The sequence below is a fragment of the Streptomyces sp. NPDC041191 genome (assembly GCF_055591945.1).
This window is the reverse complement of the sequence record NZ_JBVIZC010000011.1, coordinates 115344-173014: the sequence shown is the minus strand read 5'-3', so window position 1 is coordinate 173014 and position 57671 is coordinate 115344. Positions and strand designations below refer to the sequence as shown.

Genomic DNA, 57671 nt, shown 5'->3' with positions numbered 1-57671 from the left:
GGGGACGGCACCGAACCACGGCCCGTCCCGGAAGGTCCGCCAGGAGAGGTGATCGTAGGCGTACGCGGCATGGAACCCGAGGCCCTCGGCCCGCTGCCAGACCTTCCGTCCTTCGTCCCATCGGTGGATGGGGAGGATCACGGCGCTCAGACACGTGATCCGACGATCCGCGGGCTCCCCGTCGCCACGGACGTGCCGTCGGAGCGGTTCCGGACCTCCGCAGCGATGAGGACGGTTGTCGCGGTCGCCCGAACGCCCCTCTCCACGGGCCGCCTTACCGATCCGGCACGTCGGGATCAGTCTCGCCGGGACCCGGCACGGTATGCGACCCGGCGGGTTCCGGGAGGCCGAGCAGACCTCGCATCGACTCCGCGGCGCGGACGGCGGCATCACCGCAGCAGTTGTTGAAGAGGACGTGGACCTCTCGCGCCCGCTCGGCCATGTCATGGATCCGGGGCACCCACTCGGAGAGCTCCTCGGACGTGTAGGAGTGACGGAACCTCTCCTCCTTGGTACCGGTGCCCCAGGCGTCGTTCCGGCCGTGAAAGCGCACCAGGGCGAGTTCCGGAGAGGTGACCCGTACGACCGGTGGAACGGACAGGGGGAGCGTCTGCACCATGTCCACGGCCACGGCGGCCGTCTCCAGCTCCGTCAGCAGGCCGGCCGTCGCGTCGGCGTTCCGCCCGCGCCACCAGTCGGGGTGCCGGAACTCCACGGCCATCGGCCACCCCGCGGCGCGCTCACGACAGCGGCGCAGGAACTCCACCGCCGGCCTCTCCGGCACGAACCGGGCGGGGAACTGGAACACCAGCGTTCCCAGCCGACCGGTGTCGCGCAGGGGTTCGAGAGCCGCGCTGTACCGGTTCCACACCTCGTCGAGCAGCTCCGGGTCGATGCCCGCACCCCGCCGTCGCTGCTGCGCGAGAACCGGGCGAAGATCGGCCGGGAGCGCCTCGGACCGGGTCGGGTGTCCGGTGAGCAGGGAGAACGCCTTCACGTCGAACCGGAAGCCCTCAGGGGTGCGTTCGGCCCACAGAAGGCTGTTGCGGGTGCTGGGCAACCCGTAGTAGGTGGAATCCACCTCCGCCACCGGAAAGCGCGTGGCGTAGTGCCGCAGCCTGCCCTCCGCGTCGCGGTGCCCTGCCGGATACCAGCCGCTGGACACCAGCGCCTTGTCCGTCCACGAGCAGGTTCCGACCCTGATCTCTCCCATGCGGCCAGTCTTCCCCGGAAGCGATGGGGGATTCGTCCGGCACGCGGGGGCGACCGGTCCGCGGGGCTACCGGCCCACGGGGGCGTCCGGTCCGTACCGAAGGCTTCGGTGGAGGTCAGGTCGGGAAGCGAAGAAACTCCGGCGGTACGGCGTCGGCCAGCCAGACCCCGTTGGCACTGACGTGGAAGACGTACCCGGCCCGGTGCATGGCGCCGGCGTCGACGCTCAGCACGACCGGCCGTCCCCGGCGCGCACCGACCCGGGTCGCGGTCTCCCGGTCGGGGGAGAGGTGCACGTGATGGCGCGCCATGGGGCGCAGTCCCTCCTCCCGGATCGAGGGCAGCCGGCCCGCGACCGTACCGTGGTAGAGCCACGCGGGCGGCTCGGCCGCCGGAAGTCCCAGCTCCACCGGGACGGTGTGGCCCTGACTGGCACGGATGCGGGTGCCCTCGATCGCGAAGCGCTTCTTGTCGTTGGTGGCGACGACGTGCTCGAGTTCCTCGCGGGTGATCGGGAAGCCGTGTTCGGCCGTGGCCCGCAACAGTGCGCCGATCTCGGTCCAGCCCTGTGCGTCGAGCACCAGCCCGATGCGTTCGGGTTGGTGCCGCAGGTGTCTGGAGAGGTACTTCGAGACCTTCACCGTGCGCTGTTCGTCCAGGGGATGTCGTCCCCCGGGACGGCCTTTCCCGGGCTGTCGTGAGGTCATGCCCGTCAGGATGCCGAGGTCCCGCTCCTCCTGGCCAATGATTTCCGGTGGACAGGTTTGATCCACAGCAAAAGCAAGTTATCCACAGGATGCCCGGCCTTTCTGTGGACAACAGCGCTCCCCTTTCCTCCCCGTGGAGCGATTTATGCCCCTGTGGATTGATTCGAGGCAAGTGTGTCCAATGCCCTCTTATGTACTTCTCGTTCCGTGGCGGCCGTGACGAAGGCCGCGACCCCCTCCGCCCCGACCAGGCTCTGCACGGCCCGGATCGTCCCGGCGGGCAGAGCCACCGGACGCGGCTCGTCGTCCTTCGGGGGAGACGCGTCCTGCGACAGGTGGATCTGGAGGTGCCGGGTGGCGAACAGGCGCATGGCCCGTGCCAGCTCGGCGTCGACCGTCTGCTGGGCGAGCGGCCTCAGCCGCCGCACCATCGTCGCGGCCTCGTCCGCGTCCGCGTCCGACGGCGGCCGGTGCTCCAGGTAGCGGGCGAAGACGTACTCGGTCGTGAACTCCAGGAAGCGCGCGGCGATGTGCTCCACCTGGCCCCGGAGCTCCTTCAGATGGCCGGTGATCGCCGGCAGCGGGACACCGGCCGCGTGCAGCTCGGCCGCCACCGCCAGCTCCTGCGGGCTCGGTACGAGGTACTCCTCCGTCTCCCGTCCCGGGATCCGCTCCAGCACGCCCAGCTCCACGGCCTCCCGGATGGCCTCCTCGTCCGGTGTGCCGCCGAAGCGGGCGTCCAGCTCCGCGCGCGATATCCGGGTGGCCTCCTCGTCCGTCCACGGCCCGTGGACCTCGGCCACCAGACCGAGCACCCCGCCGAGTCCCCGGCCGGTGTCCCACGCCTCCAGGAGCTCCTTGATCGAGGCCAGGGTGTACCCCCGGTCCAGGAGGTCGGCGATCTGCCGGAGCCGTGCGAGGTGGGCGTCCCCGTAGACGTTCGACCTGCCCCGCCGTTCGGGCCGGGGCAGCAGGCCGCGGTCCTGGTAGGCGCGGATCGTCCGTACCGTGGCCCCGCTGAGGTGGGCGAGGTCCTCGATCCGGTACTCCGGCTGTGCTGACTGCTCGGACAAACCCGCTCCCACCGGCCGCGTCCTCCACCCCGCCAGCGCGGGGTCCTTCCTGCGACGGATCGTACGACCGCCGCCCCGCCTCCCGTCCGTTCCGTCTCCCGTCCGTCCCGCCTCCCGTCCGCCCCGCCCCCCGTCCGTTCCGTCGCCTACGCGGGCGGCTGCCACCGGGCGAGGGCCCGCAGGGTGCCCGGACTCAGGCGGGACAGGAAGCGGACGCCCCGGGCCTCGGGTGTCACCGGGACCACGGCCCGGTCGTTCAGGACGGCTTCCAGGATCGCGTCCGCGACCTTCTCCGGCGGGTAGTTCCGCAGGCCGTACAGCCGGGCCGCCTTCTTCTGCCGCCGCTTCTCCTCCGCCCGGTCCGTGACCCCGGCGAACCGCGCGGTCGCCGTGATGTTGGTGTTGACGATGCCGGGGCATATCGCGGTGACCCCGATGCCCCGGCCGGCCAGCTCGGCGCGCAGGCACTCGCTGAGCATCAGCACGGCCGCCTTCGACGTGCTGTAGGCGGGCAGCGCCCGGGAGGGCTGGAAGGCTGCGGCGGACGCGGTGTTCACGATGTGTCCGCCCTGGCCCCGCGCGGTCATCCGCGCGCCGAAGAACCGGCACCCGTGGATCACACCCCACAGGTTGACGTTCAGAACCCGCTCCCACTCCTCGCTCGTCGTCTCGAAGAAGGAGCCGGTGAGCCCGATGCCCGCGTTGTTGACCAGGACGTCGACGACCCCGTACTCGTCCGTCACCCTGGCGGCCAGCTTCTCCATCGCCTGCTCGTCGGCGACGTCGACGGTCTCGCCCCAGGCGTCCGGGGCCCCGATCAGGCGTGCCATCTCCGCCGTGCGGGCCGCCCCCTCGGCGTCCCGGTCCACGGCCACGACCCGGGCGCCGGCCTCCGCGAAGGCGAAGGCGGTGGCCCGCCCGATACCGCTGGCAGCCCCGGTGACCAGGACGAGTTGGCCGCCGAACCGCTCCGCGTACGCCGGCTTCACCCCGGCCTTCGCCCCCGTCGCCGGAACCGGCTTCGGAGCCCCGGCGGCCGGTCCCTCGTGGGCCCGGACGAACTCGGCGATCCAGGAGGACAGCTGGTCCGGCCGGGTGCGCGGAACCCAGTGCTTGGCGGGCAGGGTGCGCCGGGTCAGCTCCGGGACCCAGGTGCCGAGGTCGTCGTGGAGCCGTTCGGAGAGGAAGGCGTCACCGGTCGGCACGATCAGCTGCACGGGCGTGTGCGCGTACGCGTCGGGGCGCGGCCTGCGCAACCGGGCGCGGACGTTGTCCCGGTAGAGCCAGGCGCCGTGCGCGGCGTCGTCCGGCAGCGAGGACGTCGGGTAGTCGCCGGCCGGGACCTTCTCGATCCGCTCCAGGATCTTCGGCCAGCGCTTGCCGAGCGGCCCGCGCCAGGCCAGCTCCGGCAGCACGGGTGTGTGCAGCGTGTAGACGTACCAGGATTTGGCGCCCTGGCCGAGGAGCTGGCCGATCCGGCGCGGGGTGGGCCGTGTCAGCCGCTTGTTGATCCAGTGCCCGAAGTGGTCGAGGGAGGGCCCCGACATCGAGGTGAAGGAGGCGATCCGGCCCTCGGTACGGGCGACGGTGACGAACTCCCAGGACTGCACCGAACCCCAGTCGTGGCCGACGAGGTGGACCGGCCGGTCCGGGCTGACGGCGTCGGCGACCGCGAGGAAGTCGTCCGTCAGTTTCTCCAGGGTGAAACCGCCGCGCAGCGGAACCGGAGCCGACGACCGGCCGTGTCCCCGGACGTCGTACAGCACCACGTGGAATTCCCCGGCCAGCCGCTCCGCGACCTCCGACCACACCTCCTTGGAGTCCGGGTAACCGTGCACGAGCAGGACGGTCGGCCGACCGGCCTCTCCGAGCTCGGCGACGCACAACTCGACCCCACCCGTACGGACCCGGCGCTCCCGCGCCCCGTTGAGCCCCGCCATCAGACCGCTCCCTTGTTCCAGCGCCGCACGTGCGGCAGATCGTCGTCCAGCCAGAACGCGCTCTGTTCCGGGTCCCGGGAGTCGGTGACGATCAGGATCTCCTCGAACTTCGCGCCCGTACCCCGGAACCCGAGGTGCGGCTCGACCGCCCACAACCCCCGCGCGGGCGGGTGGTCGGAGAACTTGTACGGGGACCAGAGCGGCGACCAGCCGTCCCGGTGCCCGCGCACGGCGTCGCTCGCCAGGCCCTTGAGCGCCTGGGTGCCGAAGCCGAAGAGCGTCGGCGCCCACCGGCGCTCCCGCACCCGGTCGATCTTGTGGGCGATGACGCCGAAGGGGTAGGCGCGGTGCCGGTTCGCGTACCCCTGGCGGACCATGAGCCGGTCCACGTCCTCGTATATCTCGCGCAGCGTGCGGCGCTCGCGCACCTCTCTCAGGAGCAGCTCGCGATGGGCCGCCAGGTCGGCGAGCAGCTTGTCGTGCAGGGGGTTGAGTCCCAGGCAGCCGCTGTAGCCGATGTCGGCCGTGTAGCCCCGGTGGACCGGCGCCATGTCGAGGATGAACGGCATCCCGGCCTCCAGCCGCCGGTTCGTCGGGAAGAACTGGAGGGGGACCTTGAAGTCCACGAAGGCCGTGCGGTCGCCGAACCAGGCGAACGGCCGGTGGAACCAGTCCCTGACCCCCCGCTCGTACAGCCACTCCCGTTGCATCCGCGCGGCCTCGCGTTCGGTCACACCCGGCCGCAGCCGGGCCGCGACGGCTTCCGCGCATGCGTAGGAGAGCCGTTGGACTTCCCTGAATCCCCGCAGGTCGGCGGAGAGTTCACGTGTCGCTGCCGATGCCATGCCGACCGCCGTCCCGTGTGAGCGCCCGATCGCGCTACGCGTTCGTAACTTGACACCGATGAATGTGACAATGCTCGGCGGCTGCGTCAAGGGGGTGGGCGACGGCCTGTGGAAAAGTCTGCCGGGAGTTCGGCGGAGAACGACTTTCGTCGCTCCGCCCCTACGGGTTTGTACTCCTCTGGTCGGAGAGAGGTCGAGCCGTTGGGCTGACGACCGGTGTGGCCCACGCCACTACCTTCTGAGTGTGACTGTGATCGCGACCGAAAGCCTCAGCAAGCGGTTCCCCCGGGTGACCGCTCTCGACCGGCTCTCCCTGGACATCGGGCCCGGTGTGACCGGACTTGTGGGTGCCAACGGAGCCGGCAAGTCCACGATGATCAAGATCCTGCTCGGGCTCTCCCCCGCCACGGAGGGGCGCGCGGAGGTGCTGGGCCTCGACGTCCGGACCTCCGGCGCCCAGATCCGTGAGCGCGTGGGGTACATGCCCGAGCACGACTGCCTTCCCCCGGACGTCTCGGCCACCGAGTTCGTCGTCCACATGGCGCGCATGTCCGGGCTGCCGGCGACCGCCGCCCGCGAAAGGACGGCCGACACCCTGCGCCACGTCGGGTTGTACGAGGAGCGCTACCGCCCCATCGGCGGGTACTCGACCGGCATGAAGCAGCGGGTGAAGCTCGCCCAGGCGCTGGTCCACGACCCGAAGCTGGTCCTTCTCGACGAGCCGACCAACGGCCTCGACCCGGTCGGCCGGGACGAGATGCTCGGACTGATCCGCCGGATCTGGACCGACTTCGGCATCTCCGTCCTCGTCACCTCCCACCTCCTCGGCGAGCTGGAGCGCACCTGCGACCACGTCGTCGTCATCGACGGTGGCCGGCTCCTCCGCTCCAGCTCCACCAGCGACTTCACCCGGATCACCACGACCCTCGCGGTCGAGGTGACCGACTCCGACACGCACCCGGACGGCACGGCCGCGCTCCGCACGGCCCTCACCGCGGCGGGCGTCACCCTCCACCCGGGAACGGAGGACGGACTGCCCGGCGCCGGCCACGTCCTGCTCCTGGAGGCGTCGGGCGAGGAGACGTACGACCTCGTGCGCGACACCGTCGCCGACCTCGGCCTCGGCCTCGTCCGCATGGAGCAGCGCCGCCACCACATCGCCGAGGTCTTCCGTCCGGAAGCAGCCGAGCCGCCCACACCGCACGAGGAGGTGCCGGTCCGATGAGCACCCAGAGCCCCCCGCCCTCCCAGGCCGCTCCCGACACGACCCGCATCCACAACATCGGCTACCGGTCCTACGACGGCCCGCGCCTGGGACGGGCGTACGCGCGCCGCTCGCTCTTCTCGCAGTCGCTGCGCGGCGCGTACGGGCTGGGCCGCAGCGCCAAGTCCAAGGTGCTGCCGATGCTGCTCGCCGGCGTGATGTGCGCGCCGGCGCTGATCATCGTCGCGGTCGCGGTCGTCACCAAACAGAGCAGGCTCTCGATCGAGTACACGCAGTACGCGATCTACCTCCAGGTCGTCATCGGCATCTACCTGGCCTCCCAGGCCCCCCAGTCCGTCTCCCGCGACCTGCGGTTCAGGACCGTGCCGTTGTACTTCTCCCGCCCGATCGAGCGCGCGGACTACGTCCTCGCCAAGTACGGCGCGATGGCGTCGGCCCTCTTCATCCTCACGGCCGTCCCGCTCCTGATCATGTGGATCGGCTCGATGCTCGCCAAGATGGACTTCGCCGAGCAGAGCAAGATGTTCGGCCAGGGGCTCGTCTCCGTGGCCCTGCTTTCGCTGCTCTTCGGCGGGATCGGCCTCGTCATGGCGGCCCTCACCCCGCGCCGCGGCTTCGGCGTCGCCGCCGTCATCGCCGTCCTGACCCTCTCGTACGGCGCGGTCTCGACGCTCATGGGCATCGCCTACACGACGGAGAACCAGGGCGCCATCGAGTGGCTCGGCCTGTTCTCGCCCATCACCCTCGTCGACGGCGTGCAGACCGCCTTCCTGGGCGCACCGCCCATGTTCCCCGAGCTCGGAGGCCCGGGCGCCGGGGTCGGCGTGGTCTACCTCCTGGTCGTCCTCGCGCTGATCGCCGGCTCGTACGGCATCCTGATGCGCCGCTACCGAAAGGTCGGGCTGTGACCGCCCTTCCGTCGCCCGCCACCACCCCTCAAAGGAATGGGCCGCGCCCATGAGCACCCTTCACATCGACCACGTCTCGCGCTGGTTCGGAAACGTCGTGGCCGTGAACGACGTCACGATGGCGGTGGGTCCCGGCGTCACCGGCCTCCTCGGACCCAACGGCGCCGGGAAGTCCACCCTGATCAACATGATGGGCGGCTTCCTCGACCCCTCCACCGGCACCGTCACCCTCGACGGGCGGACGATCTGGGGGAACGAGTCGGTCTACCGCGACATCGGCGTCGTGCCCGAACGGGAGGCTATGTACGACTTCCTCACCGGCCGCGAGTTCGTCCTGGCCAACGCCGAACTCCAGGGCCTCGGCGCCGAGGAGGCCCGGCGGGCCCTGGCGACGGTCGAGATGGAGTACGCGCAGGACCGCAAGATCTCCACGTACAGCAAGGGCATGCGGCAGCGCGTGAAGATGGCCTCGGCCCTTGTCCACGACCCGTCCGTGCTCCTGCTCGACGAGCCGTTCAACGGCATGGACCCGCGCCAGCGCATGCAGTTGATGGACCTGCTGCGGCGGATGGGCGCGGACGGCCGCACGGTCCTGTTCTCCTCGCACATCCTGGAGGAGGTGGAGCAGCTCGCCTCCCACATCGAGGTGATCGTGGCCGGACGGCACGCGGCCTCCGGCGACTTCCGCAAGATCCGCCGCCTGATGACGGACCGGCCGCACCGCTACCTCGTCCGTTCCAGCGACGACCGGGCCCTGGCCGCGGCGCTGATCGCCGACCCGTCCACGGCCGGCATCGAGATCGACCACGTGGACGGCGGACTGCGCGTGCAGGCGGTCGACTTCGGGCGGTTCACGGAACTGCTCCCGAAGGTCGCGCGCGAGCGGGGGGTCCGTCTCCTGACGGTCTCCCCCTCGGACGAGTCCCTCGAATCGGTCTTCTCTTACCTCGTCGCGGCCTGAAAGGAGCCTGACCGATGTACAACCCCACAGTCGCCCGGCTCACCTACCGGGCCCTCCTCGGCCGCCGCAGGGCCCTGATCCTCTTCCTGCTGCCCGCCCTGCTGCTGGTCATCTCGGCGGCGGTCCGCGCGTTCAACGGCGCGGACGACCAAGCGGCGTCCGACGTCCTCGGCGGCTTCGCGCTCGCCACGATGGTCCCGCTGATCGGCGTGATCGCCGGCACGGGCGCCATCGGCCCCGAGATCGACGACGGCTCCATCGTCTACCTGCTTTCCAAGCCGGTGAAGCGGCCCACGATCATCTTCACGAAGCTGATCGTGGCGATCGCGGTGACGATGGTCTTCTCGGCGGTGCCGACGCTGATCGCCGGATTCATCCTCAACGGCAACGGTCAGCAGGTGGCCGTGGCGTACACGGTGGCGGCGCTCGTGGCCTCCATCGCGTACAGCGCGCTGTTCCTGCTCCTCGGCACGGTCAGCCGGCACGCCGTGGTGATCGGCCTGGTCTACGCCCTGGTCTGGGAGACCCTGTTCGGTTCCCTGATCGCGGGCGCCCGCACCCTGAGCGTCCAGCAGTGGGCCCTCGCCCTCGCGGAGAAGGTCACCGGCGAGGGCCTGGTCACCTCCGAGGTCGGGCTTCCCACGGCGGTGGTCCTCCTCGCGGTGGTCACGGTCGCGGCGACCTGGTTCGCCGGCCGGAAGCTCCGCAGACTGACCCTGGCGGGCGAGGAGTAGGCCCTCCCGGACACGGGCGGGATACGGCTCCGAGGGAGCGCGCCCCCGGAACCGGGAGGCCCGCCCCGGTGCCGCCCCGCCCCGCCGGCCCGGGGCTCCGGGCCGTACGGTCCGGAACCTCAGACCGTGCGGTCCCGGGCCGCGAGGAGGCCCACGACGAGGGCCGCGGCGCAGACGCCGAGGACTCCGCAGATCGGCGGGGTCCAGGAGCCGGTGGCCTGGTGGAGGGCGCCGGCCGCCAGCGGGCCCGCGGCGGCGAGCAGGTAGCCGACCGTCTGGGCCATCCCGGAGAGCCCGGCGGCGGTCGCCGCGTCCCCGGAGCGCAGCACGATCAGGGTCAGGGCCAGGCCGACCGCACCGCCCTGGCCCACCCCGAGGGCCGCGGACCAGAACCAGGCCCCCTCCACCGGCGCCGTCATCAGACCGGTGTAGCCGAGTGCGACCAGCGCGGTGACGAACACGACCAGCGGGCGCTGGCTCCGCATCCGGCCCGCGAGCAGCGGCACCAGGAAGGCGCCCGCCACCTGGACCAGGTTGTTGAAGGCGAAGACCACGCCGGCCGTGGAGCGGTCCATCCCGTGGTCGGTGAAGATCGTCGGCATCCAGGCGATCAGCACGTACGTCCAGAGCGACTGCAGGCCCATGAAGAGCGTGACCTGCCAGGCGAGGGCCGAGCGCCAGACGCCCACCGGGCGGGGGACGCCGGCCGGGACGGCCCGTATGCCGTGACCGGTGTGGCCCCGGGCGATCAGCACCTGCGGCAGCCAGGCGACCGCCGCCACCGCGGCGAGCAGCGACCAGAAGCCGAGGGACGCCTCCCAGCCGCCGCCCAGGGCCTTCTCCAGGGGGACGGCCGCCGCCGCGGCCACCGTGGCGCCCGCGATCATCGAGCCCGTGTACACCGAGGTCATGGTCGCGGCCCGGTCCGGGAAGTCGCGCTTGATCAGGCCCGGCATGAGCACGTTGAGGAGGGCGATCGCCGTTCCGACGAGCACCCCGCCGCCGTACAGCGCGTACACGGACGGCAGAACGCGCACGAGGATGCCGGCGCCGAGCAGGAGGAGCGCCGCGAACAGCATGCGCTCGGCACCGAACCGGCGCCCCAGCCACGGCGCCACCACCGCGCCCGCGCCCAGGAAGAGCACCGGCACCGAGGTCACGAGCGAACTCGCCGTGGCGGAGAGCCCGAAGCCGGCGGATATCTCCCCGGCCAGGGGAGCCACGCTCGCCAGGGCGGCCCGCATGTTGAGCGAGGCCAGCACGATTCCGGTGAGGAGTAGGACCGGATGCGCGAGCAGGGCGCGCAGTGCCGCCGTTCCCGCCGCCGGGGCCCGGACACCGGCCTCGGCGTCGACGAGCACGGACGGCGGCGCTTCCCCGGCGGACACGGGCGCCGGGGAGGCGTCCGCGCCCGCGCGCGCCGAGGAGTCGCCCGTGCGTGCCGCGGTGCTCATCGGGTCCCTTCCGTCAGCTCCGCCACGGCCTCCAGCGGTGCCCGCAGCAGTTCACGGGCCCGGCGTTCCGCCGTGTCCGGGTCGCCCGCCTCGACCGCCGCCACGAGGGCCTCGTGCGCGTCGATGTCGACCGGCGGCATCTCCCGGTCGCCCAGGGCCGCCACCAGGACCTCGTGCACCTGGGCGGAGAAGAAGCGGTAGACCTCCACGAAGGCCGCGTTGTGGGTGGCGCCGACGACCGCCAGGTGGAAGGCGAGGTCCGCGTCCGCGTCCCGGTCGCCCTCCTCCCGCAGGGAGGTCAGGGCCGCCCGCAGCCGCAGCAGGTCGTGGGTGTCGCGCCGCGCGGCCGCGAGCCGGGCCGCTTCGGCCTCCAGGGCGACCCGCAGTTCGAGCACGTCGGCCGCGCCCGCGTGCCGGACCCCGCGCAGGACGGCCGCCGGATCGGCGGTGGACCTGACGAAAGTGCCGTTGCCCTGACGGGACTCCAGGAGCCCGGCGTGGACGAGGACCCGGACGGCCTCGCGGACGGTGTTGCGGCCCACTCCGAGCTGCTGCGCGAGTGCGTGCTCGGTGGGAAGGCGATCGCCGACCGCCCACTCCCCGTCCGCGAGCTGGTCGCGCAGTTGTTCCACCACGGAGTCCACCAGCGAGGTCCGTCCCGCCGCCCTGAGTGCCATGCCGCTCCGACCTCTCCATTCGCCCGGTTGCCCAGTCATCCTACAACTGACCCGGCCGGGAACACCGGACTACTGTGGGCCCGTACGCGGACGGAACACCCTCACCACCCTCGGGAGTCAGTCATGTCAGACCGCTTCGACGTCGTCGTACTCGGAGCTGGCCCCGGCGGCTACGTCGCCGCCATCCGCGCGGCCCAGCTGGGCAAGCGGGTCGCGGTCGTCGAGGAGAAGTACTGGGGCGGTGTCTGCCTGAACGTCGGCTGCATCCCCACCAAGGCGCTGCTGCGCAACGCCGAACTCGCCCACATCTTCCAGCACGAGGCCAAGACCTTCGGCATCAAGGTGGACGGCACCGTCTCCTTCGACTACACGGAGGCGTTCCGCCGCAGCCGCACGGTCGCGGACGGCCGCGTCAAGGGCGTCCACTACCTGATGAAGAAGAACGGCATCACCGAGTTCGACGGCCGGGGCACCTTCCTCGACGCGCACACCCTCCAGGTGGCCAAGGCCGACGGCACCTCGGAGACGATCGCCTTCGACCACTGCATCATCGCCACCGGCGCCACCCCGCGCCTGCTGCCGGGCACGTCCCGCACCGACCGCGTGGTGACGTACGAGGAGCAGATCCTCGCCGAGGACGCCCCGAAGTCGATCGTCATCGCCGGCGCCGGCGCGATCGGCATCGAGTTCGCGTACGTCCTCAACAACTACGGCACCAAGGTCACGATCGTCGAGTTCCTCGACCGCATCGCCCCGCTGGAGGACGAGGACGTCTCCAAGGAGCTGGCGAAGCAGTACCGCAAGCTCGGCATCGACGTCCTGACCTCGACCCGCGTCGAGACCATCGACGAGTCCGGCCCGCAGGTCCGCGTCACCGTCACCGGCAAGGACGGCGCCCAGAAGGTCCTGGAGGCCGACAAGGTCCTCCAGGCGATCGGCTTCGCGCCCAACGTCACCGGCTACGGCCTGGAGAACACCGGGGTCGCCCTGACCGAGCGCGGCGCGATCGACGTCGACGGCCGCTGCCGCACCTCCGTGCCGCACATCTACGCCATCGGCGACGTCACCGCGAAGCTGATGCTCGCGCACACAGCCGAGGCCATGGGCGTCATCGCCTCCGAAACCATCGCGGACGCCGAGACGATGGAGCTCGACTACCCGATGATCCCGCGCGCCACCTACTGCCAGCCGCAGATCGCCAGCTTCGGCTGGACCGAGGCGCAGGCCCGGGAGAAGGGTTTCGACGTCAAGGTCTCGAAGTTCCCCTTCACCGCGAACGGCAAGGCGCACGGCCTCGGCGACGCCACCGGCTTCGTCAAGATCGTCGCGGACGGCACGTACGGCGAGATCATCGGCGCCCACCTGATCGGTCCCGACGTCACCGAGCTGCTGCCCGAGCTGACCCTGGCCCAGCAGTGGGACCTCACCGTCCACGAGGTCGCCCGGAACGTCCACGCCCACCCCACCCTGGGCGAGGCCGTGAAGGAGGCGATCCACGGCATCGCCGGGCACATGATCAACTTCTGAGTCCGTCCCGGCCCGGGGAACTCCTCCGCGGGGCCCGAAGGTTTCTTCCGGGTTCCGCAGGTTTCTCCCCGGCACCGGCGGGTCCGGGTGATAGGCACTGAGAGGTGCCGACCGAAACCCCTCCGGGTGGCGAACCGTCCCGGCCGATCAGGTCCTGGGTCCGTTCGTCACCCGGTACGCACGCGTGGCTGGTGGTCATCGCGCTTACCAGCCTCGTCATCGCGCTCTCCCCGGCCGCCGTGGACACCTACCTCCTCCACCGCAACAGCAGCAACCTCCACCAGCTCGCGCACCATCCGGTACGGGCCCTGCTCGCCAGCGCGTTCTGGATCGAGAACCCGGCCGACGTCCTGCTGTACGCGGTGCTCTTCGAGGTCCTGCACGCGCCCGTGGAGCGGTGGCTCGGCACCCTGAAGTGGTTCGTCGTCGTCGCCGTCGGGCACGTCGCGGCGACGCTCGTCAGCCAGCAGGTGGTCCTGGCGGCCATCCGCCTCCACGACGTGCCGCGCAGCATGGCACACGTCGTGGACATCGGGGTGAGCTACGGCCTCGCCGCCTCGGCCGGCGTCCTCACCTACCGGCTCGCCCGCCCCTGGCGCTCGTTCTCCCTCGTGGCGGCGGTCGTGTTCTTCGCCGTCCCGCTCGTCACCGACCGCACGTACACCGATCTGGGGCACGCGGTCTCGCTGGCCGTCGGCCTCGCCTGCCGCCCGCTGACGCGCGGAAAACCGGTCGCTCCCCACCGTCCGCCCGGCGCACACTAGTCGCACGGGGGGCACGGGGGACCTCCCGAAGGAGAGGGACGGCCGCTTCGAGCGCGTGGACTCCGGTCCGCGCGGGCCGCCCTCTCCTCCCTCCGCTCCGGACCGTCCGTCCGGAACCGCCCGGTCCGGGCCGCGTTCCGTTCCGAACCGTCCCTTCAGGCGTTCAGCAGTCGCTCCAGAACGACCGCGATGCCGTCCTCCTCGTTCGACGCGGTCACCTCGTCGGCCACCGCGATCAGCTCCGCGTGCGCGTTGCCCATGGCCACACCGCGGGCCGCCCAGCCGAACATGGGGATGTCGTTGGGCATGTCGCCGAAGGCGATCGTCTCCGCCGCCTTCACGCCCAGCCGCCGCGCGGCGAGCGAGAGGCCCGTGGCCTTGCTGAGGCCGAGCGGAAGGATCTCCACGATGCCGGCGCCCGCCATGACGACGTCCACGAGCCCGCCGACCGTCGCCCGGGCGGCCCGGGTCAGCTCGTCGTCCGTCAGCGTCGGGTGCTGGATGTACAGCTTGGTCAGCGGCGCCGACCACAGCTCCGCCGGGTCCTCGTACGGCACGTACGGCAGCGGACCCTCGTGGGCCCGGTAGCCGGGCCCCATCAGGACCTCGCCCTCCAGTCCGTCGCGGCTCGCGGCGAGCGCCAGCGAGCCCACTTCGGCCTCGATCTTGGACAGGGCGAGCCCCGCGAGCTGCCGGTCCAGGGTGAGCGAGGTCAGCAGCCGGTGCTCACCGGCGTGGTAGACCTGCGCGCCCTGCCCGCACACCGCGATCCCGTCGTACCCGAGGTCGTCGAGGATGTGCCGGGTCCAGGGCACCGCCCGGCCGGTGACCACGATGTGGGCGGCGCCCGCCGCCGTCGCGGCGGCGAGCGCGTCCCGCGTACGGTCCGAGACGGACTCGTCGGAACGCAGCAGCGTGCCGTCGAGGTCCGTCGCGACCAGGCGGTAGGGGAAAGGGCTCACTTGGCGATCGGCTCCAGGACCTCACGACCGCCGAGGTACGGCCGGAGCACCTCGGGCACCCGTACCGAGCCGTCCGCCAGCTGGTGGTTCTCCAGGATCGCCACGATCGTGCGCGGTACGGCGCACAGCGTGCCGTTCAGGGTGGCCAGCGGCTGCACCGTCTTCTTGCCGCCCTGTTCGTCGCGCATGCGGACGGAGAGGCGGCGGGCCTGGAAGCTGTCGCAGTTCGACGCCGAGGTCAGCTCGCGGTACTTGCCCTGCGTCGGGATCCACGCCTCGCAGTCGAACTTGCGGGAGGCGGAGGCGCCGAGGTCACCGGTGGCGACGTCGATGACCTGGAACGGCAGCTCCAGGCCGGTCAGCCACTGCTTCTCCCAGTCCAGGAGCCGCTTGTGCTCGTTCTCCGCGTCCTCGGGCGCGACGTACGAGAACATCTCGACCTTGTCGAACTGGTGGACGCGGAAGATCCCCCGGGTGTCCTTGCCGTAGGTGCCGGCCTCGCGGCGGAAGCAGGGCGAGAAGCCCGCGTACCGCAGCGGCAGCTTGTCGGCGTCGATGATCTCGTCCATGTGGTACGCGGCGAGGGGGACCTCGGAGGTGCCGACGAGGTAGTAGTCGTCCTTCTCCAGGTGGTACACGTTCTCCGCGGCCTGGCCGAGGAACCCGGTGCCCTCCATGGCGCGCGGGCGGACGAGCGCCGGGGTCAGCATGGGGATGAAGCCGGCCTCGGTCGCCTGGGCGATTGCCGCGTTGACGAGGGCCAGCTCCAGGAGGGCGCCGACGCCGGTCAGGTAGTAGAAGCGCGAGCCGGACACCTTGGCGCCGCGCTCGACGTCGATGGCGCCGAGCGCCTCACCCAGCTCCAGGTGGTCCCTGGGCTCGAAGCCCTCGGCCGCGAAGTCGCGGATGGTGCCGTGCGTCTCCAGGACGACGAAGTCCTCTTCTCCGCCGACCGGGACGTCCGTGTGGACGATGTTCCCGAGCTGGAGCAGAAGCCGCTTGGCCGTCTCGTCGGCCTCGTTCTGTTCGGCCTCGGCCGCCTTGACATCGGCCTTGAGCTGTTCGGCCTTCTGCAGGAGCTCGGCGCGCTCCTCCGGCGTGGCCCTGGGGATCAGCTTGCCGAGCGACTTCTGCTCGGAGCGGAGTTCGTCGAAGCGGACGCCGGACGACCTGCGCCGCTCATCGGCGGAGAGCAGGGCGTCGACGAGGGAGACGTCCTCTCCACGGGCGCGCTGGGAGGCGCGAACACGGTCGGGGTCCTCACGGAGCAGGCGAAGGTCAATCACCCCACCAGGCTACCGGTGCGGGTTCGCGCGGCCCCACCGGATGAGGGAGTGCGTGTCCGGCGCACGAGGAATGCGGATACGTCGCCCGACGAGGCGCGACACGACTGCGACATGGCAAGAGATGGATTTCAGTGGAATTGCCCCTTTCTTCCTGACCTCGGAAACCCCGGAATCGACCCCGTGGCATTTAGTTATCCACAGGCTGTGCGGAGAATCTGTGGACCGGGAGAAAGGGGGACTTGATTCCCGCCCGGACGCCGGGGCATTGCGCGGCCAAACCTCATCGATCCACTCATTCAGGGGGAATTTCCCCCTCTGGAGAGTGGGTGTTGTGAAAAGCGCTGACGGAGAGGCTGGTGAGGTGCTGTGCGGAGCGACCCGGGAGAGGTGGCCGATCGGGGGGATTTGTCGACCTTGTCGGAGGGCGGTGTCGACTTGTCCCCAGGGTGCGGAGGGTGCCTGTGGATAACCTCTGTGGGTAACTGAAAAGTATGCAGATAGGGCTAGTGGCCCGCACCTGTGGACGACCGCGCACACGCGGAACGACGGTCCGCCACCATCGGGTCAGGCCCGACCGTCCTGGGCCCTCGCCAACCAGTCGGAGGCCGCCATGAATTCCACGTCCGAGGTGCCGCGCCGCAGCGTCGGCACGTCCTCCGCCGTGACGCCCGCCCGCGGGTACGAGCCGAGGAAGCGCACCTTGGGGCAGATCCGCTTGAGCCCCATCAGAGCCTCGCCCACCCGCCTCTCCGAGACATGGCCCTCGGCGTCCACGGCGAAGCAGTAGTTCCCGATCCCCGCTCCCGTGGGACGGGACTGGATCAGCATCAGGTTCACCCCGCGCACCGCGAACTCCTGGAGCAGTTCGAGAAGGGCACCCGGATGATCGTCACCCAGCCACAGCACCACCGAGGTCTTGTCCGCCCCCGTCGGAGCCGCCGGACGGGCCGGCCTGCCCACCAGCACGAACCGGGTCTCGGCGTTCTCCGCGTCGTGGATCTCGGTGACCAGCGCTTCGAGCCCGTACGTCACCGCCGCGAACTCCCCCGCGAAGGCGGCGTCGAAGCGGCCCTCCTGCACCAGCCTGGCCCCGTCCGCGTTGGAGGCGGCAGACTCCCACACCGCTTCGGACAGGTGCTTCCGCAGCCAGTTCCGGACCTGCGGCTGCGCCACCGGGTGGCCCGTGACCGTCTTGATGTCCGAGAGCTTGGTGCCGGGCCGGACGAGGAGCGCGAAGGTGATCGGGAGGAGCACCTCGCGGTAGATCATCAACGGCTCGCCGGAGGCCAGCTCGTCCAGGGTCGCGGTCACCCCGCCCTCGACCGAGTTCTCGATCGGAACGAGCGCGGCGGCGGCTTCCCCGTTCCGTACGGCGTCGAGCGCGGCGGGGACCGAGACCATGGGGACGAGTTCCCGGGTCGCGGCCTCGGGCAGCGTGCGCAGCGCCGCCTCCGTGAAGGTGCCTTCGGGGCCGAGATAGGTGTACCGAGTGGCGGACATGTCGTCACCTTAATGGTCGTCGGGCACCCGGGTCCGCCGGTCCCCGGCCGCCGACGGTCCGTCTCCGCCCAGCCGGACTCATGCCTCCAGGAGCCGCTGCCCCACGTATTCGCCCTCGGCGGGACCGCCCGGGACCGCGAAGAGGCCGCTCGCCTCGTGGCGGATGAACGGGGACAGCGCGTCGCCCCGGTCGAGCTTGCGCTGCACCGGAACGAACCCGCGCAGCGGGTCCGCCTGCCAGCAGACGAAGAGGAGCCCGGCGTCCGGCGTTCCGTCCGGAGCGATGCCGTCGTGGAAGGAGAACGGCCTGCGCAGCATCGCCGCTCCGCCGTTCTGTTCGGGGGCGGAGATCCGGGAGTGGGCGTTGTCGGGAATCACCGTCTCCCCGTCCGGGCCGCGCTTGTCCAGGTCGGGCTCGGTGGTCTCGGTACCGCCGGTGAGCGGCGCCCCGTCGGACTTCCGCCGTCCGATCACCTTCTCCTGCCGGTCGAGCGGCAGCTTCTCCCAGTCGTCCAGGAGCATCCGGATGCGACGCACCACGGCGTACGAACCACCGGCCATCCACTCCTCGGCTCCGGTGGCCCCGGCCGGGACGAAGATCCGACGCTCGAAGTCCGCGTCGGTGGGCTTCGGGTTGCCCGTGCCGTCGACCTGTCCCATGAGGTTGCGGGCGGTCATCGGTTTCGCGGTGGCACCGGCCGAGCGGTTGAAACCGTTCATCTGCCAGCGCACCCGGGCCGAGCCACCGGCCTCCTTCTGCACGGCACGCAGCGCGTGGAAGGCGACGAGGGCGTCGTCGGCACCGATCTGCACCCACAGGTCACCCTCCGAGCGCCGGGGGTCCAGGGCGTCCGAGGAGAACGCCGGCAAGGGATCGAGCGCGGCGGGACGGCGGGCGGCGAGCCCGGTGCGGTCGAAGAAGGTGCGGCCGAAGCCGAAGGTGACCGTGAGGGAGGAGGGACCCGCGTCGAGGGCCACTCCGGTGTCCTGGGCCGTCGGCCTGCCCGACATCAGGGCCTTTGCCGTGGCCGACCAACGACGCATCAGGGCGGCGGCCTCCTTGCGACCCGCCCCGGGGGCGAGGTCGAAGGCGACCAGGTGGCCCCGGGACTGGAGAGGGGTGGTGATGCCCGCCTGATGTTTCCCGTGAAACATCACCTCGGTGGAGCCGACCGTGGTCAGGGCCGCCGGACCGCCGGTGCCTGCCGCAGTGCCGTCGCCCGACACGGCCGCGGAGATTCCGGCGCCGCCGGCCGTGCCGACGACCAGACCGGCCGCTCCCGCCGCGCCGACGGTGCCGAGCAGGCGCCGCCGGGAAATCTCAAGGTTCTCGCTCTCGCTCACGCGGGTCAGCCGATCTTCACGTTCTTGTCGATGGTGGTCTGGTCGATGTCGGACGTACGCACGGTCACCTGGATCTTCCATTCACCGGGCATGGGGATCTGGACGCCGCTCGCGCTCCAGTGTCCGGCCTGGATGCGGTCGGGGGCGACGGGCAGCGGGCCCACGTCCTTCGCTTCCAGGGTGAGGGCGACCTTGATCTCGGGAACGTCCAGCGGCTTGCCGTCGGGACGCTCGACGAAGAGGTGGAGGGCGTTGGCGCCGGTGCGCCCGGGGTCGAGACTGAGACGGACGACGCCCTTGCCGTCGATGCCTCCGGCGTCGAAGGGAAGCCGGATGTCGACGGGCCGGTCGGGCACCGCGGCCGGGCCGGAGGCGGCGGTGGACCGGCCGGCCTCCTCCTCGGTGCGACCGGGTTCGGTCGAGGTGAGAACGGTGGTCACGGCGAGGAGGACGACGGCGACGGCGGCCTCGGTCAGCACCGAGCGGCGCAGCCCGGACCGTTCGGGGTCGGCGTTCCGTTCCCGCTTGCGCCGGGCGGTCGCCACGGCGGCCCGCTGCCGGGCGAGCTGGGCGGCCCGCGCGGGATCGATGACGGAGGGACCGGCGGTCCGGTCGGATCCATCGGCCTCATCGGCCTCATCGGCCTCATCGGACCCACCGGTCTCAACGGGCCTGCTGACCTCGCTGATCTCGCCGACTTCACCGGATTCGTCAGGGGTACTCTCGGGGTTTGCGAGGTTCTCGGAGTTCTCAGGTTCCCCGAGATCCCTTCCCTCGCCGGTCCCGTCCGCCACGGGCTCCGACAGCCGTCGGGTCCAGCGGCGGGAGAGCCAGGCGATGCCGATGAGGACGCCCATCAAGCCGATCTTGACGAGGAGGAGTTGCCCGTAGCGGGTCCCGGTGAGCGCGGACCAGGAACCGACTTGGCGCCAGGACTGGTAGAGGCCGGTGGCCGCCAGGACGGCCACGGAACCGAAGGCGAACCCGGAGAAGCGTTCGACCGCCACGCGCTCGACGGACGGCGTGCGGTGGAGGGCGACGAGCAGCACCGTCAGGCCGCCGAGCCAGGCGGCGACGGCGAGGAGGTGCAGGATGTCCACGGGCATGGCGACGCCCGGCTGGAGGCCGGTCGAGGCGTGTTCGGCCAGGGCCCAGGTGCCGGCGATCCCGGCGGCCACCACGGTGCCGCCTATACCGAGGCCGAAGGAGAGGTCCTTCCTCTCCTTCGGGTCGGAGCGCCGGGCGTAGGCGCCGAAGAGGACGGCCACGAAGAGCGCGGCCGCGCCGAGCAGCAGCAGTCTGGAGGTGAGCGCGGCACCGGTCTTGGTCTCCAGGACACCCTTCAGACCGGCCAGGTCGAAGGCGTCGGAGAGCTCTCCGGAGCCGGTGTACGGGCTGCGCAGGAGCAACATCACCAGGGTGGCGCCGGTGAGGATCAGCCAGGCCCGCACCACTGTCCGCTGCACGGGGCGGACGCTCGCACCGCGCGGCCAGCAGACCAGGACGAAGGCGCAGCCGCCGACGAGAACGGCGAAGGCGGCGTACGAGAGATAGCGCGCGATGCCGTAGAGGACGCCGACGAGTCCACCGCCGGGAGCCCGGTCGGGCAGCGCGACGGACGTCGAGGAGGGGGCGCCGATGGAGAAGGTGAAGGCACCGGCGACGGGGTGGCTGTCGGCCGAGACGGTCTGCCAGGCCACGGTGTACGTGCCGTCGGGCAGACCGGCGCGGAGCCCCACCCCGTACCGGATGACGGAGCCGCTGCACAGGTCGCGTATCTCGCCGGTGTCGGCCCGTCTCCCTGATGGGTCGAGGACCCGGATGGAGTCGGTGCTCATGGCGACCTGCTCGGAGAAGGTGAGGTTGACCTCTTCCGGAGCGGTGGCGACCACCGCCCCGTCCTTCGGGTCGCTGCCGGTGAGCGCCGCGTGCGCGGAGGCGGGCGCGGCGCCGGCGAGCAGCGTGCCGAGCAGCGCGGCCGCCAGGATCAGCAGCCGTGCCAGGGCGGCACCGAGGCGCGGGGCAGTGGTTGTCATCTCTGGGTCACTCCGTCGGCTCTGGTCGGCCGTGCCGACACGGATTGGCCGTGCCGACACGGCCGGGCGCGTCGGCACGGACCGGGCGCGTCGACCGGCTTCGGCCGCCGCGTCGATTCTGTCCGGATACCGTCGGCACGGTCAGTCCTGCTGCGGGTTGTGGTGGGCGGCCTCGACGGGAAGGTCGACCTTGATGGGGTCGGACTTCTCGAAGTGGAGCTCGACGCTGACCTTCTCGCCCTGCTTGGGCTTCTTCTTCAACTCCATGAACATGATGTGGTTGCCGCCGCGCGCCAGGGAGAGCTTTCCGTTGGCGGGGATGTCGAAGAACTTCACCTCCCGCATCTTCTGGTCCTTCGTCTCGTGGATCGTGACGTCGTCCGAGATCGGGCTGGTGACGGAGGTGAGCCGGTCCGCCGCGCCCCCGTCGTTGGTGATGGTGAGGAAGCCGCCGGCCATGTCCATCACCGGCTGGGGCATGAACGCGCCGCTGACCTTCAGCGCGGGCTTCGCGTCCGCGGAACCGTCCCCGGACGAGCATCCGGCCAGGGCGAGCGCGGCGGCGAGGGCCACGGCGGACAGGGAGGTGGTGCGGCGGATCACGGGTTCTCTCCCCTGATGAGCTTCGGCAGGTCCTTGGCGTAGTCCTCGACGCTCGTGTCCTCGCCGTACAGGACGTAGCCCTGGTCGGTGGTGGGCGAGAACGCGACCACCTGGGCCCCGTGCATGGAGACGACCTTGCCGTCCTTCTCCTTCTTCGGCGGGTCGATGCCGATGCCGATCTGCCGGGCCCCCGCCTGGATGGCGGAGAACTCGCCGGTGAGTCCGGTGAAGGAGGTGTCGCCGGCGGCGGGCAGCCACTTGGCGAGTTCGGCGGAGGTGTCCCGCTCGGGGTCGGTGGTGACGAAGACGACCTGGAGCTTGTCCTGGTCGGCCCGGGGGAGCCGCTTCTTGGCGATGGCGATGTTGCTCATCGTCAGGGGGCAGACGTCGGGGCAGTGCGTGTAGCCGAAGTAGATGAGGGTCGGCTTGCCCTTGGTGCGTTCGCGCAGGTCGTACTTCTCGCCCTTGGTGTCGGTGAGGACGAGCGCGGGCTTGGTGAACGGGCGGTCGAGGAGGGTGGCGGCCTTGGCGGGGTCGGTGCCGCCGGAGACCACGGCGACGGGCCCGGCGCCCGCGGCGGGGGCCTTGTCACCGTCGTCGCCGACCCCGACGGCCACGGTGATGCCGATCGCGGCGACGATTGCGACCGTGGCGATGACCAGCGGGGCGCGCCGGCCCGGCCGGGCCGGGCCGCCCGCGCCCGTGGACGCGGGCGCGGGGGTCTTCTCGACGGACTTCTCTGTGAACTTCTCTGCGGACATGCCGTTTCTTTCCGTGTCCTTCGGGAGGGTGGTGCCGTCAGGCCGAGCGGCGGCGGCCGGCGAGGACGCCGAAGGCCACGCCGGCCACGCCGACGAGGATGCCGACGACGCCGAGGACCCGGGCGGTGGTGTCGGAGGAGGAGGACGCGGCGGCCGTCTCCTGGCGGTCGCCCGCCTTGGCGTCGTGGCCGTCCTTCCCGTCCGCGGAGGCGGAGGCGGACGGCGCCGCACCGCCGTGGTGGTCCTCGGAGGCGGCGGAGAGCTTCAGGACGGGGGCCGGGTTCTGCGGCTCCTCCGCGCCCTCCTTCTGCTCCTCGATCCAGCGCACGACCTCCTTGTTGTCGTACGTCTGCACCGCCTTCAGGACGATCTGGTCGACGTCCTTCGGGAGCTGCCCGAGGGAGAGCGGGAACTGCTGGAACTGTCCGGGGCCGATCTTCGAGCCGTCGGCGGTCCAGGTGACCTTGGAGACGGCCTCGTTGATTTTCTTGCCGTGGAGCTCCAGCGGCTTGTCGAGCCTGCTCTTCGTCACCTCGGTCTTCCAGCCGGGAACGGGCTGCGGCATGACGGAGGCGAGAGGGTGGTCGAGCGGGAAGCTGACCTCCAGCTTGACGGTGGAGGCGTTGTCGCGCTCGTTCGGCACCTTGACGTTGACGGTGGCGTAGCCGCCCTTGGCGGCCTCGCCCTGCGGCTGCACGCCGACGTGCGCGAACGCGGTGCCGGACAGCAGCGCGACGGAGGAGAGGGCGATGCCTCCGGCGAGGGCGGCACGGGCGGCGGAGACGCGGAGAACGTTCATGACGGAAGACACTCCAGCTCGGAGAGGGGTCGGAGAGGACCCGTGGAAGGACGGGAGGGTCCGGCGGCCGCCGGGAGGTGACCCGCGCGGGCGTACGGACGGGCACGGCCTTCCCCGGCGGACGGATGGACCGTCGGACGGGCGGACAGGCCGCGTCAGGCTGCGAGAGCGCAGTCGGCGGCCGGGGGACCGCGCCTGATCACCGTGTGCTGGAGTGCCTCGGCCACCGGCGGCGGCGAGGAGTCGAAGGCCGTACGGGGGACGCGCCGCAAGCCCGGTCCCGGTGCTGCGGACAGTCCGGCGAGCAGGACCCGTACGAGCCGGAGCGCGGCCCGCAGCACGCGGACCGGAGCGTACGCGGCAAGCTCCGCCGCGCTCTGTCCGGAGAGCTCGACGAGCCGGCCGAGGGCGTGGTCGCCGCGCCGCAGCAGCCAGCCCGTGGCCAGGGCGGCGAGCAGGTGCCCGAGGAGCATGGGCAGACCGGGCAGCAGCCCGTCGGCGGGAGCGGACGGCGCCGTGGCGACCGCGTGTTCCAGGTGGACGTGGACGCCGGCCGGATCGATCCCGGCGTCCCTGAGGATCCTGGTGGCGTCGGCGGGACCGAGCGACGCGGCCCCCGCCCAGCAGACCAGCTTCGCCGCCGTCCGGACGAGGGCGTCGTCGGCCTGGCCGCCCGGGGCGAGCCGGTGCTGCCCGAGGCCGAAGAGGACGTGCAGGCCGAGTTGCCCGGCCGTGAGGGCGGCGACGACGGAACCGAGGGAGCGCGCGCGTCCGCAGAGGAGGACGGACACCCCGAAGACGCCGAGGAAACCGGCGACGAGGGACCACGCCGCGACGTTCGCGCACGCCGCGAGGGCGTGGCCCAGCGCGGACAGCACGACGCAGACCGCGGTGAAGACCGCGGCCCTCAGCAGCCGTGGAGCGAGCGCGGGGGCAGTCATGGCGGCCCCATCATCGCACCACGCCCCTCACCGGGACACGGCAGGTCCGGAAGGTCGCTCTTGGCCCCCTTCGGGACGACATACGCCCTTTTTGAGGCGACATGCACCTCTTCGGGACGGCCCGCTCCCCCCGGAACCGTGCTCTCCCTTCAAGAGCGCACATACACCGGCACGCGTCTCCGCTGTATCCGCCGAACGGGCGCCCCCCGCGCTTCCGGGTGCTTACGGAGCTCCCCGTATGGCAATAGCTATCGGTACGTCGGGTTGCCGAGCCGCCGATCCGCTGCCGGGAGGCCGGAGCATGAGCATCTTGTGGTCACTCCATCTGCGGCGCGAAGCCGCGAGCGTGCCGCTCGCGCGCCGGCTCCTGCTGGGCACCATGGAGACGGCGGGGGTCGATCCCGACGTGTCGTACGAGCTGTCGGTGGCGCTGACGGAGGCGTGCACGAACGCGGTCGAGCACGGCGGCGGGTGTTCCGGACCCGGCGCCGGTCCGGGCGGGGCGCTCGCGGGGGCGTACCGGGTGACGGCATACCTGGACGGCGAGACCTGCCGCATCGAGGTGGCCGACTCGGGCCCGGGATTCCCCCGCGCGGAAAGCCCGGTGCGCGCGGAGGGCACGGCGTGGCCGGAGGCGGCAGAGAACGCGGCTACCGCCGAGAACGCGGCGACCGCCGAGACCGCCGCGCGGACGGTACGCACGGAACGCCCCGCGTACGCGGCGGCCCCGACCGCCCCGGCGGACGCCGAGCACGGCCGGGGGATGCGGTTGATCGAGGAGCTGGCCGACCACGTGCACTTCGGCAACCGTTCGGTCCGTGGCGGCGCGGTGGTCAGCTTCGACAAGATCCTGAAGTGGAAGGACACCCCGCCCCTCCTGATGGCGTGAGGCCCCGCGGCCCCTGGGCGCGCCGCGGCGCCGGGGCGGTGCGGAGAAGGGCCCCCGCCGGTCGGTCGGCGGAGGCCCTTCGTGTTCCAACGTACGCGCAGGTCAGCCCTTCAGCGAGGCCATCCACGCCTCGACCTCGTCGGAGCGGCGCGGCAGCGCGTCCGAGAGGTTCCGGTTGCCGTCCTCGGTGACGAGGATGTCGTCCTCGATCCGGACGCCAATGCCCCGGTACTCCTCCGGCACGGTCAGGTCGTCGGCCTGGAAGTACAGGCCCGGCTCGACGGTCAGGCACATGCCCGGCGCCAGGGTCGTGTCGACGTACGCCTCGGTGCGCGCGGCGGCGCAGTCGTGGACGTCCATGCCGAGCATGTGGCCGGTGCCGTGCAGGGTCCAGCGGCGCTGGAGACCCAGCTCCAGGACGCGCTCGACCGGGCCTTCGACGAGGCCCCACTCGACGAGCTTCTCGGTGAGGACGCGCTGGGCGGCGTCGTGGAAGTCGCGGTAGGCGGCGCCGGGCTTCACCGCCGCGATCCCGGCCTCCTGCGCCTCGTACACGGCGTCGTAGACCTTGCGCTGGATCTCGCTGTACGTGCCGTTGATCGGCAGGGTGCGGGTGACGTCGGCGGTGTAGAGCTCGTTGGTCTCCACGCCGGCGTCGAGCAGCAGCAGGTCGCCGGAGCGCACGTCGCCGTCGTTGCGGACCCAGTGCAGGGTGGTGGCGTGCGGGCCGGCGGCGCAGATGGAGCCGTAACCGATGTCGTTGCCCTCGACGCGGGCGCGCAGGAAGAACGTGCCCTCGATGTAGCGCTCGCTGGTGGCCTCGGCCTTGTCGAGGACCTTGACGACGTCCTCGAAGCCGCGCGCGGTGGCGGCGCACGCCTTCTCCAGCTCGCCGATCTCGAAGGAGTCCTTGATCAGGCGGGCCTCGGAGAGGTACACGCGCAGTTCTTCGTCGCGCTCGGCGGTGACCTTGTCGGTCAGCGCGGCCTCGATGCCGGCGTCGTGGCCCCGGACGACGCGGACGGGTCCGGTGGCCTCCTTGAGCGCGGCGGCGAGCTCGCGCACGTCCTTTGCCGGGAGACCGAGGAGCTGCTCGGCCTCGGAGAGGGAGTGGCGGCGGCCGACCCAGAGCTCGCCCTGGCCGTCGAGCCAGAACTCGCCGTTCTCGCGGTCGGAGCGCGGCAGCAGGTAGAGGGTGGCCTCGTGGCCGTCCTCCGTCGGCTCCAGGACGAGAACGCCGTCCTGCGTCTGGTCGCCGGTGAGGTACGCGTACTCGGTGGAGGCGCGGAAGGCGTACTCGGTGTCGTTCGACCGGGTCTTCAGGTTGCCGGCCGGGACGACCAGGCGTTCGCCCGGGAAGCGGGCGGAGAGCGCGGCGCGGCGCTCGGCCGTCCTGCCGGCCTGGGCGATGGGCTCCAGGTCGCGCAGCTCGGTGTCGGCCCAGCCGGACTTCATGTTCTCGGCCAGCTCGTCGGACACGCCCGGGTAAAGGCCGTTCTTGCGCTGCTTGATCGGCTGGTCCTCGATCTCTTCCGGGGTCTCCGGGGTGAGCTCCTCGGCCACGGGTCTGCCTCCTCTGGTACGACACTGAACCCTCACCATCGTACGGTCGTACGGAAGGGGGCCCAGGGCCGGAAGACCCATTACCGGAACGTCATGGTCCGGTTACGGTTCCCGCGGACGGGCGGACGGGCGGACGGGCGGACGGGCGGACGGGCGGGCGGACGGGCGGACGGGCGGACGGGCGGACGGGCGGACGGACGGACGGACGGACGGTTCGGTCCCGTGGCGCCGGGCGCCGGGCGGCTCACGCGAAGCGCGCCGCGAGCAGCACCACGTCCTCGCCCTCCACGGACGGATCGACGCCCCCGGGCAGCAGGGTCCGCAGCACGTGGTCGACGACGGCGTCCGGATCGGCCCGGTCCGCCGCCGGCACGCTCGCCGCCGCCGCGTGGAGCCGGGCGAAGGCCCGGTCCGTGGTGTCGCCGGTACGGCGCAGCAGGCCGTCCGTGTAGAGCAGCACCGTTTCTCCGGGCGCGGGGGACAGCTCCACGCTCGGCGCCTCCCAGCACGACAGCATCCCGAGCGGCGCCGAGAGCGAGGTCTCGACGAACGTGGTGCGCCGGTCGCCGATCACCAGCGGCGGCGCGTGTCCGGCTCCGGAGAGGACCATCCGGCGCCGGTCGGGCTCGGCGTACGCGAAGAGCGCGGTCGCGGAACGGGCGGGTTCGGTGAGCCGCAGCAGCAGTTCCAGGTCGGAGAGGACGGCGACCGGGTCCTCGCCCTCCATCACCGCGTACGCCCGGAGGGAGGCGCGCAGCCGGCCCATGGCGGCGAGCGCGCCCGGCCCGGTCCCGGTGACGGAGCCGACGGCGAGACCGAGCGCGCCCTCGGGCAGTGGCAGCGCGTCGTACCAGTCGCCGCCGCCCCGGGGCCCGGTGTGGTGGCGGGCGGCGAGCCGGACGCCGGGGACGCGGGGGAGACGGCTGGGCAGCAGTTCCTCGGCGACGGCGGCCAGCCGGGCGCGGGCCCGCTCGACCTGGAGGAGCCGGGCCAGGTGTTCGGTGGCGAAGCGGCCGTAGAGCCCGATGAGGTGCCGCCGGCGCTCGTCGGGTTCGGCGGGCTCGTCGTAGAACCAGACGGCGGCACCGAGCCGGCCGGCCTCCTCGGTGGCGAGGGGGAGGGCGTAGCTGGCGGCGTAGCCGAGCCGGGCGGCGACCTCGCGGTGGCGCGGGTCGAGGCCCTCCTCGGTGCGGACGTCACGGATGGCGATCGGGTCGGGTACGCACGCGGGGCGGGCGGAGCCGGGACGGACGGCGTCGGGCGGTTCGGGAGCGGGCGGTGCGGAAGCGGGCGGTGCGGAAACGGGGAGGCCGGTGCCGGGGCGCTCGCCTCCCGGCCGTCCGGGACCGGGCAGGCCGTCGAGGAGGCGTTCGTAACTCCCCGCGCCGTGCGGGACGGTCTCGATGACGCCGAGGTCGGAGTGGGCGAGACCGAGGCCGATGGTGCTGGTGGGGCCGAGGCCGTCGGCGGGGTCGAGGACGGCCATGCCCCGGCGGGCGCCGACGAGGGCGGCTCCGGCGTCGAGCATCTCGCGCAGGGCCGTGTCGAGGGAGGAGGTCCTGATCAGGCGCTCGGTGAGTTCGTGGAGGGTGGTGAGGTCGGAGACCCAGGAGGCGAGCCGGTCCTGGATCAGGATCCCGGGCGGAAGGGCCGCGTCGGAGGGAGGAGCGGCCGGGGGGACTCCGGCGCGAGAGGCCGTAGTGTGCGGTGGCACGGGAACAGGTGAATCGATTCCAGCCACTTTCGGGATGTGCGGGGCGCTCATGTCGGCCGACTTTCCGACCGGTGCGTTCGAGGCCATTGCATGGCAAACCCCCATGTCATCCTGCGCCGCTCGATGTACCCACATGTACACGCAGAAGAGGAGCGATGTCCAGCATTGTCCCCATGGGACTTGTGGTGTCCGAGAGACTGCGCAGAAGGGTTGAAGTGCGAGAGAAGTTGGCTGAAAATTGTCCCCGGTGTGCACCTTTTGCGGTCGACTGACGTCGTTTGAAGGCGCGTCATTCCGAGCGTCCTGGGTACGTAGACGGTGACAGGCAGGGGCAGTCGCAGCGCCCCGGAACGTGATGCGGGACCCCGGCGTCTTTCATGCCGCAGGCCGCCGCCCGCCACCGGACGGCGGGGAACGTGTTCTGAACCGCTCTGGCTCTGACCTGGCTCCACCGGGCTCCACCCCTGGCTCCACCGGGTTCCCCTCGATCCCCGGTCCGGCCGGCCCCGCTCCGAAGCGGTCCGGTCCTCACCGACCCGGTACGCGCTGTTCGCACGGTGAAGAGTTCCGTACATGACATGACACAGCGTGACACGACGTGATGAGAATTCGGCGTTCAACGGAAAGGAACGAGCGCTCATGCGCGAGATCCCCGGAAGGCGACGCAGGCTCCGGTTCCGGCGCAAGGCGAGGTCCGCACGGCTCGACGCGGCGGTCACCTTCGGCGCCGAGTGGAACTGGCCCGTCCTGCCGGGCGCGGGCCTGGAGGAAGCACCCCGGACGGCCACGCCCCCCAGGCCCTGGGCGGCCGTGGACCCGGAGGGGCCGTCCCGGGCGGTCGCGGGGGCCGTCTGCCGCTGCCCCGACCCCGACTGCGTGGTGCCCGGCGCGCACCCCTACGACCCCGGCCTGCTCGCGGCCACCACGGACGAGCGCATGATCCGCTGGTGGTGGACCACGCGTCCGGACGCCCCCGTGGTGCTCGCCACGGGCGGCCGCGCGCCCTGCGCGGTCAGCCTGCCGGCGGCCGCGGGCGCGCGGGCCCTCGCCGCGCTCGACGCGACGGGCATGCGGCTCGGTCCGGTGGTCGCGACCCCGACCCGCTGGTCGATCCTCGTCGCCCCGTACGGGCTGGAACGGCTGGGCGAGCTGCTGTACGCGAAGGACGGCGTGCCCAGTTCGCTGCGGTTCCACGGCGAGGGCGGCTATCTGCTGCTGCCGCCCTCGGTCGCGGGGACCGGCCGGGTGCGGTGGGAGCGGGCACCGCTCGCCGGCTCGGCCCGGCCGTGGCTGCCGGACGTCGAGGCGGTGGTCGACGCCCTGGTCGAGGCGAGCACGAGCACGCCGGACGGCGGGAGCCGGCTGGCGTACTGAGAGCGGGCCGCTCGCCGCCCGTGTCCCGCCGCCGTGGAGAACGGCGGCGGACGGCGACCGGTGACGGAGGCGTCCCGGGAGCCCCGGACCGGACCTCCGCAGTCCGGGCCTCCCCGCGCGGGGTTCCCGTGCGCCGGCCCCTTCCGTACGCCGGGCCCTCCGCGCCTTCCGTCTCTTCCCTCCCACCCGTCCCTCCCGCGAGGATCACGTCCCACGGGCCGGAACTCGCCTTTCCGGAAGGGACGGAGGCGCGGACCTGTGTCCGGAAAGAAAGCATGGGCGTCCGGGCGCGTCCGTACGACCGGAACAGGACCGGTCGTGAAATCGACGTGTTTCCCATCCGGCACGGTGTACGGGAACCGAACCCTCCGGATGCGTCGCGCACCGTGGCGCGGGATGAACCGAGCGCGGGAAACGTCCTGGGGGGCCCGGCGGGAACAAGACGGTGGCCTATACGGCGGTGGCGGAATTCACCGGCGCCGGCGATGTCGGAGACGCTCCGCCGCTGCTCAGGGTCTACGGCAACGCGACGCAGAGTGAGGGGAGTTGAACGTCGAACGCTTCGGGCGACCGGAAGCGGACATGGAAAGGCCCGGTCGCTGGCGACGGGGGATGCACCAGCGACCGGGCTTCCTGAACGGTAACAAGAGATCTGCTGTTCGCAAATTCGATCCGGGTTATTCGGACAGGGATTTACGTGTCCGAAGACCGGGTTGTGGCAGAAGTCACCGACTGGTCGGTCTGCCCGTCACCAATACCGCCCGGGGCGTCAGCTGAGAGTGACCTGACGGTTCGTGAGGCCGCCGCGCGCCCGTCGCTCCTCCGCCGTGAGCGGGGCGTCCGAAGCGAGCGCCCCGGACAGCCGCTCGGCGAACTCGGCGGCCGGCTTCTCGCACTCCTCGGCGGTCATGGACGTCGGCAGGTCCCACACCGGCACCACCAGACCGTGGGCGCGGAAGGAGCCGACGAGCCGGGTGTCCGGGCCGAGAGAGGTGGCGCCGGCCGCCTGGAGCCGCGCGAGCGCGTCGAGGAGCTTCTCCTCCGGGTACGGCATGACCCAGCGCAGGTGGTTCTTGTCCGGGGTCTCGCACCAGTACGCGGAGTCGACGCCCGTCAGCCTGACGGTCGGGATCGCGGCGGCGTTGGCCCGCTCCAGAGAGGCGGCGACCTCCGGGTCGGCGCCGTCCGCGGACTGCGGGATCCAGAACTCGAAGCCCGTGTGGACCTCCGGGGCGAACGCGGCGTCCGTGTCCAGCAGGTCCTGGAGGCGCGGCCCCTCGGCCGGGACCCGGCGCGCGGGGATCGGGGTGCCCGGCTCGGCGTCCAGAGCGCGCTGGAGGGTGTCGGCGAGGTCGCGGGCCAGGTCGCCGGAGGTGGACTCGTTCTGCAGGGCGAGCAGGACGGAGCCGTCGTCCCGGCGGAGCGCCGGCCACGCCATCGGCAGGACGGTCGCGAGCGTCACGGACGGCACGCCCTCCGGCAGCCCGCCCTTCAGGGCGAGCGGCGCGGTGGCGGCGGGCACCAGCTCGCGCAGCGCGACCCAGTCGCACTCGCCGGGCAGGCCCTCGAAGGGGCGCTGGACGAGTTCGGTCACGGCGTGCGCGGCGGCCCGGCCGTGACACGCCTTGTAGCGGCGGCCCGAACCGCACGGGCACGGCTCGCGCGCGCCGACGACCGGGACCTCCCCGCTCGTGACCTGTGCCTGGCCGGTCTTGCCGGCCTTCGTCTGGGGGCGCTTCTTGGCCATGGTGTGGCTTTCTCCCGATCGCGGCGGCGCCGTACCCGTACGACGCCACCGTGCTCGTCACGGCGGCGCCGCGCTGGTACGGCGGTGCTGTTTCGGGCGCGAGCCTAGCCGCCCCGGCTTCCGCACCCCTTCAGGCGGGCCGTCGTCCGTGGAGGACGGACGGCCGGGAGGCGGCATCCCGGAGGCCCGGAGAAGCCGGTACGGGACCCGCGTGGGCCCCGTACCGGCGAGGCCCCGCCCCGGGGCCCCGGGAGGTGCGGGTCCCGGGGGCCGCCGGGCCCTCCGGGGACCCGGTCTCAGTCCAGGTCGTCGTACGCGTCCAGGAAGTCGAACCCCGAACCGCCGCCGACGCGTGCCGCGAAGTCCTCGCGCCGGTGCCCCTCGGTGACCACCACCCAGACGGTGACCTCGCCGGTCGCGCTGTCCCGTACGCCCCAGTCCTGGGCCAGCGAGCTGATGATGTTCAGCCCGCGACCGCCCCGGGCGGTGACGGAGGGCGTCGACGGGACGGGCCGCGTCGGGCCACCGCCGTCGGTGACCTCGACCCGCAGTCCGCCCGCCGGGTCGACCCGCCAGGCCGCCCGTACGTCCCCGTCGCCACGATCCGCCCGGCCCAGCGGCCTGCCGTACCGGCAGGCGTTGCTGAGCAGTTCGGAAAGGATCAGCACCGCGTCGTCGACGACCGATTCGGCCACCCCGCTGCGGTACAGCTCGTCCCGCATCCGGTGTCGCGCCTCACCCACGCCCGCAGGACCATGAGGCACGGCCATGCTCGACGACGTGGGCACCTCTTGTGCCACCACCAACGCCACCCCCGAGACCTCCTTTGCCCCCACGCCACCGTGTGGATGCCCCGATGACCTGGACCGGAAACCGGCCAATCGGCGTTCGATGAGGCACTAGTGACGATCGCGTACGCCTGGAACGCGCCGGTGCACTCTCCGTGACCCCTGTTGTCCCCTTTGTCTGGCGGTGCGAAAGGGGCGGAAGGGAGGGAAACGGAGGGAGGGCGAGGGGGCTCAGCCGCGTCCCAGCTGGGCCAGCACCTGCTTGGGGCGGTTGGTGATGATCGCGTCCACGCCGAGTCGCGCGCAGAGCTCGACGTCCTCGTCCCCGTCGACCGTCCAGACGTGGACCTGGTGCCCGGCCTTCTGGAGCCGCAGGATCACGGTGGGGTGGTTCCGGACGATCCGGATCGAGGGGCCCGCGATGCGCGCACCGGCGGGGAGCCGCCCGTCCCGCAGCCGGGGCGAGACGAACTGGGCGAGGGAGACGGTGGGCAGCGTCGGCGAGGCGGCGGCGATCCGCTGCAGCGAACGGGCCGAGAAGCTCATGATCCGTACGGGGGAGTCCTCGGGGGACGCGGGCGCGTGCAGGTCGAACCGCTTCAGGAGCTGGAGCAGCCGCTCCTCGACCTGCCCCGCCCAGCGGGTGGGGTGTTTGGTCTCGATGGCCAGCTCGACCCGCCGCCCGGCGTCGGAGACCAGCTCCAGGAGGCGTTCCAGGGTGAGGACGGAGGTGGCCCCCGGCGACCGCCGGTCGGGGCTCTCCTCCGACTCGCTCCGCCCCTTCCAGGTGCCGAAGTCCAGCTCGGCGAGATCGGCGAGTTCGAGGGCCGAGACGGCGCCGCGGCCGTTGGATGTGCGGTCGACGCGCCGGTCGTGGACGCAGACGAGGTGCCCGTCGGCGGTGAGCCGGACGTCGCACTCCAGGGCGTCGGCGCCGTCCTCGATGGCCTTCACATAGGCGGCCAGGGTGTGTTCCGGTGCGTCCTCGGATGCTCCACGATGGGCGACGACCTGGAGGGGGACGCGGTTCGGGTGCTGCCGTGCGTGAGTCACCGCGTCATGGTGCCATTGGCGGGGTGCGGCGAGCACGCCGGAGGGAGCCCGTTCTGTCCGTATATAAAGGAAGGGGCGCGAACGCACAGCTCCGCCTTACGGCGGCCTGACGCACGGTGGGAAAAGCTGAGGGCGGCACCCTGGGGACCGGAGTGGTCCGGCCCGCGAGGCCGAGGGCGTTCACGCACGGCACGCACGGGCACACGAAGTCGAACGTCGAACGCAGTCGAACGCAGTCAACGAGGAGAGCGAGTTGTGAGCAACGAGAACGAGGGCCAGGCGGTTCCGGGGGACCCGGCTGCTCCGTCCGCCCCTCCGACGCCTCCCACCCCCCCGACGGCCCCGGCCCACGCCCCCGGGACGACCGGGGGACACCCCTCCGAGCCGGCCGTCCCGGCCCACGCTCCCGGAGCCCCGGCCCACGCCCACGCTCCGAACGGCCCCGCCTCCCCCGCCCCGGCTTCGGCGGGCGGCTGGCCGCCTCCCCCGCCGACCGCCCCGGCCTGGGGCGTCCCGCACGCACCCGCACCCCCCGCCGCGCCGCGCGGGCGTGCCGGCGGCCTCGTGGCGGCCGTCCTCGCGGCGGCGCTCCTCGCGGGCGGCGTCGGCGGCGGCATCGGTTACTGGGCGGCCCAGCGGGACGACGACGGCGCCGGTTCGACCACCGTCTCCTCGGGCGAGGCCCCGGCCTCCTTCAAGCGCGAACCGGGAACGGTCGCGGCGGTCGCGGCGAAGGCGCTGCCGAGCGTGGTCACCATCCAGGCGAAGTCGGGCGGTTCGCAGGGCGAGGGGGGCACGGGCACGGGCTTCGTCTACGACCAGGAGGGCCACATCGTCACCAACAACCACGTGGTGGCGTCTGCGGCGGAGGGCGGCACGCTCTCCGTGACCTTCTCCGACGGCAAGACGTACGACGCGGAGGTCGTCGGCCGGGCCGAGGGGTACGACGTGGCGGTACTGAAGCTCACGAACGCTCCGAAGGGCCTGAAGCCGCTGCCGCTGGGCGACTCCGACAAGGTGGCGGTCGGCGACTCCACGATCGCGATCGGAGCGCCCTTCGGCCTGTCCAACACGGTGACGACGGGCATCATCAGCGCCAAGAACCGCCCGGTCGCCTCCGGCGACGGTTCGGGCGGCGGCAACTCGTACATGAGCGCGCTGCAGACGGACGCCTCCATCAACCCGGGCAACTCCGGTGGCCCGCTGCTCGACGCCGGGGGCGCGGTGATCGGGATCAACTCCGCGATCCAGTCCACCGGCAGCGGCTTCGGCCAGTCCCAGGCGGGTTCGATCGGCCTCGGCTTCGCGATCCCGGTGAACCAGGCGAAGAACGTGGCCCAGCAGCTCATCAGGACGGGCAAGCCGGTCTACCCGGTCATCGGGGCGACCGTGAACATGAACGAGAAGGGCGAGGGCGCCATGATCGCCCCGCAGGGCACCGGCGGCACGCCCTCGGTCACCCCGGACGGTCCCGCCGCGAAGGCGGGCCTGAAGCCGGGCGACGTGATCACCGGCTTCGGCAACCGCCAGATCGACAGCGGCCCCACCCTCATCAGCGAGATCTGGACGCACAAGCCGGGCGACTCGGTGAAGATCACCTACGAGCGCGACGGCAGGAGCGCCACGACCACCGTCGTCCTGGGCGAACGCACCGGCGACAGCTGACCGGCTAGGCTGTCTCCCGCGCCGCCCGTGACTCACCGGCGGCGCGGGGTGGGTTGCCCGAGCGGCCTAAGGGAACGGTCTTGAAAACCGTCGTGGCGAGAGTCACCGTGGGTTCAAATCCCACACCCACCGCGGCAGTGGACCGGCGCGTGCGCCGGCCGGAAGGGGCGCCCCTCATACGGGGGCGCCCCTTCTTCGTGAGGGGACCGGCCGGCGCCACGGGCCGGGACGACGGGGATCCGCCCGGCGGTGGTCCCGGGGCGGCAGGGCCGGCACGGGTCGGAAGCGGGCTGCCGGACGGGGCGGCTTCAGGAGTGGTTGCGGGCCGGGGGGTTGTTGAGGCAGAGGGCGATGTTGCGGACCGCCGCCGTGAGTTCCTCGATGACGCGTGCCGCCTGCTCCGCGTTGTGGAAGGCCGGACGGTCGGTCAGGGTGCGGCTCAGCTCCTCCGCCGCCCGGATCGCGGGCCCCGTGGGGCCCGGGTCCGTCACGAGGACGGCCGAGGGGGCCGGGTAGCGGTCCGGGTCGCCCGGCGGGGCGGCCGGAGGCTGCGGATAGCGGTCCGGGTCCGGACGGTAGCCCTCGAAGGAGGGGGAGAAGAGGCCGGAACCGGCCGCCAGGACGGTGTGCGTCTCGTCCCCGGGGTGCGGGGGCGGCGGAGACACCGGGGGGAGTCCCTGGGCGTGCGGGGCCATGAGCGGGGCCGGGGAATTCTGTGCCGGGGAGCCCTGTGTCGGGGAGCTGTGCGCCGGGGAGCCCTGCGTCGGGGAGTTCTGCGCCTGGGAGTGCTGGACCTGAGGACTCTGCGTCTGCTGCGGCGACTGCTGGGACGCCTGTGGCCGCTCCTGCCCATGGGCTTGGGCGTGTGACTGCGCCTGGGCGTGGGAGACCTGGTGCTGGGGGGCCGGCGGCTGCTGCTGGGAATGGCGGGCCCGGGGAAGGACGAAGTGGTCGAACCCGGGGAACGCCGAGGTGCCGGAGGAGGCGGTCGGCGGCTCGTACTCGTTCTGCCACTGCGTGCGGTAGCACTCCACCTGGTCCTCGCAGGAGGACCGGGCGTGGAAGACCGCCGTGTCCTCGCCGAGGTCCGGGTACCAGAGGTTGGGTCCCGGGAACCGTACGGTCCGCATGCGTGGCTTGATCTGTTCGGCGCACCCCATGCAGCAGCCCTGCGGCACCAGGAACGGGATGCCGCCGCTCTGCTCCGGCCTGCGGGGACCTTCCTCACGCGGGTACTCACCGTGGTGGCAGGGCGGCAGTTCGCCGCAGGCGCGGCAGATCGCGTAGTGCTCGGGCAGGACCTGCCAGTCCTGGCTGGCGGGGGCGCACCAGTGCTTCGGCGCGGACCGGGGCAGGTTGTCGTTGCGCAGGACGAGCACCACCGGACGCTTGTAGAACTCGGCGCGCTCCGGGGCGGGTTTGACCGCCTGGTTGTTGGCCCGGCGCAGCTCGTTGGCGTGCCACCACAGCTCCACGTGTTCGCGCCACGCCTTCTCGTATGCTTCCGGCCACTGGTTGCCGGGGTACCCGGTGATCTCCAGGACCCGCCAGGCCTGCCGGTCGAGTACGACGATGGAGCCGGCCCGCAGTCGCAGATGTGTTCCCTCGACGCCCTCGTCCGGCCAGTCATGGCGGCCGATGCTGGTGGGCTGGTCGGGGAGCCACCTGCGAACCTGCATGACACGCTCCTAGGCAACGAAACTTCGTAGTTTCAACTGGGGCAGTAGGTGACATTCTGAACAATTTAGGCGTCCGTCGAGGGTTAGACACGCGCATGCCGTGGATCGATGAGAGCCGGAAATGCCTTTCTCACCGGCTGTTTCGCTTCTCGGGACGGACTCCGCCGGGTTCGTTCGGCCCGGCCGTCACGGCGGCCCCGTACCCGCTCCCGGGCCATCGATACCCACCCATACGTGTGACGCGGCTACGTCCCACGTCATCCCGTACGTATGCATCCCTCCGGGGAGCGGGCCGATCCTCTCTCCGGAGTGGTGGTTCAGGGGCGGGGAAGTGGTAGGGGTGGCAGCGCCCCGGCCCTTCGGGGCGCCCGGAAGACAGGAGAGCGAGATGCGTGTCGTGCTCGTACGGGGGGACATCACCGAGGAGGCGGTGGACGCGGTGGTCAACGCCGCGAACTCCTCCCTGCTCGGCGGAGGGGGCGTCGACGGTGCCATTCACCGCAAGGGCGGCACGGAAATCCTCGATGACTGCCGGAAGTTGAGGAGCTCGCACTACGGAAAGGGGCTGCCGACCGGGCGGGCCGTGGCGACCACGGCGGGCCGGCTGCCCGCCCGGCACGTGATCCACACGGTGGGCCCGGTCTGGTCGCGGGACGAGGACCGCTCGGAACTGCTGGCCTCCTGCTACCGGGAATCGCTGCGGGTGGCCGACGAGTTGGGAGCCCGCACGGTCGCGTTCCCCGCTGTGTCCACGGGTGTTTACGGATGGCCGATGGCGGACGGGGCGCGGATCGCCGTCGAGACGGTACGGGCGGCCCGCACGGAGGTCGAAGAGGTGCGGTTCGTGCTCTTCGACGAGTCCGCCCACTCGGCTTTCGAGGCGGCCCTGGGCGACGCGCCCAGGGAAACGGAACGCTGAACACCGGCTGAGGAAAGGGGGTTCGCTCCGGCAACCGGGGCGTTCCGTTCCGGTCGCTCCGTGCCGTGAACTGCGGTTCTTCCGTGCCGGTGAGGTTTAACCGCCGAGCCTCACGCTTGCGAGGTAATCAGGAGAAGCCGGGGGTTCACCGGGTGTCCCGTGGGCAACTCTGTTCTCGCGAGGTCGAACAGGAAGGCCGGAGTGGCCGGGGTGACCGGAGCGGCCGGTCGGTGGTCTCGAAAACATCTTGTCTCAGCAGTACTTCGTCCATTTGTTACGGCCCCCCGCCTTCAGAACAGTTCCGTGCGGCGTTACCGGTATTCGATTTTCGGAGGACAGACATGAGGGGAACAGGCATGACAGCGGCAGGTGTGAGGAGAACGGGCAGGACGGAAAGGGACGCGGCGTACAACCGTGCCGTCCGCCTCACCGCCACCGTGAACTTCGTCGGAACGGTCCGGTCCCGCCCGACGGCCAACTTCTCTCCGTGAGGGAGGGCGGGGGAGGCGAGGTGGGAGAGGGGGCCGAATCGACGGGAGAAAGGAGCGTGAACGGCGGTTCGTACGACGTTTCTTCGCCGGGGGCGGGAGCGGAACGTCGTGCCCACGAGCCGCCGAAGGGCGGGGAGCAGGGGGAGCCCATGCCGGGGATTCGGCGGGGACCGGTCTCCTGGACGCGGAGAGGGCCGGGCGCATCGGAGCGGTCTGGGGGTGGGCACGCCGAACGGTCCGGAGCGAACATGCGGAGTGATCCGGGCCGGGGTCGGGGTGGGGCGTGGCGGGAGGCGAGGTTCCCACGTCCGGGTTGATCCTGGGCACGGACGGCTGAGGCGGCGGCTCCAGCGGTGGCCGGGTGGCGTGACCGGCCCTTCACTCACGGCATGAGTACGAGTACGCCGCCCACGTTCCGATCTCCCCCGGGCCCCGCTTCCGCACCGGCTGCCGTGCCGGCCCCCGCCGTACGACGGGTGATGCCGTTCGCCCGGGCGCGAGCCGTGGCCGCCGCCCTGGTGGTGGCGGCGGCCGGGACGGCCCTCCTCAGCACTCCGGCGGTACCCGGCCCCCCGGCACCGGCTGCCGCTCCCGCGTCCGGCACCGGTCCGCGCCCGGGCACCGCCCCGACCCCCGGCACCGCCCCGGCCCCCGGCGCGGGCCCGGCCCCCGGCGCGGGCCCGGCATCGGCTGCCGTCCCCGCGTCGGCCGGTGCCGAGGCGCGGTCGGGAGCGGCTGCGGGAGCCGTCTCCGGGGCCGCCGCTCCCGAGGTTTCCGACGGCGCCACCCCCGCCTACTTCACCGGCAAAGCGTTCGACACCTGCGAGGCGCCGTCCCTCGAGGTGATGAGGGCCTGGCGGGGTTCGCCGTACGGGGCCGTCGGGATCTATTTCGCCGGGCGGGGCCGGGGCTGTCCCGGCCAGCGGGAGCTCGGTCCCGGCTGGGTCGACTCGGTCCATGCCATGGGCTGGCGGTTGTTGCCGGTCTTCGTCGGCTCGCAGGCGCCGTGCGTCGAGGCTCCCGCCAAGAAGCCCTTCGCCATCGGAAGCAGCCCCTGGGAGCAGGGCACCGCAGAAGGAGGCGAAGCAGTGCGGGCGGCGCGCGCCCTGGGTCTGGGGACGAGCAGTCCGCTCTACCTGGACATCGAGTCCTACCGCCGGGGTGACGCGCCCTGTGCCGCGACCACCCTCACCTTCGTTCGCGGCTGGAACCGGGAGGTGCGGCGCCTCGGTTACCTCCCCGGCTTCTACAGCAGCGCGGACACCGGGGTGCGGGACATGGAGGCGCAGCGGAAGGCGGGTACGCAGGACCTGCCTTCCGTGATGTGGTTCGCGCGCTGGACGGGGCAGCCCTCGCCGGCCACCGAGGCCGTGCTGTCCCCGGCCGCCTGGACGCCGCACGCCCGGATCCACCAGTACGCGGGCAACGTCTCCGAGTCGTACGGCGGCCACCGTCTCGTGATCGACCGCAACGCCGTGGACGCGCCCGTCGCCCGTCCCGCCGTCACCCGTGGCGTCGCGGCGCGGGACCGTACCGGACCCTGAGCCGGGCGGGCGGGGCCTCCACCCACAGGAGGTCCGGCCGTCCCCGTCCCTCCGACCTGAGGCGGACGGCGGTTCGGGACCTGGGGCCGATCCGCCGGGCGCCCCTCCCCTCCTAGCGTGGAGTCATGACTCCGCCACCCTCTGGCCCCGTCTGCGCCGGTGCCTCGCAGTACGCGTCGTATCCGACCTTCTCCGCGTACGTGCGGGCGCGCGGCCCCGTGCTCCTGCGTACCGCGCGTTCCCTGACGGCCAACCCGTCGGACGCGGAGGATCTCCTCCAGACCGCGCTCGCCAAGACCTTCGTCGCCTGGGAGCGCATCGAGGACCACCGCGCCCTGGACGGCTATGTGCGCCGGGCGCTGCTGAACACCCGTACGTCGCAGTGGCGCAAGCGCAAGGTCGACGAGTTCGTGTGCGAGGAGCTGCCCGAGCCCGCCGGTCTTCCCGGGACGGACCCGGCGGAGCGGCAGGCGCTGCGCGACGCGATGTGGCGAGCGGTGCTCAAGCTGCCGGAGCGGCAGCGCCAGATGGTGGTCCTGCGGTACTACGAGGACCTGAGCGAGGCCCGGACGGCCGAGGTGCTGGGGGTGTCGGTCGGCACGGTCAAGAGCGCGGTGTCCAGGGCGCTCGGCAAACTCCGGGAGGACCCGGAGCTGTACCCCGTACGGTAGGGAGACCCCGGGGCACCCCCTGCGCGGTCCGGGAGCCCGCCCGCACCTCCTCGTACGTCCCGGGAGCCCGCCGGAACCTCCCCGTGGGGCGGAAGGAGCGCGGGAAATGGTGGGGAAAGGGCCCGCCCGCCCTTTTCGGCTTTCCCCGTGCCAGTAATCGCTGGCAATTTCCGTACTCCCAGGTAGTGACATACCACGCGGTACGTGCGCAGAATCTCCACACCCTTACTGCCACGTAGCGCCCATCGGGAGGACGCCCCGTGTACAGCACCATGCAGGACGTACAGCTGACCGTGAGCCGCATCCTCGAACACGGGATGACGATTCACGGGAAGTCCACCATCACCACCTGGACGGGTGAGTCCGAGCCGCAGCGGCGCACGTTCGCCGAGGCCGGGACCCGCGCGCACCAGCTGGCCAACGCCCTGCGCGACGAACTCGGCGTCACCGGCGACCAGCGGGTCGCGACCCTGATGTGGAACAACGCGGAGCACGTCGAGGCGTACTTCGCGATCCCCTCCATGGGCGCCGTCCTCCACACCCTCAACCTCCGCCTTCCCCCCGAGCAGCTGGTGTGGATCGTCAACCACGCCGTCGACCGGGTCGTGATCGTCAACGGCTCGCTGCTCCCCCTCCTCGCCCCGCTGCTCCCGCACCTGCCGACGGTCGAGCACGTCGTGGTCGCGGGGCCCGGCGACCGTTCCGTCCTGGACGGCGTCGCGCCGCGCGTGCACGACTACGAGGAGCTGATCGCCGGCCGCCCGACCACGTACGCGTGGCCGGAACTGGACGAGCGCACCGCCGCGGCCATGTGCTACACCTCCGGCACCACGGGCGACCCGAAGGGCGTCGTCTACTCCCACCGCTCGATCTACCTGCACTCCATGCAGGTGAACATGGCCGAGTCGATGGGCCTCACCGCCAAGGACACGACCCTGGTCGTGGTGCCCCAGTTCCACGTGAACGCGTGGGGCCTGCCGCACGCCACCTTCATGACCGGCATCAACATGCTCATGCCGGATCGTTTCCTCCAGCCGGCCCCGCTCGCCGACATGATCGAGCGTGAGAAGCCGACCCACGCGGCCGCCGTCCCCACCATCTGGCAGGGCCTGCTCGCCGAGGTCACCGCCAACCCGCGCGACCTCTCCTCCATGGCCCAGGTCACCATCGGCGGCGCGGCCTGTCCGCCCTCCCTCATGGAGGCGTACGACAAGCTCGGCGTCCGCCTCTGTCACGCCTGGGGCATGACCGAGACCTCCCCGCTGGGCACGATGGCCCACCCGCCGGCCGGCCTCACCGCCGACGAGGAGTGGCCGTACCGCGTCACGCAGGGCCGCTTCCCGTCCGGTGTCGAGGCACGCCTCGTCGGTCCCTCCGGAGAGCACCTGCCCTGGGACGGCGAGTCGGCCGGTGAGCTGGAGGTGCGCGGCACCTGGATCGCGGGCGCGTACTACAGCGGCGTGGACGGCGAACCGCTCCGCCCCGAGGACAAGTTCAGCGCGGACGGCTGGCTCAAGACCGGCGACGTCGGCGTGATCAGCCCCGACGGCTTCCTCACCCTCACCGACCGTGCCAAGGACGTCATCAAGTCCGGCGGCGAGTGGATCTCCAGCGTCGAGCTGGAGAACGCGCTCATGGCGCACCCGGAGGTCGCCGAGGCGGCCGTCGTCGCCGTCCCGGACGAGAAGTGGGGCGAGCGCCCGCTCGCGACCGTCGTCCTCAAGGAGGGGGCGACGGCGGACTACGAGGCGCTCAGGGACTTCCTCGCGACGGAGGGCGGCATCGCCAAGTGGCAGCTGCCGGAACGGTGGGCGGTCGTACCGACGGTGCCGAAGACGAGCGTCGGCAAGTTCGACAAGAAGGTCATCCGCAAGCAGTACGCGGAGGGCGGACTGGACGTGACCCGGCTGTAGCCGGGCGGGAGTGAGGGAGGGGGAGGGCCGCGCGCCCTCCCCCTCCCGCCGTTCTAGTTGGTGCCGATCTTCGCGAGCAGGTCGACGATACGGGCCTGCACCTCGGCGCTGTTGGAGCGCTCGGCCAGGAAGAGCACCGTCTCGCCCGAGGACAGCCCCGGCAGCTCGTCCCCGGCGAGGTCGGCGGAGGTGTAGACGACGAGCGGGGTGCGGTTGAGCCGGCCGTTCGCGCGCAGCCAGTCGATGATCCCGGCCCGGCGGCGGCGCACCTGCATCAGGTCCATCACCACGAGGTTCGGCCGGGTCTGCGCGGCGAGGGCGACCGCCTCGGTGTCCGTGGCGGCCCGCGCCACCTGCATCCCGCGCCGCTCCAGGGTGGCCGCCAGCGCCTCCGAGATGTCCTCGTTCTCCTCGATGAGGAGGACCCGGGACGGGTGCTGCTCGCTGTCGCGCGGCGCGAGCGCCTTGAGGAGCACGGCGGGATCGGCGCCGTACGCCGCCTCCCGGGACGCCTGCCCCAGCCCGGCCGCGAGCAGCACCGGCACCTCGGCCGCGACGGCGGCCTGGCGCAGGGACTGGAGCGCGGTACGGGTGATGGGTCCGGTCAGCGGGTCCACGAAGAGCGCGGCCGGGAAGGCGGCGATCTGCGCGTCCACCTCCTCACGGGAATGGACGATCACCGGCCGGTAGCCGCGGTCGCTCAGCGCCTGCTGGGTGGAGACGTCGGGCGCGGGCCAGACGAGCAGCCGGCGCGGGTTGTCCAGCGGCTCCGGGGGGAGCTCGTCGTCCACGGGGCGCGGGGCGGGCCGGTTGGCGACCTCGACCGCGCCACCCGGACCGTCGAGCGGCTCGGGGCCCTCCGCGGAACCCTCGGCGGGCGCCCCTATGGCGTACGCGCGGCCTTCGGGCGCGGAGGACGCGGTCTCCGGCTGCGGATACGCCTGCGCCGGCGGATGCGGGTGCGGCCCGGCGTCGGGTCCGGCCGGAGCGGGGAGCGCCGACGGGACCGGCGGGTCCACCTCGGGCGGGGCGGCGAGCCTGCGCCGGCGCCCGGAGCCGTTGGAGGGGGCCCCGGAAGCGGGGGCACCGGGCACCGGAGGGGCCGGCGGGACGGGCGGGGCGGCGGGGGGAGCCTGCGGGGTCGGCGGGACGGCCCGGGGCATCTGCGGGGCCGGTGGGTTCGGCGCGGCCTGCGGAGCCGCCGGGACGAACGGAACGCCCTGCCCCAGGGTCCGGACGCTGAACGCCCGCCCGTGGGTCCCGCGGGTCGCCTCCCTGGGCATGGGCAGCTCGGGCGGCAGCGGTACGGAGCCGGTACCGGTGGCGGAGACGGCGTCGGTGCCGGGCTGTGCCTCCGGCGGCGGGGGCGTGACGGCCCGGCGGCGCCCGGTCGGCTCCACGGGCATGGGGGCCGGGGCGGGGGCCGGTCCCGGCATCGGAACCGGCGGGGCCTGCGGCAGGGGCTGCGCGGGCGGCGGAGGCGCCGGGGAAGGCGACTGCGGCGTGCGACCGGCGTCCGGAAGCGCCCGTACGGCCTCGTACCCCCCCTCGTCGGAGACCGGCGGACCGGTCACGGGAGCGGCGGGGAGGGGCGCCTCGCGGTCGGCGTCGGCGGGCGGCAGCGCGAACGGGGTCCGGGGCCCGGCCTCGGCGGCGGCCGCCCGTTCCTGCGCGGCGGCCAGCGCGCGCCGTCGGCGCCCGCTCGGCCGCGCCGGGGCCTCCTCGGAGGCGACGGCCGGCAGGGCACGGGCCAGGGCGGGAGCGCCCGCCGATTCGACGGGGACGCCCTGCGGCGGTACGGCCGCGCCGAGCGCGGCACGTCCCTGCGCCCCCTCGGCGGCGGTCACGACGGAGCCCTCGGCGGGCCGGCCCCGGCGGCGCCCGGTGGGCTCCACCGGCGCGCCGGCCGGACCGGTCGCGCCGGGAACGGAAGGAGCGGAAGCGGGCGCGTTCTGCTGGGCCGGGATCAGGTCGGCCGCCGTGGCGGCCCCTCCCGCACGGGCCCGGCGACGGCCGCCGGACCCGGCCGGAGCGTCGTCCTCGGGCACGACCGGGCCCTCCAGGAAGGCGTCCGTGGAACCGCGCCGGGCCCGCCGCCGCCCTCCGCCGGGGACTTCCGCGGCCGCGTCCGCGCCGGGACCGGACGCGGACGGCGCGAGGGGCGCCGACGGCGTGCCGGGCGCGGGCGGCGCGGCGGCGGGCGGGGCGACCGGTTCCGACGACGCCTGCGCGGGCAGGGCGAGGGCCTCGCGGCCGCCTGCCGCGCCGCCGTTCCGGGCCGGGGGCGGCGGAGCGGGAACCGTGCCCCGCCCCGCGCCGACCGGTACTTCGAGGACGTACGCGCCACCGCTCGTGCCCGGCACCTCGTGGGTCTGCACGACGCCGCCGTGCGCCGCCACGATCCCGCGCACGACGGGTCCGTGGACCGGGTCGCCGCCCGCGTACGGACCGCGGACCTCGATCCGTACGACGTCACCGCGCTGGGCGGCCGCGACGACGATCGTGGAGTCGGCCGGTACGGAACCCTGGGCGGTGGCCCGGTTCTTGCCGGTCGCGTCGACTCCGGCGACGTCCGCGACGAGGTGCGCGAGGGCGGTGGCGAGCCGGGCCGGGTCCACCTCGGCCTCGATGGGCGGCGCGTGCACGGCGAACTGCGCGCGGCCGGGCCCGATCAGCTCCACGGCCCCGTCGATGCCGGCCGACACGACCTCGTCGAGGAGCGCGACGTGCTTGTCGAGCTTCTCCGCGCCCGCGTCGAGGCGCTGGTACTCCAGGACGTTGTCCACGAGCGCCGTCATCCGGGCGTACCCGGCGGCGAGGTGGTGCAGCACCTGATTGGCCTCGGGCCACAGCTGCCCGGCGTCGTCGGCGGCGAGGGTGCCGAGCTGGGCGCGCAGCTCCTCCAGGGGGCCGCGCAGCGACTCGGCGAGGACGGCCGTCAGCTGTTCGTGGCGGGCGGCGAGCGAGGCGTACCGCTCCTGCTGGACCTCCCGCTCCGCCGCCGCCCGTTCGGCACGGTCGGCGAGTTCGGCGGCGTGCTGCTCGACGAGCTGTTCGTACGGCCTGCGGTCGGTGAAGGTCATCACCGCGCCGACGAGCTGGTCGCCGTCCCGCACCGGAGCGGTCGTCAGGTCGACCGGGACCCGCTCGCCCTTCTTCGACCACAGCACCTGCCCCCGCACCCGGTGCTTGCGGCCGGACTTGAGGGTGTCGGCGAGCGGCGACTCCTCGTACGGGAAGGGCTCGCCGTCGGCCCGCTTGGCGAGGATCAGCGGGTGCAGCTCCTGGCCGCCGAGTTCGCCGGCGCGGTAGCCGAGGATCTGGGCGGCCGCGGGGTTGACGAGGACGACCCGGCCGTCGGTGTCCGTGCCGACGACGCCCTCGGCGGCGGCGCGCAGGATCATCTCGGTCTGCCGTTGCGAACGGGCGAGTTCGGCCTCGGTGTCGACGGTGCCGGTGAGGTCGCGCACGACCAGCATGAGCAGTTCGTCGCCGGTGTAGCCGCTGTGGGAGGCGTACGCCTCGCGGCCGTCCTCCAGGCTGGCGCTGGTCACCTCGACCGGGAACTCGCCGCCGTCCGTGCGCCGGGCGACCATCCGGGTCGGCTTGGTGCGGCCCCGCTCGTCGGTGTTCTCGGGGCGGCGCATGGAGCCGGGGATGAGGCGCGAGTCGAACTCGGGCAGCAGGTCGAGCAGACCGCGGCCGACGAGCGCGGTGCCCGGCGTCTCGAACATGCCGAGGGCGATGCTGTTGGCGTTGACGACCGTGCCGTTGCAGTTGACGAGCACCAGGCCGTCGGGGAGGGCGTCGAGTATGGCTGCGAGGCGAGCAGCGCCCCGGGATGGCCTGCTGCTCACGACGACGCTTCCTCCCTGACGCACTGCACGCGCTTGGCCTGTCGGCCGGCCGGTCCCATCTTGCCCCTCGGACCGCGGCCTGTCACTGAAGGGAGTCTAAGGGAGGTGGGGGCCGGTACTCCCGGACGCCGCCGCCGGCCGTCGTTCCCGCACCGCATCTCCGCACGTCACCCCCGGACGAGGGGAAGGACCGGTTCCAGGTTCTCCCAGCGGTCGATCTCGCAGCCGTTCGCGCGGGAGAACCGCGCGTCGACCTCCCGTCCGCGCCAGCTCCCGGTCACGCGGGCGACGACGGGCCCGCCGTACACCTGCGTGCAGAGCCGGTCCTCCGGAACCGGGCGGAACGGGTCCTCGTCCGCGGCGGCGAGCTCGGCCAGACGCGCGCAGGCGCGCTCGGCGGCCGGGTGGTCGCCCCCGGCCCGCTCCTCGCACCTCAGCTCGAAGGTGCCGTCGGCGTCGGGATGGCCGCTCCGGGAGACCGCCACGGTCAGCACGTCGGGCGCCGGCGCCCGGAACAGGGGCAGCGGCGGCAGGGGTCCGAGAGCGGCGGCTCCGGCGGTGGTGGCGAGTGTCGCGAGGACGAGACGGCGCAGCATGCGGATCTCCAGGAGCGCGGGGGTGCGGGGTTCTTGAGGGGGACGGGGGATGGCGGGCGGACGGACGGAGTGCGGCGGGCGGGCGGAGTACGGCGGGTGGGCGGGCGGACGCGGCACAGGGCGTGTCCCGCTCCGTCCCCTCTGATCCCTCTAACGCTCCGGCCGCCGCGGCGTTGCGCAAGCGGGGTGCGCCGGGCGGGCGGGGTGGGTGCGGCGTGCGGGCGGGGCGCGGTGGACACGGCGTGCGGGCGGGGGCGGACGGGCCCGGACGCGCAGGGGAACGGGGGCGGCGGGACTTTGCCCTGACCCCCGGAGGGCTAGTACGGTGAGAATCGATTGGTGACACACGGTCCGCCTGTGTCATCATCTGCACGCACCACCCGCGTATGCGTGAGGTGCATGGAGGCGTCGCCTAGTCCGGTCTATGGCGCCGCACTGCTAATGCGGTTTGGGTCTTAAAGCCCATCGAGGGTTCAAATCCCTCCGCCTCCGCCCCCACCGAAGCCCCGGCCACCAGGCCGGGGCTTCGGTCGTTCCCGCTCCTCCCCCTCCCCTCGGGCCTCCCCTCGGGCGCGGGACGTTTCCGCAGGTCACAAGGGGTGGGGGGATCGGATTTCACATGACGGCGGCAGTCATGTAATGTTCTTCCTGTCGCCGCGAGCGGGTCGAAAGACCGGGGAGCGAAGACAAGAACTGAAAACAAGCACTCGTAGCTTAACGGATAGAGCATCTGACTACGGATCAGAAGGTTGCAGGTTCGAATCCTGCCGAGTGCACAGCGAATCAAGGGCCCGGACATCATGTCCGGGCCCTTGGCGTTGTGGTGCCGTGAGGTCGTCGGCAGGACTCGCGGAGGGCGGGTTCCGGGCCGGGTGGGCTTCCGGGGGAACTCCGGAAGGTTCCCCTTTTGGGTGAACCTGTCTGATTTGCATGTCAGTTGAATATGCCTTCGTCCTAGCGTGCGAGGCGGAGGTGATGATCGATGGACGCGATCGACATCGATGACGTGGTGTACGCCGCCACCGGGGAGCGCCTGCGGAGGCTGACCGCCCCGGACGGGGCCCACTGGTTTCCGGTGGTGGACGTGGCCAGGCGCCTGGGGTACGGGGGAACGCGGGAGGCGCTGCGGACGGTGGCGCTGCCCGGGGAGAGCCTGGCGTCCGCGCGGGAGATCGCGGGGGACGAGGAGTTCCTCCGCCGGTGCGGGATCAGGGCGTCGACGCGGATGGTGAGCCTCCAGGGGCTCGTCCAGCTCGTCGGGGCGTGCCGGAAGCCGGAGGCCGGGCCGTTCCGGGCGTGGGTGGCCGAGGTGGTGGCGTCCGTCCAGCGGTACGGCGGGTACGGGCTCGAACCCTCACCGGTGCACGCCGGGTTCCTCCTGCCTCCGGAACTCGTCGACGTCCTCGTACGCCTCGAAGGGCGGCTCGACGAGCAGGCCGTCGTGTACGCCGAGCGGGTCGAGTACGCGGAGCTGCTCCGCGAGACCCGGCAGAGCCTCTGCAGGGTCGCCGACTCCCTGGAGCGGTTCGCCGTGCCCCGCCAGCGCACCGGGGGGGCCGGCGGCGCCGGCCCGCTCAGTCCGCGGGCACTGGTCGACTCCTGGGCCATCACCGGGGACGTGCGGACGGTGGCGGACTGCCTCGCCCCCGGGCTCGTCCGGGGCGGGGTGCGCTACCGGGCCCAGGACGTCATCCGCCGCACCGGCCTCTCCTGCGAGCGCGTCCACGCCTGCGTGCGGCTCCTCGTCGAACGCGGATGCATGAGGGAGGCCGGGGAGCCCGAGCCGGACGGGACCCGGATCTACGTCCTACCCTGATCCGGACCCACGGGTCCGCCCGGCCCGGCGGACCCACCGCCACCGCCTGGTACGCGTCCGCGTGGACGGTCCGGCCCGGGGACGCCGACTCCAGGCGCACCCAGGGCACGCCGTGATTCCGCAGGATGTGCGGGTACGGGGCGACCCGGGCCGGTGCCTCGGTCGCCGTCGTCCGGAACCAGGCGGCGGCGCCCGGGTTCACCACCGGGTCGTAGACCGTGGGACCGGTCGTCGACGGGTTCGGGAGGTGCGCGTCGTACCAGTCGTTCGAGGCGCGCCAGAGCGCGTACTCGTCGGGAAGGAGCCGGCCCTCCCGCGCCGGCGCGTTGGCCAGGCCGAAGACACCCGGGTGGTGGCCCCGGGGGCTCCGGACCGGGGACTGGAAGCGGATGTGACGGAGACTGGACACCCGGGGAGCACAGGGATCGGCGGGGAGGCGCGGACGTGGAGTGGCGGTGCCGGGGGATCACCTGGGACGGCGGGACGGCGGGGCTGCGGTGGCAGGGCGGAAGGGTCAGCACGCTCGCGCACGGGCAGCCGCTCGCCTTCCGCGCCGTCGGGCTCCGGCGGTGCCCGGGGGCCCGGGGCAACCCCTGCCCCCTGACGGCCGCCGTGCCCGGCCGGGCCACCGGCGGACGGTGCGCGGAGTGCGCGCGGCTCGACCGGGCCCACTCGGTCGCGGCCGACACCGTCGCCGACGATCCCCAGCCGTACCGCGTCTACCTGGCCTGGTTCGGACCCGGCATGACCAAGGTGGGCATCACCGCCGAGGCCCGGGGCGAGACCCGGCTCCTGGAGCAGGGAGCCGTCGCGTTCAGCTGGCTCGGCCGGGGGCCGCTGATGGCCGCCCGGCGCACCGAGGAGGTCCTGCGGCAGGCGCTCGGCGTGCCCGACCGGGTGGCGTACGAGCGGAAGCGGGCCGCCCGGCACGCCCTGCCGCCCGCCGCCGACCGGGCCCGGGAGGTCGAGGAGCTGTACCGGCGCGCCCGAGCGGTCGGCGGGTGGACCGAGACCCTGGAGCCGCTGGAGTTCGCCCCGCGCGACCACGCCGGGGTCTTCCACCTCGACGGGCTGCCGCCGCTCTCCGGCACGGTCACCGAACTGATCGACGGTGGGGCCGTCACCGGCCGGCTGCTCGCCGCCGCCGGTCCCGACCTGCACCTCCTCGCCCCGGACGGGCGCTGTCTCGCCCTCGACACCCGGCTCATGGGCGGGTGGAGCCTCCGGGGAGCCGAGGAGGGGGACGGCTTCTCGGTGCCGGTGGCACCGGCGGTGTCCTCGGAGGATCCGAGTGAGCGGGGGGAGCAGGGGGAGCTTTTCTGAAGGGTTCCTCCGGGAGCCGGGAGCCGGGAGCGGGGAAACCGGGGAGCTGGGGAGCCGGGAAGGAGGGCCTGCGGAACCGGGAAGGCCGGGGAGCCGGGAGGAAGGGCCTGCGGAATCGGGAAGGCCGGGGAGCCGAGGCCGGAGGGCGGGCGGGCCCGGCGGCGGGCTTCCGGGGGCTGGGAGCGCTCCGTAACGTCTTGGGCCTCTTCGGCCGGAGGCATCGACATCCGGGGCCTGTCCCCGCGAAGGTGATCGCATGTTCCCGAAACCGGTGGTGGGCCTCCCGCCGTCCCCCTGCGTCGCTGTCGCCGAGGCCGAGCGGAGTGGCGGCCATGAAGGGGACTGACGGCACGGACGGAACGGCCGGCACGGACGGCACGGCCGACGTGGTGGACGTTCCGGCGCTTCTCGCGCGGCTCGGTGTCCCCGGGCTCGTGGACGTACACACCCACTTCATGCCGCAGAACGTCCTCGACAAGGTCTGGGCCTACTTCGACGCCGTCGGCCCCCTGACCGGCCTGGAGTGGCCCATCACCTACCGCGAGGAGGAGGACCGGCGGCTCGCCCTCCTGCGGGGGTTCGGGGCGGTCGCCTTCACCGCGATGCTCTACCCGCACAAGCCCGGCATGGGCGCCTGGCTGAACTCCTGGGCCGCCGACTTCGCCGCCCGCACCCCCGACTGTCTGCACACCGCGACCTTCTTTCCCGAAGCGGGCGTCGACCGGTACGTCCGGGAAGCGCTCGACGCCGGGGCGCGGGTCTTCAAGGTGCACCTCCAGGTGGGCGGGTTCGACCCGAACGACGCACGGCTCGACGCGGTGTGGGGGGACCTCGCCGACAGTGGCACCCCCGCCGTCGTCCACTGCGGCTCCGGACCCGCCCCGGGGAACTTCACCGGGCCCGGTCCCGTGGGGCGGCTGCTCGCCCGGCACCCCCGGCTGCGGCTGATCGTCGCGCACATGGGGATGCCCGAGTACACCGACTTCCTCTCCCTGGCCGAGCGGTACGAGGGCGTCCACCTCGACACCACCATGGCGTTCACCGACTTCGCCGAACGGTTCGCCCCCTTCCCGGAGGCGGAGCACGGGCGGCTCCTCGGCCTCGGCGACCGGATACTGCTCGGATCGGACTTCCCCAACATCCCGTACCCGTACGCCCATCAACTCCACGCGCTCGAACGTCTCGGGCTCGGGGACGACTGGCTCCGGCGGGTCCTGTACGAGAACGGAGCCGCGCTGTTTCACGTGAAACCGGCCGACTGAGCCCTGTCGCTCCCGTTCACCCCGTTTCACGTGAAACCACGTCGGCCGGGCCCAAGGGCGGTCGTTTCTCAGGGAATTCACAGGAAAGGGAAAGGGGCCTTTCAGCGGAGGCCGTCAGCGTGGGGCCCATGACCGTCACCCCCCACCGCACGAGCGCCCGGACCGACATGTTCCGCGCCGACGGGACCGCCCTCCGGGTCCTCGTCGTCGACGACGAGGCGTCGCTCACCGAACTGCTCTCCATGGTCCTGCGCTACGAGGGCTGGCAGGTCATGAGCGCCGGAGACGGAGCCACCGCCCTGCGCTCCGTGCGGGAGTTCCGGCCCGATGCCGTGGTCCTGGACATGACGCTGCCCGACGGTGACGGGCTGGGCCTGCTCGGGTCGATCCGGCGCGAGCTTCCCGACGTGCCGGTGCTCTTCCTGACGGCGAAGGACGCCATGGAGGACCGGATCGCCGGACTCACGGCGGGCGGCGACGACCACGTGACCAAGCCCTTCGGCCTGGAGGAGGTGGTGGCCCGGCTGCGCGGCCTCGTCCGTAGGTCCGGAGCCGCGCGGGTCCGCAGTGAGTCGCTGCTCACCGTCGGGGACCTGTCCCTCGACGAGGACAGCCACGAGGTCACCCGGGGCGGCGACCCGATCCACCTCACGGCGACGGAGTTCGAGCTGCTGCGCTACCTCATGCGCAATCCGCGCCGGGTGCTCAGCAAGGCGCAGATCCTCGACCGGGTCTGGTCGTACGACTTCGGCGGCCAGGCCAACGTCGTGGAGCTCTACATCTCCTATCTGCGCCGGAAGATCGACGCGGGCCGTTCCCCGATGATCCACACCCGGCGCGGAGCCGGATACCTCATCAAACCGGGGGAGTAGCGCCCGGTGCCACGCGGCGTACGGCGGCCGCGGTCGCCGCGGACCCGGCTCGTCGTGTCGGCGGTCACCGGTACCGTGCTCGTCCGGGTGGCCCTGCGCCCGCTGCGACGGGTCGCCGTCACCGCGCGCCGGGTCGCCCGTCTCCCCCTGCCCAGCGGGGAGGTGGCGCTCCCTCGGCGGGCGCCGGAGACGGGGGCCGATCCGCGCACGGAGGTCGGCCGGGTCGCCACGGCCCTCAACCGGATGCCCGACCACGTCCACTCGGCCCTCGACGCGCGCCGGCGGAGCGTGACGTGGGTCAGGCGGTTCGTCGCGGACGCCGGCCACGAGCTGCGCACCCCGCCCGCCGTCGCCGGGCCCCCGCCGCCGAGGTGCCCGAGGCGCCTGAGGTGCGCTCCGTACGCCTCGAACAGAAGGGGCACGGACAGGCCCCGCACGCGATGTGGCCGATGCCGGGCGCGCCCGCCCCCGCCCGCATGGGCGTCGATCCGTCCACCGACCCGAACGTGCCGCTCCCTCCGAACGCGCCGCTCCCCCTGATCGCACCGCTCGTCCCCGGCCACTCGGACCTGGCGGCCGGCTCCCGGCTCCCGGCCCACGCGTTCCTCGCGGGTGGTGCGCGCCCCGAAGCGGGAGGTCGTCTCCCGCGCGTCCCGCCTGATCCCGTGCTTTCGCTCACGACCCGGTTTCCGGACGCGCGGTGCGGGTGCGAGGCCGTACGGCGCGAGGTCGCCGAGCGGTCGCTCCCGATGGCCGAATCCCCTTCCGTACCGGCGCGAAATAATCCCTGTACGGCGTAAGAGAGCCCCTTGTACGGTGTACGAGAAGAAGCCCCGTACACCGTACAAGGAGTCCTGCCCATGACGGCGACGACCGCCGCGAACGAACCGACCGCCGTCCCAGGCGGCCATCCGCAGCGCTGGCTGATCCTCGGCGTCATCTGCCTGGCCCAGCTCACCGTGCTGCTCGACAACACCGTGCTCAGCGTCGCCATCCCGTCGCTGACCTCGGAACTCCACGCCTCCACCGCCGACATCCAGTGGATGATCAACGCGTACTCGCTCGTCCAGTCCGGTCTCCTCCTGACCGCCGGGAACGCCGCCGACCGCTACGGCCGCAAGAAGCTCCTCGCGGCCGGACTCGCGCTCTTCGGCCTCGGCTCGCTCGCGGCCGGACTCGCCGGTTCCACCGCCCAGCTGATCGCCGCCCGCGCGGGCATGGGCATCGGCGGCGCGCTGCTCATGACCACCACGCTCGCCGTCGTCATGCAGATCTTCGACGACACCGAGCGGGTCAAGGCCATCGCCCTGTGGGCCACCGTCGGTTCGCTCGGCTTCGCGGCCGGACCGCTGATCGGCGGGGTCCTCCTCAACCACTTCTGGTGGGGGATGATCTTCCTGATCAACATCCCGGTCGCGTTCGTCGGCCTGATCGCCGTCGTCAAGCTGGTTCCCGAGTCCAGGAACCCCCAGGGGGAGCGGCCCGACCTGATCGGCGCGCTGCTCTCCACCGTCGGCATGACCGCCGCCGTGTACGCGATCATCACCGGCCCCGAGCACGGCTGGACCTCCGCCGAGGTGCTGGTCCCGGCGGGCGTCGGCGTCGCCGTCCTCGCCGCCTTCGCCCGGTGGGAGCTGCGCGTTCCGTACCCGATGCTCGACATGCACTTCTTCCGCGACCGGAAGTTCGTCGGCGCCGTCGCCGGCGCGATCCTGGTCATGTTCGGCATGGGCGGCTCGCTCTTCCTGCTCACCCAGCACCTGCAGTTCGTCCTCGGCTACGAACCGCTGGAGGCCGGTCTGCGGATGGCCCCGCTCGCCCTGACCGTGGTCGCGCTCAACCTCACCGGTGTCGGCCCGCGGATCGTGATGAGGCTGGGCACCGCGCCCACCGTGGCCGTCGGCATGACCCTGGTCGCGGCCGGCCTCACCTCGATCGCCCTGATCGGCGGCGGTACGAACAGCAGTTACTGGGGCATGCTCCTGGGCCTCGTCCTGATGGGCATCGGCCTCGCGGTCTCCAACCCGGCCATGGCCAACGCCATCATGAGCGCCATCCCGCCGGAGAAGGCCGGGGTGGGCGCGGGCGTCAACGGGACCCTCGCCGAGTTCGGCAACGGCCTGGGTGTCGCCGTCCTCGGCGCCGTCCTCAACGCGCGCTTCGCCGCCCTCGTCACCGTCACCGCGACCTCGCTGCCCGCGGCCCTCGCGGCGGCCGGGAGCGACGCCCAGCGGGCGCAGATCTCCGACGCCTTCGCCTCCGGTCTCCAGACCAGCCAGCTGGTCGGCGCGGTCGCCGTCTTCGCGGGCGGCCTGCTCGCCGCGGCCCTGCTCGGCCGGGCCGAACGGGCGGAGAAGGCCGGGGCCGCACAGGGAGCGACGGCTGCCTAGCATGGTCACGAAGCACTGACAGACGGAGGAACGCGATGGTCAAGGCAGCCGACCGGGCCAAGAACCCGGCGCGTTCCAGCGTCTGGCTGGAGGACCGGTCCCCCCGTGCCGGAGGCGGCCCGGCCGGGCTCGACCGGGACCGGATCGTCGCCGCCGCGATCCGGATGCTCGACGAGGAGGGCCTGACCGGCCTGTCGATGCGCAAGCTCGCGTCCGAACTGGGCGTCACGGCCATGTCGCTCTACTGGTACGTGGACACCAAGGACGACATCATCGAGTACGCCGTGGACACCGCCTACGGGGAGATCGACCTCGCCGCGGTCGACGCCGCGGGCGGCTGGCGGGACCGGATCAGGGTGCTCGCCCTGGCCTACCGGCGGATGCTGGTCCGCCACCCGTGGATGGCGCCGTGCGCCGGCCAGTACCTGAACATCGGCCCGTGCGCGATCGCCGTCGGCGCCAAGATCCACGAGACGATCCGCGACACCGGCCTGCCGACGCACCGCTGTCCCAGCGCGATGTCGGCGGTCTTCCAGTTCGTGTACGGCTACGGGACGATCGAGTCGCAGTTCCAGCGGCGGGCGGCGGAGACCGGCATGTCGCAGGACGACTTCTACGGGGAGTCGATCAAGGCGCTCCGCGAGGAACCGCAGTTCGTGGAGGCGCTCGAACCGATGACGGAACTCCTCGACGAGCGCGCCTCGCACGGCACCGTCAGCGAGATCTGGGACCGCGACTTCGCCTACGCCCTCGACGTCCTGGTCGCCGGCATCGAGGTGATGGTGGCGCGGGAGCGGGAGTGAGGGCGGTACGAGGGCGGGCGCGACGGCGTCGCGGGGGACGGGCGCGCCGCGGAAACGGGAGAACGACGGAGCGGCGGGCCGTCCCCTGCCCGCCGCTCCGTACCCCACCCGGCCGCGCCTCCGCTCGAAGCGCGGCCGGGAGCTCTGTTACCGCCCCGTCTGCCCGGCGGCAGCGGTGGTGGTGGCGGTGGTGTCCGCCTTCACGTCGTCGCCCTTGTTGCTCTTGAGGGCGACCTCCTTGATGAAGAGCGTCACCACGAAGGCGAGCAGCGCGAACGGCGCCGAGTAGAGGAAGACGTCCGCGACGCCGTGTCCGTACGCGCTCTCCATGACCGTGCGGATCGGGGCCGGCAGCTTGTCCATGTCGGGGATGCCGCCGCCCGAACCGCCCTTGCCCAGGGCGCCCGCGGCCTTCGGGCCGAGTTCGGTCAGACCCTCCTTGACGTAGTCCGTGACCCGGTGGGCCATGACCGCGCCGAGCGCCGAGACGCCGATCGCGCCGCCCAGGGAGCGGAAGAAGGTGACGACGGAGGAGGCGGCGCCGAGGTCGGCGGGGGCCACCTGGTTCTGGGTGCAGAGCACCAGGTTCTGCATCATCATGCCGAGGCCGAGGCCCAGGACCGCCATGAAGATCGCGATGTGCCAGTACGCCGTGTCGTAACGGATCGTGCCGAGCAGGCCGAGGCCGCCGGCGGCCAGGGCGCCACCGCTGACCAGCCACGACTTCCACCTGCCGGTCTTGGTGATGACCAGGCCGGAGACGGTGGAGGAGACGAACAGACCGGCGATCATCGGGATGGTGAGGACGCCGGACATGGTCGGCGACTCGTTCCGCGCGAGCTGGAAGTACTGGCTGAAGAAGACCGTGCCGGCGAACATCGCGACGCCCACGAAGAGCGAGGCGAGCGAGGCCAGGGTGATCGTCCGGTTGCGGAACAGGCGGAGCGGGATGATCGGCTCGCTCGCCTTCGACTCGACGAGGAGGAAGAGCCCGCCGAGGGCGAGGGAGCCGAGGAGCATGGCGGCCGTCTGCCAGGACATCCAGTCGTACTTGTCGCCCGCGAAGGTGACCCAGACGAGCAGCAGGGAGACGGCGGCGCTCACGAAGAAGGCGCCGGCCCAGTCGACCTTGACCTGGCGCTTCACGACGGGGAGCTTCAGGGTCTTCTGCAGGACGATCAGGGCGATGACCGCGAAGGGCACGCCGACGTAGAAGCACCAGCGCCAGCCGAGCCACTCGGTGTCGGTGATGACGCCGCCGAGCAGCGGGCCGCCGACGGTGGCGACGGCGAAGGTCGCGCCGAGGTAACCGCTGTACCGGCCGCGCTCGCGCGGGGCGATCATCGCGGCCAGGATGATCTGGGAGAGGGCGGTGAGGCCGCCGACGCCGATGCCCTGGACGACACGGCAGGCGATGAGCATGCCGGAGCTCTGCGAGAGGCCGGCGACGACCGAGCCCGCGACGTAGATGATCAGGGCTATCTGGACGAGCAGCTTCTTGGAGAAGAGGTCGGCGAGCTTGCCCCAGAGCGGGGTGGTCGCGGTCATCGACAGGAGGGACGCGGTCACGACCCAGGTGTAGGCGGACTGACCGCCACCCAGGTCGGTGATGATCTGCGGCAGAGCGTTGGAGACGATCGTCGAGGAGAGAATGGCGACGAACATGCCCAGCAGCAGCCCGGACAGCGCCTCCATGATCTGCTTGTGCGTCATCGGGGCGCCGCCGGAGGCGGTGTCCCCCTCCTTGGCGCTTCCGCCGAGCACACCGGTGCCTGGTGTGGTGGTAGCCATCAACTTCCTTCGTTCTCGAGCGTGGTGGACGTTCTCAAGCGTGGTGGGCCCGGCAGTCCCCGAAGGAATCGCGGAGGCGGGCGAGCAGGGTGGTGAGCAGTTCGACGTCTTCGTCGGACCACCCCCCGAGGGTGCGGGTGAGCATGTCGGTCAGCCGTCGGTCGAGGACGGCGAGCATGGACTCGCCCGCCGGGGTCAGGCGGAGGATGCGGGAACGCCGGTCGGCGGGGTCGGGCAGTCGCTCGACCCACCCGCGCTCCACGGTGTGGGCCACGTGGCGGCTGCTGACCGACATGTCGACGGCCATCAGCTCGGACACGCGGCCCATCCGCATGTCGCCGTGGTGGTTCAGCAGGGCGAGGACGATCGCGGAGCCGCTGGGGCACTCGGCCGGCAGGGTCCGCGCGAGTCCGCGCTTCACCGCTCCGATGGCACTCACCTGGCGGGCGAGGTTCTCGTACCGATTTCCGCTGTCCATCGCGCACTCCACCGGGTTCTCCCCCTATGTTGTTGCTTAGGGCAACCATAGAGATGGATGGTTGCTCCAGGCAAACTAAATCGGTCAAATGGCGCTAAAGAATCGGCAAAGGCGGGTGAGAGGCGCCGGGCGGGCTGTCTGGGCCGGGGTGGGGGGACCGGGCTTGGGCCCTCACCCCGACTTCGCTAGGGTCCGGCCCATGACACACAACCCC

General features: G+C 72.4%; 44 protein-coding genes, 3 tRNA genes and 4 pseudogenes (2 of these 51 cut by a window edge). 24 read left to right on the top strand and 27 right to left on the bottom strand.

From position 1 onward, the window contains the following. The 6 genes and pseudogenes from ACZ6AQ_RS22580 to ACZ6AQ_RS22555 all read right to left on the bottom strand — a co-directional run. Positions 1 to 159: pseudogene (locus ACZ6AQ_RS22580) on the bottom strand (LLM class flavin-dependent oxidoreductase) (its annotated part extends 84 nt beyond the left edge of the window); the annotation flags it as partial. Between the two features lie 115 nt (positions 160 to 274). Continuing rightward, entirely contained in the window at positions 275 to 1213 is a 939-nt protein-coding gene (locus tag ACZ6AQ_RS22575; protein WP_468761721.1) for a DUF72 domain-containing protein, read from the bottom strand. A gap of 115 nt (positions 1214 to 1328) precedes the next feature. Beyond that, complete coding sequence (locus ACZ6AQ_RS22570; RefSeq protein ID WP_468761904.1) at positions 1329 to 1871, bottom strand: RNA 2'-phosphotransferase; 543 nt, start codon at positions 1869 to 1871, stop codon at positions 1329 to 1331. Between the two features lie 191 nt (positions 1872 to 2062). Further along, positions 2063 to 2992, bottom strand: coding sequence for a MerR family transcriptional regulator (locus tag ACZ6AQ_RS22565; protein ID WP_468761719.1), 930 nt, complete (start codon positions 2990 to 2992; stop codon positions 2063 to 2065). 146 nt (positions 2993 to 3138) lie between these two features. Then, positions 3139 to 4932, bottom strand: coding sequence for an SDR family oxidoreductase (locus ACZ6AQ_RS22560; RefSeq protein WP_468761717.1), 1794 nt, complete (start codon positions 4930 to 4932; stop codon positions 3139 to 3141). Beyond that, entirely contained in the window at positions 4932 to 5777 is an 846-nt protein-coding gene (locus ACZ6AQ_RS22555; RefSeq protein WP_468761715.1) for a M24 family metallopeptidase, read from the bottom strand. The genes ACZ6AQ_RS22560 and ACZ6AQ_RS22555 overlap by 1 nt, the downstream gene beginning before the upstream one ends. A 250-nt stretch (positions 5778 to 6027) precedes the next feature. On the opposite strand from ACZ6AQ_RS22555, the gene ACZ6AQ_RS22550 reads away from it, so the two are divergent. From ACZ6AQ_RS22550 to ACZ6AQ_RS22535, 4 genes are read left to right on the top strand one after another with little or no spacing between them, the layout of a single operon-like run. After that, on the top strand, positions 6028 to 7002 hold the full coding sequence (locus ACZ6AQ_RS22550; RefSeq protein WP_468761903.1) for an ABC transporter ATP-binding protein: 975 nt from the start codon (positions 6028 to 6030) through the stop codon (positions 7000 to 7002). After that, complete coding sequence (locus ACZ6AQ_RS22545) at positions 6999 to 7910, top strand: ABC transporter permease (protein ID WP_468761713.1); 912 nt, start codon at positions 6999 to 7001, stop codon at positions 7908 to 7910. Before ACZ6AQ_RS22550 ends, ACZ6AQ_RS22545 begins: the two co-directional genes overlap by 4 nt. 49 nt (positions 7911 to 7959) lie before the next feature. Next, positions 7960 to 8871, top strand: a complete 912-nt coding sequence (locus ACZ6AQ_RS22540) for an ABC transporter ATP-binding protein (protein ID WP_468761711.1) — start codon at positions 7960 to 7962, stop codon at positions 8869 to 8871. A 14-nt stretch (positions 8872 to 8885) separates the two neighbouring features. Beyond that, the gene (locus ACZ6AQ_RS22535; RefSeq protein WP_468761709.1) at positions 8886 to 9605 is read left to right on the top strand and encodes an ABC transporter permease; all 720 of its coding nucleotides are present in this window, start codon (positions 8886 to 8888) and stop codon (positions 9603 to 9605) included. 119 nt (positions 9606 to 9724) lie between these two features. Here the strand turns inward: ACZ6AQ_RS22535 and ACZ6AQ_RS22530 are convergent, their stop codons facing one another. Together ACZ6AQ_RS22530 and ACZ6AQ_RS22525 are read right to left on the bottom strand one after the other, a co-directional pair. Continuing rightward, complete coding sequence (locus ACZ6AQ_RS22530) at positions 9725 to 11059, bottom strand: CynX/NimT family MFS transporter (RefSeq protein ID WP_468761707.1); 1335 nt, start codon at positions 11057 to 11059, stop codon at positions 9725 to 9727. Next, positions 11056 to 11736 carry a FadR/GntR family transcriptional regulator gene (locus ACZ6AQ_RS22525; RefSeq protein ID WP_468761705.1) on the bottom strand — a complete coding sequence of 227 codons (681 nt, stop codon included), beginning with the start codon at positions 11734 to 11736 and terminating at the stop codon, positions 11056 to 11058. The genes ACZ6AQ_RS22530 and ACZ6AQ_RS22525 overlap by 4 nt, the downstream gene beginning before the upstream one ends. Positions 11737 to 11859: 123 nt before the next feature. On the opposite strand from ACZ6AQ_RS22525, the gene lpdA reads away from it, so the two are divergent. Then, positions 11860 to 13263, top strand: coding sequence for a dihydrolipoyl dehydrogenase (gene lpdA, locus ACZ6AQ_RS22520; RefSeq protein ID WP_468761703.1), 1404 nt, complete (start codon positions 11860 to 11862; stop codon positions 13261 to 13263). Between the two features lie 104 nt (positions 13264 to 13367). Beyond that, positions 13368 to 14027, top strand: a complete 660-nt coding sequence (locus ACZ6AQ_RS22515) for a rhomboid-like protein (protein ID WP_468761701.1) — start codon at positions 13368 to 13370, stop codon at positions 14025 to 14027. Positions 14028 to 14182: 155 nt separating this feature from the next. Here ACZ6AQ_RS22515 and ACZ6AQ_RS22510 read toward each other — a convergent pair whose 3' ends face one another. The 9 genes from ACZ6AQ_RS22510 to ACZ6AQ_RS22470 form a co-directional block, all read right to left on the bottom strand. Beyond that, complete coding sequence (locus ACZ6AQ_RS22510) at positions 14183 to 14989, bottom strand: HAD family hydrolase (protein WP_468761699.1); 807 nt, start codon at positions 14987 to 14989, stop codon at positions 14183 to 14185. Next, positions 14986 to 16275, bottom strand: a complete 1290-nt coding sequence (gene serS, locus ACZ6AQ_RS22505) for a serine--tRNA ligase (protein WP_468761697.1) — start codon at positions 16273 to 16275, stop codon at positions 14986 to 14988. Before serS ends, ACZ6AQ_RS22510 begins: the two co-directional genes overlap by 4 nt. 564 nt (positions 16276 to 16839) lie before the next feature. Continuing rightward, positions 16840 to 17775, bottom strand: coding sequence for a prephenate dehydratase (pheA, locus tag ACZ6AQ_RS22500; protein WP_468761695.1), 936 nt, complete (start codon positions 17773 to 17775; stop codon positions 16840 to 16842). 78 nt (positions 17776 to 17853) lie between these two features. After that, positions 17854 to 19119: an iron uptake transporter deferrochelatase/peroxidase subunit gene (efeB, locus tag ACZ6AQ_RS22495; RefSeq protein ID WP_468761693.1), complete on the bottom strand. Its 1266-nt coding sequence runs from the start codon at positions 19117 to 19119 to the stop codon at positions 17854 to 17856. A gap of 5 nt (positions 19120 to 19124) precedes the next feature. Beyond that, positions 19125 to 21155, bottom strand: coding sequence for a copper resistance CopC/CopD family protein (locus tag ACZ6AQ_RS22490; RefSeq protein WP_468761692.1), 2031 nt, complete (start codon positions 21153 to 21155; stop codon positions 19125 to 19127). A 141-nt stretch (positions 21156 to 21296) separates the two neighbouring features. After that, the gene (locus ACZ6AQ_RS22485; RefSeq protein ID WP_468761690.1) at positions 21297 to 21758 is read right to left on the bottom strand and encodes a copper chaperone PCu(A)C; all 462 of its coding nucleotides are present in this window, start codon (positions 21756 to 21758) and stop codon (positions 21297 to 21299) included. Further along, positions 21755 to 22519 (bottom strand): SCO family protein, encoded by a 765-nt coding sequence (locus tag ACZ6AQ_RS22480; RefSeq protein ID WP_468761688.1) that lies wholly within the window; start codon positions 22517 to 22519, stop codon positions 21755 to 21757. Before ACZ6AQ_RS22480 ends, ACZ6AQ_RS22485 begins: the two co-directional genes overlap by 4 nt. 37 nt (positions 22520 to 22556) lie before the next feature. Then, positions 22557 to 23318 (bottom strand): YcnI family copper-binding membrane protein, encoded by a 762-nt coding sequence (locus ACZ6AQ_RS22475; protein WP_468761686.1) that lies wholly within the window; start codon positions 23316 to 23318, stop codon positions 22557 to 22559. Between the two features lie 155 nt (positions 23319 to 23473). After that, positions 23474 to 24259, bottom strand: coding sequence for a hypothetical protein (locus ACZ6AQ_RS22470; protein ID WP_468761684.1), 786 nt, complete (start codon positions 24257 to 24259; stop codon positions 23474 to 23476). Positions 24260 to 24560: 301 nt separating this feature from the next. On the opposite strand from ACZ6AQ_RS22470, the gene ACZ6AQ_RS22465 reads away from it, so the two are divergent. Continuing rightward, complete coding sequence (locus tag ACZ6AQ_RS22465) at positions 24561 to 25148, top strand: ATP-binding protein (protein ID WP_468761682.1); 588 nt, start codon at positions 24561 to 24563, stop codon at positions 25146 to 25148. 102 nt (positions 25149 to 25250) lie between these two features. Here ACZ6AQ_RS22465 and ACZ6AQ_RS22460 read toward each other — a convergent pair whose 3' ends face one another. After that, complete coding sequence (locus ACZ6AQ_RS22460) at positions 25251 to 26711, bottom strand: aminopeptidase P family protein (RefSeq protein ID WP_468761680.1); 1461 nt, start codon at positions 26709 to 26711, stop codon at positions 25251 to 25253. Positions 26712 to 26955: 244 nt separating this feature from the next. Then, positions 26956 to 28512, bottom strand: a complete 1557-nt coding sequence (locus ACZ6AQ_RS22455) for a PP2C family protein-serine/threonine phosphatase (protein WP_468761678.1) — start codon at positions 28510 to 28512, stop codon at positions 26956 to 26958. 552 nt (positions 28513 to 29064) lie between these two features. Between ACZ6AQ_RS22455 and ACZ6AQ_RS22450 the strand changes: the two genes are divergently transcribed. Next, positions 29065 to 29799: a bifunctional DNA primase/polymerase gene (locus tag ACZ6AQ_RS22450; RefSeq protein ID WP_468761676.1), complete on the top strand. Its 735-nt coding sequence runs from the start codon at positions 29065 to 29067 to the stop codon at positions 29797 to 29799. 769 nt (positions 29800 to 30568) lie between these two features. Here the strand turns inward: ACZ6AQ_RS22450 and ACZ6AQ_RS22445 are convergent. From ACZ6AQ_RS22445 to ACZ6AQ_RS22435, 3 genes and pseudogenes are all read right to left on the bottom strand, one after another. After that, the gene (locus tag ACZ6AQ_RS22445) at positions 30569 to 31546 is read right to left on the bottom strand and encodes a DUF5926 family protein (protein WP_468761675.1); all 978 of its coding nucleotides are present in this window, start codon (positions 31544 to 31546) and stop codon (positions 30569 to 30571) included. 296 nt (positions 31547 to 31842) lie between these two features. Beyond that, positions 31843 to 32446, bottom strand: a pseudogene (locus tag ACZ6AQ_RS22440) (ATP-binding protein). 119 nt (positions 32447 to 32565) lie between these two features. Continuing rightward, positions 32566 to 33387: a glycerophosphodiester phosphodiesterase gene (locus ACZ6AQ_RS22435; protein ID WP_388690138.1), complete on the bottom strand. Its 822-nt coding sequence runs from the start codon at positions 33385 to 33387 to the stop codon at positions 32566 to 32568. Positions 33388 to 33642: 255 nt separating this feature from the next. Here ACZ6AQ_RS22435 and ACZ6AQ_RS22430 point away from each other — a divergent pair, with 255 nt between their 5' ends. Both ACZ6AQ_RS22430 and ACZ6AQ_RS22425 read left to right on the top strand, forming a co-directional pair. Continuing rightward, positions 33643 to 35052 (top strand): S1C family serine protease, encoded by a 1410-nt coding sequence (locus tag ACZ6AQ_RS22430; protein WP_468761673.1) that lies wholly within the window; start codon positions 33643 to 33645, stop codon positions 35050 to 35052. A 47-nt stretch (positions 35053 to 35099) separates the two neighbouring features. Then, positions 35100 to 35184: transfer RNA gene (locus ACZ6AQ_RS22425), tRNA-Ser, on the top strand. 176 nt (positions 35185 to 35360) lie between these two features. Here the strand turns inward: ACZ6AQ_RS22425 and ACZ6AQ_RS22420 are convergent. Continuing rightward, positions 35361 to 36731, bottom strand: a complete 1371-nt coding sequence (locus ACZ6AQ_RS22420; protein ID WP_468761671.1) for a hypothetical protein — start codon at positions 36729 to 36731, stop codon at positions 35361 to 35363. Positions 36732 to 37119: 388 nt separating this feature from the next. Between ACZ6AQ_RS22420 and ACZ6AQ_RS22415 the strand changes: the two genes are divergently transcribed. The 4 genes from ACZ6AQ_RS22415 to ACZ6AQ_RS22400 all read left to right on the top strand — a co-directional run bounded on the left by ACZ6AQ_RS22415 (position 37120) and on the right by ACZ6AQ_RS22400 (position 42269). After that, a complete protein-coding gene (locus ACZ6AQ_RS22415; protein WP_468761669.1) occupies positions 37120 to 37650 on the top strand; it encodes an O-acetyl-ADP-ribose deacetylase in 531 nt (176 codons plus the stop codon). A 970-nt stretch (positions 37651 to 38620) separates the two neighbouring features. Next, entirely contained in the window at positions 38621 to 39685 is a 1065-nt protein-coding gene (locus tag ACZ6AQ_RS22410) for a DUF1906 domain-containing protein (RefSeq protein WP_468761667.1), read from the top strand. Between the two features lie 125 nt (positions 39686 to 39810). After that, positions 39811 to 40356, top strand: coding sequence for a SigE family RNA polymerase sigma factor (locus ACZ6AQ_RS22405; RefSeq protein ID WP_388690129.1), 546 nt, complete (start codon positions 39811 to 39813; stop codon positions 40354 to 40356). 260 nt (positions 40357 to 40616) lie between these two features. Continuing rightward, positions 40617 to 42269: a long-chain fatty acid--CoA ligase gene (locus ACZ6AQ_RS22400; protein WP_468761665.1), complete on the top strand. Its 1653-nt coding sequence runs from the start codon at positions 40617 to 40619 to the stop codon at positions 42267 to 42269. 53 nt (positions 42270 to 42322) lie between these two features. Here the strand turns inward: ACZ6AQ_RS22400 and ACZ6AQ_RS22395 are convergent, their stop codons facing one another. Beyond that, positions 42323 to 46126, bottom strand: a complete 3804-nt coding sequence (locus ACZ6AQ_RS22395) for a PAS domain-containing protein (protein ID WP_468761663.1) — start codon at positions 46124 to 46126, stop codon at positions 42323 to 42325. A gap of 167 nt (positions 46127 to 46293) precedes the next feature. Continuing rightward, the gene (locus ACZ6AQ_RS22390) at positions 46294 to 46722 is read right to left on the bottom strand and encodes an SSI family serine proteinase inhibitor (protein WP_468761661.1); all 429 of its coding nucleotides are present in this window, start codon (positions 46720 to 46722) and stop codon (positions 46294 to 46296) included. Between the two features lie 401 nt (positions 46723 to 47123). Here ACZ6AQ_RS22390 and ACZ6AQ_RS22385 point away from each other — a divergent pair. The 9 genes and pseudogenes from ACZ6AQ_RS22385 (at position 47124) to ACZ6AQ_RS22345 (ending at position 55188) form a co-directional block, all read left to right on the top strand. Then, positions 47124 to 47214: transfer RNA gene (locus tag ACZ6AQ_RS22385), tRNA-Ser, on the top strand. 211 nt (positions 47215 to 47425) lie between these two features. Beyond that, positions 47426 to 47498, top strand: a tRNA-Arg gene (locus ACZ6AQ_RS22380). A 206-nt stretch (positions 47499 to 47704) separates the two neighbouring features. Then, positions 47705 to 48538 carry a BRO-N domain-containing protein gene (locus ACZ6AQ_RS22375; protein WP_468761659.1) on the top strand — a complete coding sequence of 278 codons (834 nt, stop codon included), beginning with the start codon at positions 47705 to 47707 and terminating at the stop codon, positions 48536 to 48538. Between the two features lie 444 nt (positions 48539 to 48982). Further along, complete coding sequence (locus ACZ6AQ_RS22370) at positions 48983 to 49861, top strand: DUF2797 domain-containing protein (protein WP_468761657.1); 879 nt, start codon at positions 48983 to 48985, stop codon at positions 49859 to 49861. A gap of 332 nt (positions 49862 to 50193) precedes the next feature. Next, complete coding sequence (locus tag ACZ6AQ_RS22365; protein WP_468761655.1) at positions 50194 to 51123, top strand: amidohydrolase family protein; 930 nt, start codon at positions 50194 to 50196, stop codon at positions 51121 to 51123. Positions 51124 to 51251: 128 nt separating this feature from the next. Further along, complete coding sequence (locus ACZ6AQ_RS22360; RefSeq protein WP_468761654.1) at positions 51252 to 51995, top strand: response regulator transcription factor; 744 nt, start codon at positions 51252 to 51254, stop codon at positions 51993 to 51995. 78 nt (positions 51996 to 52073) lie between these two features. After that, positions 52074 to 52343, top strand: a pseudogene (locus ACZ6AQ_RS22355) (two-component sensor histidine kinase); the annotation flags it as partial. A 512-nt stretch (positions 52344 to 52855) separates the two neighbouring features. Then, positions 52856 to 54385, top strand: a complete 1530-nt coding sequence (locus tag ACZ6AQ_RS22350) for an MFS transporter (protein ID WP_468761652.1) — start codon at positions 52856 to 52858, stop codon at positions 54383 to 54385. Between the two features lie 35 nt (positions 54386 to 54420). Further along, entirely contained in the window at positions 54421 to 55188 is a 768-nt protein-coding gene (locus ACZ6AQ_RS22345; RefSeq protein ID WP_468761650.1) for a TetR/AcrR family transcriptional regulator, read from the top strand. 210 nt (positions 55189 to 55398) lie between these two features. Here ACZ6AQ_RS22345 and ACZ6AQ_RS22340 read toward each other — a convergent pair. Together ACZ6AQ_RS22340 and ACZ6AQ_RS22335 are read right to left on the bottom strand one after the other, a co-directional pair. After that, positions 55399 to 56901: pseudogene (locus ACZ6AQ_RS22340) on the bottom strand (MDR family MFS transporter); the annotation flags it as partial. A gap of 112 nt (positions 56902 to 57013) precedes the next feature. Continuing rightward, entirely contained in the window at positions 57014 to 57457 is a 444-nt protein-coding gene (locus ACZ6AQ_RS22335) for a MarR family winged helix-turn-helix transcriptional regulator (RefSeq protein ID WP_468761648.1), read from the bottom strand. A 199-nt stretch (positions 57458 to 57656) separates the two neighbouring features. On the opposite strand from ACZ6AQ_RS22335, the gene ACZ6AQ_RS22330 reads away from it, so the two are divergent. Then, on the top strand, positions 57657 to 57671 hold the beginning of the coding sequence (locus tag ACZ6AQ_RS22330) for a hypothetical protein (RefSeq protein WP_388690110.1). It continues 216 nt past the right edge of the window; the window shows 15 of its 231 coding nt (coding positions 1-15); the start codon lies at positions 57657 to 57659; the stop codon falls past the right edge of the window.

Bases quoted from the DNA above. Each gene is read 5' to 3' on its own strand.
- ACZ6AQ_RS22575 (WP_468761721.1), bottom strand. From the start codon at position 1,213: ATGGGAGAGATCAGGGTCGGAACCTGCTCGTGGACGGACAAGGCGCTG.
- ACZ6AQ_RS22560 (WP_468761717.1), bottom strand. From the start codon at position 4,932: ATGGCGGGGCTCAACGGGGCGCGGGAGCGCCGGGTCCGTACGGGTGGG.
- ACZ6AQ_RS22555 (WP_468761715.1), bottom strand. From the start codon at position 5,777: ATGGCATCGGCAGCGACACGTGAACTCTCCGCCGACCTGCGGGGATTC.
- ACZ6AQ_RS22545 (WP_468761713.1), top strand. From the start codon at position 6,999: ATGAGCACCCAGAGCCCCCCGCCCTCCCAGGCCGCTCCCGACACGACC.
- ACZ6AQ_RS22540 (WP_468761711.1), top strand. From the start codon at position 7,960: ATGAGCACCCTTCACATCGACCACGTCTCGCGCTGGTTCGGAAACGTC.
- ACZ6AQ_RS22535 (WP_468761709.1), top strand. From the start codon at position 8,886: ATGTACAACCCCACAGTCGCCCGGCTCACCTACCGGGCCCTCCTCGGC.
- ACZ6AQ_RS22530 (WP_468761707.1), bottom strand. From the start codon at position 11,059: ATGAGCACCGCGGCACGCACGGGCGACTCCTCGGCGCGCGCGGGCGCG.
- ACZ6AQ_RS22525 (WP_468761705.1), bottom strand. From the start codon at position 11,736: ATGGCACTCAGGGCGGCGGGACGGACCTCGCTGGTGGACTCCGTGGTG.
- lpdA (WP_468761703.1), top strand. From the start codon at position 11,860: ATGTCAGACCGCTTCGACGTCGTCGTACTCGGAGCTGGCCCCGGCGGC.
- pheA (WP_468761695.1), bottom strand. From the start codon at position 17,775: ATGTCCGCCACTCGGTACACCTATCTCGGCCCCGAAGGCACCTTCACG.
- ACZ6AQ_RS22490 (WP_468761692.1), bottom strand. From the start codon at position 21,155: ATGACAACCACTGCCCCGCGCCTCGGTGCCGCCCTGGCACGGCTGCTG.
- ACZ6AQ_RS22480 (WP_468761688.1), bottom strand. From the start codon at position 22,519: ATGTCCGCAGAGAAGTTCACAGAGAAGTCCGTCGAGAAGACCCCCGCG.
- ACZ6AQ_RS22475 (WP_468761686.1), bottom strand. From the start codon at position 23,318: ATGAACGTTCTCCGCGTCTCCGCCGCCCGTGCCGCCCTCGCCGGAGGC.
- ACZ6AQ_RS22470 (WP_468761684.1), bottom strand. From the start codon at position 24,259: ATGACTGCCCCCGCGCTCGCTCCACGGCTGCTGAGGGCCGCGGTCTTC.
- ACZ6AQ_RS22465 (WP_468761682.1), top strand. From the start codon at position 24,561: ATGAGCATCTTGTGGTCACTCCATCTGCGGCGCGAAGCCGCGAGCGTG.
- ACZ6AQ_RS22455 (WP_468761678.1), bottom strand. From the start codon at position 28,512: ATGGCCTCGAACGCACCGGTCGGAAAGTCGGCCGACATGAGCGCCCCG.
- ACZ6AQ_RS22450 (WP_468761676.1), top strand. From the start codon at position 29,065: ATGCGCGAGATCCCCGGAAGGCGACGCAGGCTCCGGTTCCGGCGCAAG.
- ACZ6AQ_RS22445 (WP_468761675.1), bottom strand. From the start codon at position 31,546: ATGGCCAAGAAGCGCCCCCAGACGAAGGCCGGCAAGACCGGCCAGGCA.
- ACZ6AQ_RS22420 (WP_468761671.1), bottom strand. From the start codon at position 36,731: ATGCAGGTTCGCAGGTGGCTCCCCGACCAGCCCACCAGCATCGGCCGC.
- ACZ6AQ_RS22415 (WP_468761669.1), top strand. From the start codon at position 37,120: ATGCGTGTCGTGCTCGTACGGGGGGACATCACCGAGGAGGCGGTGGAC.
- ACZ6AQ_RS22410 (WP_468761667.1), top strand. From the start codon at position 38,621: ATGCCGTTCGCCCGGGCGCGAGCCGTGGCCGCCGCCCTGGTGGTGGCG.
- ACZ6AQ_RS22405 (WP_388690129.1), top strand. From the start codon at position 39,811: ATGACTCCGCCACCCTCTGGCCCCGTCTGCGCCGGTGCCTCGCAGTAC.
- ACZ6AQ_RS22390 (WP_468761661.1), bottom strand. From the start codon at position 46,722: ATGCTGCGCCGTCTCGTCCTCGCGACACTCGCCACCACCGCCGGAGCC.
- ACZ6AQ_RS22375 (WP_468761659.1), top strand. From the start codon at position 47,705: ATGGACGCGATCGACATCGATGACGTGGTGTACGCCGCCACCGGGGAG.
- ACZ6AQ_RS22365 (WP_468761655.1), top strand. From the start codon at position 50,194: ATGAAGGGGACTGACGGCACGGACGGAACGGCCGGCACGGACGGCACG.
- ACZ6AQ_RS22360 (WP_468761654.1), top strand. From the start codon at position 51,252: ATGACCGTCACCCCCCACCGCACGAGCGCCCGGACCGACATGTTCCGC.
- ACZ6AQ_RS22350 (WP_468761652.1), top strand. From the start codon at position 52,856: ATGACGGCGACGACCGCCGCGAACGAACCGACCGCCGTCCCAGGCGGC.
- ACZ6AQ_RS22345 (WP_468761650.1), top strand. From the start codon at position 54,421: ATGGTCAAGGCAGCCGACCGGGCCAAGAACCCGGCGCGTTCCAGCGTC.
- ACZ6AQ_RS22335 (WP_468761648.1), bottom strand. From the start codon at position 57,457: ATGGACAGCGGAAATCGGTACGAGAACCTCGCCCGCCAGGTGAGTGCC.